Origin of the sequence: Chitinophaga jiangningensis (assembly GCF_900142605.1) — a bacterium.
GTDB lineage: Bacteria > Bacteroidota > Bacteroidia > Chitinophagales > Chitinophagaceae > Chitinophaga > Chitinophaga jiangningensis.
The window spans coordinates 346,029-403,699 of the sequence record NZ_FRBL01000005.1 but is presented as its reverse complement, the minus strand read 5'-3'; the positions used below and the strand labels follow the sequence as shown (position 1 = coordinate 403,699).

Annotated in this window: 33 protein-coding genes and 2 tRNA genes (2 of these 35 cut by a window edge); 16 read left to right on the top strand and 19 right to left on the bottom strand. The window is 46.9% G+C overall.

Going from position 1 to position 57,671, the window contains the following annotated elements:
* The 4 genes in view from BUB18_RS14525 to BUB18_RS14510 are tightly spaced (at most 9 nt apart) and all read left to right on the top strand, a layout consistent with a single transcriptional unit that may run on beyond the window.
* Positions 1 to 329: the 3' portion of a K(+)-transporting ATPase subunit C gene (locus BUB18_RS14525; protein WP_073082234.1), read on the top strand. The gene continues 235 nt to the left of window position 1, outside the view; 329 of the gene's 564 nt are visible here — the last part of the coding sequence; its start codon lies off the left edge, out of view; it ends in the stop codon at positions 327 to 329.
* Positions 330 to 335: 6 nt separating this feature from the next.
* Positions 336 to 1,403 (top strand): porin, encoded by a 1,068-nt coding sequence (locus tag BUB18_RS14520; RefSeq protein WP_073082231.1) that lies wholly within the window; start codon positions 336 to 338, stop codon positions 1,401 to 1,403.
* A 9-nt stretch (positions 1,404 to 1,412) separates the two neighbouring features.
* Positions 1,413 to 2,537 (top strand): histidine kinase, encoded by a 1,125-nt coding sequence (locus BUB18_RS14515; protein WP_073082228.1) that lies wholly within the window; start codon positions 1,413 to 1,415, stop codon positions 2,535 to 2,537.
* Positions 2,534 to 4,237, top strand: coding sequence for an ATP-binding protein (locus BUB18_RS14510; RefSeq protein ID WP_073082225.1), 1,704 nt, complete (start codon positions 2,534 to 2,536; stop codon positions 4,235 to 4,237). The genes BUB18_RS14515 and BUB18_RS14510 overlap by 4 nt, the downstream gene beginning before the upstream one ends.
* Here BUB18_RS14510 and BUB18_RS14505 read toward each other — a convergent pair.
* On the bottom strand, positions 4,213 to 6,819 hold the full coding sequence (locus BUB18_RS14505; RefSeq protein WP_073082222.1) for a PAS domain-containing hybrid sensor histidine kinase/response regulator: 2,607 nt from the start codon (positions 6,817 to 6,819) through the stop codon (positions 4,213 to 4,215). The genes BUB18_RS14510 and BUB18_RS14505 overlap by 25 nt on opposite strands.
* Before the next feature lie 294 nt (positions 6,820 to 7,113).
* Between BUB18_RS14505 and BUB18_RS14500 the strand changes: the two genes are divergently transcribed.
* A complete protein-coding gene (locus BUB18_RS14500; RefSeq protein ID WP_073082219.1) occupies positions 7,114 to 7,815 on the top strand; it encodes a porin family protein in 702 nt (233 codons plus the stop codon).
* A 207-nt stretch (positions 7,816 to 8,022) separates the two neighbouring features.
* Here the strand turns inward: BUB18_RS14500 and BUB18_RS14495 are convergent, their stop codons facing one another.
* Both BUB18_RS14495 and BUB18_RS14490 read right to left on the bottom strand, forming a co-directional pair.
* Positions 8,023 to 8,799, bottom strand: a complete 777-nt coding sequence (locus BUB18_RS14495; RefSeq protein WP_073082208.1) for an enoyl-CoA hydratase-related protein — start codon at positions 8,797 to 8,799, stop codon at positions 8,023 to 8,025.
* Positions 8,800 to 8,829: 30 nt separating this feature from the next.
* Entirely contained in the window at positions 8,830 to 10,818 is a 1,989-nt protein-coding gene (locus BUB18_RS14490; protein ID WP_245805674.1) for a S9 family peptidase, read from the bottom strand.
* A gap of 155 nt (positions 10,819 to 10,973) precedes the next feature.
* Between BUB18_RS14490 and BUB18_RS14485 the strand changes: the two genes are divergently transcribed.
* Together BUB18_RS14485 and BUB18_RS14480 are read left to right on the top strand one after the other, a co-directional pair.
* Entirely contained in the window at positions 10,974 to 12,047 is a 1,074-nt protein-coding gene (locus BUB18_RS14485) for a carbohydrate-binding family 9-like protein (protein WP_073082202.1), read from the top strand.
* A 5-nt stretch (positions 12,048 to 12,052) separates the two neighbouring features.
* Positions 12,053 to 13,132, top strand: coding sequence for a family 10 glycosylhydrolase (locus BUB18_RS14480; RefSeq protein ID WP_073082199.1), 1,080 nt, complete (start codon positions 12,053 to 12,055; stop codon positions 13,130 to 13,132).
* A 237-nt stretch (positions 13,133 to 13,369) separates the two neighbouring features.
* On the opposite strand, the gene BUB18_RS14475 is transcribed toward BUB18_RS14480, so the two are convergent.
* Positions 13,370 to 15,658: a GH92 family glycosyl hydrolase gene (locus BUB18_RS14475; RefSeq protein WP_083550011.1), complete on the bottom strand. Its 2,289-nt coding sequence runs from the start codon at positions 15,656 to 15,658 to the stop codon at positions 13,370 to 13,372.
* Positions 15,659 to 15,717: 59 nt separating this feature from the next.
* Positions 15,718 to 16,932 (bottom strand): glycosyltransferase family 87 protein, encoded by a 1,215-nt coding sequence (locus tag BUB18_RS14470; protein ID WP_073082194.1) that lies wholly within the window; start codon positions 16,930 to 16,932, stop codon positions 15,718 to 15,720.
* Between the two features lie 318 nt (positions 16,933 to 17,250).
* Between BUB18_RS14470 and BUB18_RS14465 the strand changes: the two genes are divergently transcribed.
* From BUB18_RS14465 to cysC, 5 genes are all read left to right on the top strand, one after another.
* Positions 17,251 to 18,735 carry an aspartyl protease family protein gene (locus tag BUB18_RS14465; protein WP_073082191.1) on the top strand — a complete coding sequence of 495 codons (1,485 nt, stop codon included), beginning with the start codon at positions 17,251 to 17,253 and terminating at the stop codon, positions 18,733 to 18,735.
* Between the two features lie 16 nt (positions 18,736 to 18,751).
* On the top strand, positions 18,752 to 20,575 hold the full coding sequence (locus BUB18_RS14460) for an ABC transporter ATP-binding protein (RefSeq protein WP_073082189.1): 1,824 nt from the start codon (positions 18,752 to 18,754) through the stop codon (positions 20,573 to 20,575).
* A 930-nt stretch (positions 20,576 to 21,505) separates the two neighbouring features.
* Complete coding sequence (gene purL, locus BUB18_RS14455) at positions 21,506 to 25,177, top strand: phosphoribosylformylglycinamidine synthase (protein WP_073082186.1); 3,672 nt, start codon at positions 21,506 to 21,508, stop codon at positions 25,175 to 25,177.
* 206 nt (positions 25,178 to 25,383) lie between these two features.
* The gene (locus BUB18_RS14450; RefSeq protein ID WP_073082183.1) at positions 25,384 to 26,727 is read left to right on the top strand and encodes a glycoside hydrolase family 27 protein; all 1,344 of its coding nucleotides are present in this window, start codon (positions 25,384 to 25,386) and stop codon (positions 26,725 to 26,727) included.
* 236 nt (positions 26,728 to 26,963) lie between these two features.
* Positions 26,964 to 27,512: an adenylyl-sulfate kinase gene (cysC, locus tag BUB18_RS14445; protein WP_073082180.1), complete on the top strand. Its 549-nt coding sequence runs from the start codon at positions 26,964 to 26,966 to the stop codon at positions 27,510 to 27,512.
* On the opposite strand, the gene BUB18_RS14440 is transcribed toward cysC, so the two are convergent.
* The 9 genes from BUB18_RS14440 to BUB18_RS14400 all read right to left on the bottom strand — a co-directional run bounded on the left by BUB18_RS14440 (position 27,446) and on the right by BUB18_RS14400 (position 39,254).
* Positions 27,446 to 28,369 carry a sulfotransferase family protein gene (locus BUB18_RS14440; RefSeq protein WP_143159952.1) on the bottom strand — a complete coding sequence of 308 codons (924 nt, stop codon included), beginning with the start codon at positions 28,367 to 28,369 and terminating at the stop codon, positions 27,446 to 27,448. The two genes, cysC and BUB18_RS14440, sit on opposite strands and share 67 nt — an antisense overlap.
* A 131-nt stretch (positions 28,370 to 28,500) precedes the next feature.
* A tRNA-Asn gene (locus BUB18_RS14435) sits at positions 28,501 to 28,574 on the bottom strand.
* 150 nt (positions 28,575 to 28,724) lie between these two features.
* Positions 28,725 to 29,786: a glycosyltransferase family 2 protein gene (locus BUB18_RS14430; RefSeq protein WP_083550008.1), complete on the bottom strand. Its 1,062-nt coding sequence runs from the start codon at positions 29,784 to 29,786 to the stop codon at positions 28,725 to 28,727.
* Between the two features lie 214 nt (positions 29,787 to 30,000).
* A complete protein-coding gene (locus BUB18_RS14425) occupies positions 30,001 to 33,525 on the bottom strand; it encodes a hypothetical protein (RefSeq protein ID WP_143159951.1) in 3,525 nt (1,174 codons plus the stop codon).
* Positions 33,526 to 33,752: 227 nt separating this feature from the next.
* Positions 33,753 to 33,826 (bottom strand) — tRNA-Asn (locus BUB18_RS14420).
* Between the two features lie 127 nt (positions 33,827 to 33,953).
* Complete coding sequence (locus BUB18_RS14415) at positions 33,954 to 35,555, bottom strand: ArnT family glycosyltransferase (protein ID WP_073082169.1); 1,602 nt, start codon at positions 35,553 to 35,555, stop codon at positions 33,954 to 33,956.
* 69 nt (positions 35,556 to 35,624) lie between these two features.
* Complete coding sequence (locus tag BUB18_RS14410) at positions 35,625 to 35,969, bottom strand: Rieske (2Fe-2S) protein (RefSeq protein WP_073082166.1); 345 nt, start codon at positions 35,967 to 35,969, stop codon at positions 35,625 to 35,627.
* Positions 35,969 to 37,159, bottom strand: coding sequence for a GTPase HflX (hflX, locus tag BUB18_RS14405; protein WP_073082163.1), 1,191 nt, complete (start codon positions 37,157 to 37,159; stop codon positions 35,969 to 35,971). The genes BUB18_RS14410 and hflX overlap by 1 nt, the downstream gene beginning before the upstream one ends.
* 52 nt (positions 37,160 to 37,211) lie before the next feature.
* Positions 37,212 to 39,254 carry a M13 family metallopeptidase gene (locus BUB18_RS14400; RefSeq protein WP_073082160.1) on the bottom strand — a complete coding sequence of 681 codons (2,043 nt, stop codon included), beginning with the start codon at positions 39,252 to 39,254 and terminating at the stop codon, positions 37,212 to 37,214.
* 133 nt (positions 39,255 to 39,387) lie between these two features.
* Between BUB18_RS14400 and BUB18_RS14395 the strand changes: the two genes are divergently transcribed.
* From BUB18_RS14395 to BUB18_RS14385, 3 genes are all read left to right on the top strand, one after another.
* A complete protein-coding gene (locus BUB18_RS14395) occupies positions 39,388 to 40,575 on the top strand; it encodes a DUF5009 domain-containing protein (RefSeq protein ID WP_073082157.1) in 1,188 nt (395 codons plus the stop codon).
* A 243-nt stretch (positions 40,576 to 40,818) separates the two neighbouring features.
* Positions 40,819 to 41,046, top strand: a complete 228-nt coding sequence (locus BUB18_RS14390; RefSeq protein ID WP_073082154.1) for a hypothetical protein — start codon at positions 40,819 to 40,821, stop codon at positions 41,044 to 41,046.
* Positions 41,047 to 41,070: 24 nt separating this feature from the next.
* A complete protein-coding gene (locus BUB18_RS14385; RefSeq protein WP_073082151.1) occupies positions 41,071 to 41,325 on the top strand; it encodes a hypothetical protein in 255 nt (84 codons plus the stop codon).
* Positions 41,326 to 41,332: 7 nt separating this feature from the next.
* On the opposite strand, the gene BUB18_RS14380 is transcribed toward BUB18_RS14385, so the two are convergent.
* Genes BUB18_RS14380 through BUB18_RS14360 form a run of 5 tightly spaced genes read right to left on the bottom strand, consistent with a single transcriptional unit; the run spans position 41,333 to position 49,247 of the window.
* Positions 41,333 to 43,213 (bottom strand): monovalent cation:proton antiporter-2 (CPA2) family protein, encoded by a 1,881-nt coding sequence (locus BUB18_RS14380; RefSeq protein WP_073082148.1) that lies wholly within the window; start codon positions 43,211 to 43,213, stop codon positions 41,333 to 41,335.
* 1 nt (position 43,214) lies between these two features.
* Positions 43,215 to 43,820, bottom strand: coding sequence for an NAD(P)H-dependent oxidoreductase (locus BUB18_RS14375; protein WP_073082145.1), 606 nt, complete (start codon positions 43,818 to 43,820; stop codon positions 43,215 to 43,217).
* Positions 43,821 to 43,843: 23 nt separating this feature from the next.
* On the bottom strand, positions 43,844 to 45,694 hold the full coding sequence (locus BUB18_RS14370; protein ID WP_073082142.1) for a chloride channel protein: 1,851 nt from the start codon (positions 45,692 to 45,694) through the stop codon (positions 43,844 to 43,846).
* A gap of 17 nt (positions 45,695 to 45,711) precedes the next feature.
* Positions 45,712 to 46,620, bottom strand: coding sequence for a transglutaminase-like domain-containing protein (locus BUB18_RS14365; RefSeq protein ID WP_073082139.1), 909 nt, complete (start codon positions 46,618 to 46,620; stop codon positions 45,712 to 45,714).
* A 26-nt stretch (positions 46,621 to 46,646) separates the two neighbouring features.
* Positions 46,647 to 49,247 carry an NACHT domain-containing protein gene (locus BUB18_RS14360; protein ID WP_083550005.1) on the bottom strand — a complete coding sequence of 867 codons (2,601 nt, stop codon included), beginning with the start codon at positions 49,245 to 49,247 and terminating at the stop codon, positions 46,647 to 46,649.
* 593 nt (positions 49,248 to 49,840) lie between these two features.
* Here BUB18_RS14360 and BUB18_RS14355 point away from each other — a divergent pair.
* Positions 49,841 to 57,671, top strand: the 5' portion of a protein-coding gene (locus tag BUB18_RS14355) for an Ig-like domain-containing protein (RefSeq protein ID WP_143159950.1). It continues 1,883 nt past the right edge of the window; the window shows 7,831 of its 9,714 coding nt (coding positions 1–7,831); its start codon is at positions 49,841 to 49,843; the stop codon falls past the right edge of the window.

Here is a 57,671-nt window from a genome sequence, read left to right as displayed (position 1 = left end):
CCGGTGGTTCCAACAAAGCCCCCGGCAATGAAGACTATCTGAAGATTGTACAGGAGCGCATCGATACCTTCCTCGCTCATAACCCGGAAGTGAAAAAATCCGAGATCCCCGCCGAGCTGGTTACTGCATCTGCGAGCGGTTTGGATCCGCACTTGTCCCCTGCCGCAGCTTACATCCAGGTAGCACGTGTAGCAAAAGCAAGATCCATATCTCCCGAAAAAATAAAACAGCTGGTATCCGATAATACGCAACCACCCGTGTTGGGTATGTTGGGTACCCCTACGGTAAACGTGCTGAAACTCAATGTAGCATTAGACGAATTGAAATAACTACTCATGAAAAGAACTATTCTGGTTGCAGGCATCCTTGCTGCAACACTCCATAGCTATGCCCAGGATACGCTAAAAAATGGCACACTAACGTTTAGCGGCTATGCGGAGGCTTATTACAGCTATAATTTTGCGGAGCCTTCCAATCACCAGGCTCCCGGCTTTTTGTACAGCTATAACAAACACAACGAGCTAAATATCAACATGGCCATGGTAAAGGCCAATTACAGCAGTGATCGTGTACGCGCCAACGTTGGTTTGATGACGGGTACCTATGCACAGTACAACCTGGCAGCGGAGCCTTCTATATTTCAGTATGTGTACGAAGCCAATGCCGGTGTACGTGTAGGCCAGGTGTGGATTGATGCCGGTATCATGCCCTCCCATATCGGCTTCGAAAGCGCCATCGGAAAAGATTGTTATACGCTTACCCGCAGCATTATGGCGGAAAATACGCCTTACTACGAAGCCGGCGTAAAGGCCACCTGGGCACCCAACGATAAATGGAGCTTTGCCGCCATGTATCTCAATGGCTGGCAGCGCATCAAAAAGGTGGATGGCAATCAAACCCCCAGTTTTGGTACACAGATCGTATTTAAGCCCTCTTCAAAGGTATTGCTGAACTGGAGCACCTACATCGGCAGTGACACACCTGACTCCACACGTAAAATGCGCTACTTTAACGACCTTTATGGTACGTTCAGTGTTACGGATAAATTCAGTTTCACCGCCGGCTGTGATTATGGCCTGCAACAAAAGGAAAAAGGATCGGGCGATTACTCCAGCTGGATCAGTCCAATAGTAGTGGCCAGGTATGCGTTTACACCCAAATTTGCCCTCGCAGGCCGCGCAGAATACTACGCGGATAAAGACGGGGTTATCATCGCCACCGGTACACCCAATGGCTTTAAAACAACAGGATTTTCGCTGAACGCAGATTTTACGCCTGTTAATAATGTGATGTTCCGCATCGAAGGACGCCTGTTTAACGGGAAAGATAAAACGTTTATAAAACAGGAAACACCTGCTAATACAAATGGAGCCATCACTGCTTCCCTGGCGGTATGGTTTTAATATAACAGCATGACAGCAAAAGAACACACGGTTGCGCGCTATCTGCAGCTGGCCGGCCAGTCAGGCAGAGGTAAGTTTAAAATCTACATCGGCATGAGTGCCGGTGTAGGTAAAACTTACCGCATGTTGCAGGAAGCGCATGCCATGGTCAGAAACAATGTCAATGTACAGATCGGCTACATAGAAACGCATAACCGTAAAGAAACGCATGCGCTGCTGGATGGCCTGCCCATGATCCCGCGGAAGCAGGTATTTTATAAAGGCAAGCTGCTGGAAGAGATGGACCTCAACGCCATCCTGCTGCTGTCACCGGAATGGGTAATCGTAGATGAACTGGCGCATACCAATATTCCAGGCTCTAAAAATGAAAAACGATGGCAGGATGTAGTGGAACTGCTGAATGCCGGTATCAACGTGATTTCTGCTGTTAACATCCAGCATATTGAAAGCATTAACCAGGAAGTAAAATCTATCACGGGCGTAGAAGTACAGGAGCGTGTCCCGGATAGTATATTACAGATGGCCAATGAAGTGGTCAACATTGACCTCACCGCTGATGAGCTGATCACCAGGCTGAAAGAAGGTAAGATCTACGATCAGTCCAAGGTGGAGACGGCGATGCGCAATTTTTTCCAGGCCGATAAAATCCTGCAGCTCAGGGAACTGGCACTCAAAGAAGTTACCACACAGGTAGAGCGCAAGGTGGAAACGGAGATTCCGCGTAGCCAGCAGATGCGCCATGAGAGCTTCCTGGCCTGCATATCCACGAATGAGGAGGTAGCCAGGAAGGTGATCCGAAAAACCGCCCGGCTGGCGGCCTATTATCATGCCGACTGGTACGTGGTTTATGTGCAAACACCCGGCGAAAGTGCGGATAAGATAGCACTGGCCGCGCAGCGACACCTGATCAATAACCTCAAACTGGCTACAGAACTGGGTGCGGAAGTAGTACAGGAACATAGTGCCGATATATCAACGGCTATCATTAAATTGGCTTTGGAAAAGCAGGTGACCACAGTTTGTATTGGCAAACCACATATCAGCCTGTTTCGCATAATTTTGCAGACAAGCATGTTTAACAAGCTGCTGAAAACACTTTCTTCCAACGACATAGACCTCATAATACTATCATGAGTAAGTTCAGGCTCAAAACGAAGATCACCCTGGGGGTGCTGTTTCTATACATCATGCTGCTGGTGGTGAGCGTGCTGGGATACTACTACCTGAGCCGGCTAAACGAAAAGGCTAAGATCATCCTAAAGGATAATTACGAATCGCTCGAATACAGTAAAAATATGTTGGTGGCGCTTGAAAGTCTGCCACAGCACCGGGATTCAGCGCTGCACATCTTCGCTGCCAATCTCCGTAAACAACAGGCAAATGTTACCGAGCGTGGCGAAAAAGATGCAACATCAGAGGTGAGTTCTATATATGCCCGCATCAGTAAAGATTCCGCCTACTCCCCTGCTGATATAGCGGCCATTAAACGTGGCATTTACGATATCATGGACCTTAACATGAATGCCATCGTAGGAAAGAATGAAACGGTGAAAAAGGCTGCGGATCATGCGTTATGGTATATCGCTATCATCAGTGGCGTATGTTTCCTCGTAGGCTTAACCTTTGTATACAATTTTCCCGGCTACATTGCCAACCCCATTCATGAACTCACCGAAGGGATCAAAGGCATTGCCAATAAGCAATACAGCAAGCGACTTCATTTTAAAACCGATGATGAATTCGGGGAGCTGGCCACTGCGTTTAACACCATGGCGCAACGCCTCGACGAATATGAGCATAGCAACATCGCCCGTATTTTGTTTGAAAAGCAGCGCGCGGAAGCGGTGATCAGCAGCCTGAAAGATGCTACCATCGGGTTCGATAACAGTAATGTAATCCTGTTTGCCAATGCGGAGGCACTACAGCTGCTCAACATGAAGGAAAAGGACTTAATAGGTCATTCCGCGGAAGAAGCCGGTAAATACAACGACCTGCTCAGATACCTTGTAGGCAGCCAGGATACCCTGCCACTCAAGATCGTAGTGGAAGGAAAGGAATCCTTTTTTACAAAGGAAGTGGCTAATATCAATCATGAAAATGAACGTATAGGATTTGTTATCATCCTGAAAAACATCACTGCTTTTAAGGAACACGACCTTGCTAAAACACATTTCATCGCCACTATTTCACACGAACTAAAAACACCGTTAGCCTCTTCTGATTTCAGTCTTAAACTGCTCGAAGACGTGCGTGTAGGCCAGCTTTCGGAGGAGCAAAAGGAACTGGTAGACAGCCTGAAACAGGATAACCGCCGCATGATCAAAATTGTAAGTGAATTGTTGGACCTCTCGCAGGTAGAAAGTGGTAATATTCAGCTGCAACCGCAACCGGTGGCGGCCAACAGCATTGTGCAGTATGCCATGGATACCGTTCAGAAACAGGCGGCGCAGCGCAATATTACCATTGATACACACATTGCTGCGGACCTGCAGCCGGTGCTGGCAGACGTAGAAAAAACGGCCTGGGTACTGGTGAATTTCCTCACGAATGCCATCCGTTATTCCCCCGAGCAGGCGCAGATACACCTGCAGGTAACTGGGGATGATTCCATGGTGCATTTCAGCGTAACTGACCATGGTAAAGGTATTCCGGCAGCATTTACCGAAAAGATTTTCGACCGGTTTTTCCAGGTGCCAGGTGCCAGCGGAGCCAAAGGCAGCGGCCTGGGACTGGCCATCGCCAAAGAATTTATAGAAGCACAGGGCGGGCGCATTGGGGTCAGCAGTGAAGAAGGAAAAGGCAGCTCCTTCTACTTCTCATTGCCCAGGGGTTGATCAGCCGCCTCCCGGAGGCTGGGTAAAAAGTTGTTGTAAGCCGCTACCAGGCTGCTTACGCGGGCTGGAATCGTGGCCAGGTTTTCAGAAAGATGCGCATCTACTTCTATAGACTCACAAAGTTCGGTGGCAGCGTTAAACTGCAGGAGTTTGAACAGGGTTTTGAGCTGATGGGCCATGATGAAAGTATTTTCCCAGTCCTGTTGTTGTACGTGCTGTTGCAGTACTTCCATTTTAGCAGGGAATTCCTGTAACATGTCCTGGTACAGGAGAATGATTTCCTGATCGTCCAGTCCTACTTTTTCGCGGAGGTAGTTACTGTCGGGGCCGTTGTAGGGTGTGTTTGCCATGGTGAATAGTTGTTGGGGTGCCGGCATGGAAGTGCCGGTGGCTTTTAGAATGGTTGAGAATAATTCCTGTTGTTCATAAGGTTTGGAGATATAGGCGTTCATACCGGCTTCGAGGCATCTTTCTTTTTCTCCTTTCAATGCAGATGCGGTCATGGCTATGATCACGGTGTTGATACCGTTTTTCCGGATGTTGCGGGTAGCTTCATACCCATCCATGCCGGGCATTTGTATATCCATGAGTATGCAGTCGTACGACTGCTGCAACGTTAGTTCTACGGCTATTTGTCCATTTTCCACCATATGTACCCTGGCACCTCCTTTTTGCAATGCATGGCAGGCTACCTTCTGGTTAATGAGGTTGTCTTCCACTACGAGTATGGATTTCCCGAGTAGGGGTTTACTACTCAGCTGTTGGGGAGTTAATTTTTCCTCCTCCGGGGAGATGCTGTCGTCGTACCGGAACGGTAGCTCTACGATGAACATGGAGCCTTTGCCCAGCTCACTGACCACGCGGATTTCCCCTTCCTGCAATTCCACCAGTTCCTTACAGATAGCGAGCCCCAGGCCGGTGCCGCCGAAGCTGCGGTTGTTGGCACTATGCGATTGGGTGAAGCTTTCGAACACATATTGTTGTTTTTCCGGCGCTATACCGATGCCGGTGTCTGTTACCTCCAGCCTTAGCCGCACTTCGTTTGGTGTGGTGGCTAACGGGTACAGATGTACGCTTACGCTGCCCCGGGCGGTGAACTTAATGGCATTTTCCACCAGGTTTACGAGCACCTGCATTAATCTTATCTTGTCGCCAATGAGTATGGCCGGAATATGTTCATCAATGAGTACGTTAAATGCCAGGCGCTTTTCCTGCACCTGGATTCTGAGCGGGTAAAAAGCTTTTTCTGTTTCGTTGCGGAGGTCGAAGGGTGCTTCTTCAATCTTTAGTTTTCCGGCTTTTATTTTAGAGAAGTCGAGGATTTCATTGATAATGACCAGCAGGTTGGTGGCGGATGTTTGGATGGCGGAAACGAACTCCTGTTGGGTTGGTGATAGCTGGGTGTCTTGCCGGAGTAGTTGGGTCATACCGAGGATACCGTTCATGGGCGTACGAATTTCGTGGCTCATATTGGCAAGGAAGGTTTCCTGGGCGCGGCGGGCTTCTTCGGCGATGCGCTGGGCATTGACGAGGGCTTTGATGTGGTTCTTTTTTTCGGTGACGTCGTGGGCGATGCCGCATACGCCGATCATTTCATCGTGGGCATTGCGGAGGGGGAACTTGGTAACATAGTAGTGTAGTTGTTTCCCGTTCACATCCAGTGTATCGTCCAGGCTGGCGGCGTTACCGGTGCTTATTACTTCTGAGTCCAGCGCTGCATAGCGGGAAGCCCATGGGTAGTTGAGGTCAGCATCAATTCTGCCAATTACTTCCTCTTTTTTTACCTGCATAACATCCGTAAACCGTTGATTTACGAGGATATATCGGCCTTCCATGTCTTTGATGAACATCATGGAAGGGGTAAAGTCCACAACTGCTTCGAGGCGGTCCCGCAGGTAGTCGAACCGGTAATCCTTGCCTTTGCTGTGGTATAGTTCTTTTACGATGCACTGGAATTCTGTTACGCGGCCATTGTCATCCCGGATGATAGACACCATTTGTTCCACCCATTTTTTTTCACCCGAGTGGGTAATGATTTCAAACTGGATGGAGGAATAGTCCTGGTAGCCCTTCATCTGCGACACGTAGTAGTCCTGCAGCTTATTGTAGGTGCGGGTATCCAGGAACATGGAGTAGTGTTTGCCGATTACCTCTTCCGGCTGGTAGCCGGTAATGTTGGCTACGCCTTCATTTACGTAGGTGAAGTAGCCTTCCGGGGAGGAGGTATACATAATAGGGCCTGCCTGCTGGGCCAGGCGTTTGTACGACTGGGTATTTTTATACAGGCGGTTGGCTCTTTCCCGCAGCTGCCGGAAGTGCAGGGCTATGTAGCGGCCTTCTACCGCCAGAAATATGATGGCAACGGCTACTGCCATCAGGATAAACCAGAAGCTGTAGTTGGTGTAGTATTGATTTTTTTCGAGATAATTGTGGAGCAGCTTAGCATTTGCCGCGTCACTGCGGGCGGCCGCTATGGTTATTTCCACTCTCTGCCGGACGCTCCAGGCATAATACAGCATTACGCACAACAGTAAACCTATTGTAACAAAGAGCCAGATTACGCTATTAACAATTTTTTTCATCGAGAATAATGTTCATAAACTCTTAAAAATTGTACGACTATAAATTGTCAGCGTTGGCAGTGGTTAAGGACCTGGTGGGAGATTTTATTTCAAATTAAGGATTATTTGTCCCATTTTGCCTGTTCATTTTGTTCATTTTACAGGAAAAGAATATAGTTATCAATTTCAAATTTATGTAACTTCCGGCACTGGAATGGTCCGTGTGGATGTTGTTTTTGCAATATTTTAACCAATTGTTTTACAATCATTCCATTAAATTTGCCTAATATTCTTTTTCTTAAGTATTAAGATTTTATGAAAAAAATACTCTTTACCCTTGGACTGATAGCCACTTCTATCGGAGTTTTTGCGCAGGACGGAGGTTCTCCAATGAATAAAGCGATGAATTCCGTGACTCATTCCAGGGACTTCCTGATGATCCAACTGTCGTACGATGGCTGGGCAGGATCTCCGGATAGCGTGAAATCCGGCTTCAACAGGGGCTTCAACGTTGCTTTCATGTATGATATTCCTCTCAATAAGTCTAAATTCAGTATTGCACCCGGTTTGGGCATCAGCACCAGCGGTATAATGCTGAAAGATCATGCTATGGATGTAGCAGGAAGGTCTAACAGCAGTGAGATCACCTTCCCTTACACCACCGCTAACAAGCGTTACAAAGTGGCTACCACTTACCTGGAAATTCCTATTGAGCTGAGATACCGTTCCGTGCCAGATAACGCTAACAAAGGCTTCAAAGCCGGATTGGGCGTGAAGTTTGGCGCACTGATGGACGCACATACGAAGGCTAAAACAACCGGCCCTAATGGTGGTAAAACTACCGACAAGGTGAGGAACAAAGAGTATTTCAACGCATGGCGCATGGCAGCTACTGCCCGCATCGGTTATGGAAACATCGGTCTGTTCTACAGCTATTCCATTACCCCGCTATTGAAAGACAACGACAAATACGATATCAGACCTTACCAGATCGGTATCGTAGTAAGTGGATTATAAACTTATCTACCTAATATTAAAAAAGCGCGTGCTGCATCTGCAGCACGCGCTTTTTTAATATTATCACCTGCCACCTTCGGTGCCAGGTGGGGAGGTTCCGCGCTGCGCGCGTAGGCTTGTTCTTAGAGACATACCGCTCGCTGATGGAGAAGGAGGCTCGCAAGGTGCCGTCGCGAATACCACCGAAGGTCCCATTCAAAATCCACCTTACTCACCGGTGAAAACAGGTGTTCTTTTCTCCAGAAATGCAGTAACCCCTTCGGTATTATCCTTTGAATTACCTGCAATTTCCTGGCAATACGCTTCATATTCCAATGCCTCATCCAGGCTTTCTGTCATACCCTTGGTCAGCATCTTTTTCATGAGGGCAATGGCCTTCGTAGGCGCGTTAGCGTAATACTTCGCTTCTGCTGCCACAGCATCATCCACCTCAGAGGCCGGTACCACCTTATTGACCAGCCCCAGCTTCAGCGCTTCTTCGGCGCTGATCTTAGAGGCCTTAGTGGCCAGCTCAAATGCGCGGTGGTAGCCTACTGTACGTGGCAGGAAGTAGGAAGAGCCACTATCCAGCACCAGTGCAATGTTTACAAAAATCTCAATCATGCTGGCGGTTTCGCTGGCAATGATCAGGTCGCAGGCCAGCGCCAGCGAGCAGCCGGCACCCGCTGCCACGCCGTTTAACTTACATATAACGGGCTTGGGCATATTTCGTATAGCCCGGATGATAGGGTTATACCTTTTGTGCAGCGACTCACTCAAATTCCGTTTTCCGCCCTCCATGGCTGCTTTAAGATCCTGCCCGCTGCTAAAAGCTTTACCGGCTCCTGTTAATACTACTACCCTGACACTGGCATCGCGTTCGGCCTGTTTCAGGGCATCCTGTAGTTCGTAACTCAGTGGGTCATTGAAGGCGTTATATACTTCCGGCCGGTTCAATGTAATGGTGGCAATGCCATCCTGAATGTCAAGTGTTAAAGCAGTCATGGAGTCGGTTTTGGTGATGATATATTGAAATTACAATGTTTCTTTCAGCCAGCTGAAGAACTCACGTTGCCATACAATCGCGTTCTGCGGTTTCAGTACCCAGTGATTTTCTTCAGGGAAATACAGCAGCTTGCTCTTGATGCCTTTCAGCTGTGCCAGCTGGAATGCCTGTAAGCCTTGCTCAATTGGTACGCGAAAATCAATACCTCCCTGTATGATCAGGATAGGCGTATTCCATTTGTTGGCATGCTCACTCGGGTTGAAGTTTTTGTAGGTATCGGCATTTGCTTTATCCCAGTATGCTCCTATATCCCAGTTGGCAAACCAGAGCTCTTCCGTAGTGCCATACCAGCTTTTCAGGTCAAACAGCCCGTCGTGCGCAATGAATGTTTTAAACCTGTTTTCGTGTACGCCTGCCAGCATGTATACGCTATAACCGCCATAGCTGGCACCTACAGCTCCCAGTCTGCTCTTATCTACATAAGGTTCTTTTGCTACATCGTCAATAGCGCTCAGGTAATCGCGGATTGGCTGACCGCCCCAATCTTTACTGATGGCGGCATTCCATTCCACGCCATGACCCGGCATACCCCTGCGGTTAGGCGCTACCACGATGTAGCCCTGTGCCGCCATCAGCTGGAAGTTCCAGCGGTAAGAGTAGAACTGTGATAAGGCAGATTGTGGGCCACCCTGGCAATATAACAACGTTGGATATTTTTTGGCAGGATCAAAATCCGGTGGGTAGATTACCCAGGCCAGCATCTCCTTATTGTCGGTAGTTTTAATCCAGCGCTTTTCCACTTTGCTCATCCCTATTTTATCGTAGGTAGCTTTGTTAACGGTGGTCAGTGGCAGTACGGCTCCCTTCACGAGGTCCACTGTAAATACTTCCGCTGCATGATTCATATCTGTGCGGGTTACCACCATGGTATTACCTTGCTGGCTGATCATATCGTTGATGTCAAAATCACCGTTGGTGATCTGGCGGATATGTTTTTCATTGGTAGCCGCTATATCCTTCTGCAGGGTGATTTCCAGCAGTTGCTCGGTACCTTTGACTACAGCGAGGAAGTAGATTTTTTTACCATCAGTGCTGAAGCGTGCTGCGGATACCGTGCCATCCCAGCCTTTGGTGATATTTGTTTTTTTGCCGGTAGTCTTGTTCAGTACAATGATATCGTTTTTATCTGCCTCGTAGCCATCGTGCTCCATGCTCAGCCACAGCAGGTATTTACCGTCGGTGCTGAAAGCCGGCGTTACATCATACCCCTTCATACCTTCGGAAAGGTTGCTGGTGGTTTTGGTTTCGAGGTTGTACTCATACACGTCGGTATTAGTGCTGAGTGCGTAATCCTTGCCATATTTCTTTTTGCATACGTAGATGATGCTTTTGCCATCGCTGCTCCAGATCAGGTCCTCAGGGCCGCCGGAAGGCATTTGCGGGCAATCGTATGGCTCATCCGCCATGATATCTACCGGAGTACCAACCTTTCCATCTTCATAAGTAGCATAAAATACATGGGAGAAATTGCCATCTTCCCAGGTATCCCAGTGGCGGTAGTTCAGGTTATCATAAATCTGAACATTAGATCTGGTGAGATCCGGATAGAAGTCTTTACCACTGATCTTTTTTACCTTCACTTCGTTGGAAAACAGGATGTGTTTACCATCTGGTGAAATGCGGATGTTCTGCATGCCGCCATCCACATTTGTTTTTTGCACCGGGTTACTGCCGTCGGCATTCATTTCCCACCATTGTCCTTTTAGGGAGAAACCAATTTTGTTGCCGGGTAGTACCATCACATCTCCTTCTGCTCCCGTTCCGGTAGTGAGTTGTTTGGGAGTGCCTCCTGCCAGCGGAATAGCAAACAGGTTCTTCTCACTTTTATTTTCTTTTAAATTAACCTGCGAAACGCCGTAGATAACGGTTTTGCCATCTGCTGTCACAGTTTCACCACTCACTCTGCCTAGCTGCCATAAGAGCTCAGGCGTCATCTTTTCCTGGGCTGATGCTGCCATAGTTGTAAATAATAATCCTGTCAGTAAAATTGGTTTGTACATGATCTGAAAGGTTGTTTTGAATCGCATAAATGTAGGAATAATTGATGGTCTGGGATTCATAATTTATTAAGTTTAACTTAGTGGCCTTAGTTTGGAATCAAACCCGGTTGCTTATGTACTTTAGATTTGGATTGCTAGTCTTATTACTAAATGGATTCCTGTTGCCTGAAATCAGTATGGCACAGACTTTTTCAACGGCGTTTAAGCCTTTCAGCGGTACGCCCCGCAACTATGTAGTAACACGCGCCAGCGGTAGCGTAGCTATCGATGGACATTTAAATGAAGGCGCATGGCAGCATGCCGCCTGGTCTGAAGATTTTACAGATATAGAAGGTAGCCGGCAGCCATCTCCTGCTTACCGCACACGTATTAAATTACTGTGGGATGAAAAGTATTTATACATTGGCGCAGAACTACAAGAGCCACATGTATGGGGTACACTTAAAAATCATGATGCCATTATTTTTAATGACAATGATTTTGAAGTATTCATCGATCCCGACGGAGACACGCACCAGTACTATGAATTGGAGATCAACGCGCTCAATACGGTGATGGATCTTTTTATGGTAAAGCCTTACCGCGATGGTGGTAACGCCATGCTTAACTGGGATACCAAAAGATTGATGACCGCTGTAAGTGTAAATGGTACACTGAATAATCCGGTTGATACGGACTCCTCATGGACGGTGGAGATGGCGATTCCATTCAGTGCACTGCGCTTTTTTGGGGATGGTGCTCCGGCAAACGGCACTACGTGGCGTATCAACTTTTCACGTGTTGAATGGGATACTGATGTGGTGGACGGCAAATACGTAAAACGTAAAAAGCCGGAACACAACTGGGTTTGGAGCCAGCAGGATATTATCAACATGCATGCGCCGGAGAGATGGGGCTACCTGCAGTTTACCACAGCGCAAGGCACAGAAAAAGTGCCCTCTTTCAGTATGCCGGCAGATGCTGCCGCCAGGAAACAACTCTGGGAAGTCTATTACGCACAGCAAACCTATCGCGCTAAAAACAGGCGCTTTGCTGCAAAGTCAGTAGACTTGAAGCTCCCTGCCGGTAAGTATGCACTGGAAATGGAGGCTATCAGCCAGCAGTTCACTGCCAGCGTGCAGGTACCTGAAATTTCTGCCCGCATCTATATTAATCAGGAAGGTAAAATCTGGTCAGATAAAAAATAACGTAAATGGATAAACGTAATTTTCTCAAAACCCTTAGTATCGGTGGTGTAGCGCTCGCAACGCCTGCCCTGCCAGTAAGCGCCGCTGAAAAAGCAGCGGCTGTACTGCAAAAACGTAGAGTTTCTCACCGCGTGTGGATCAATCCGGACCACAAGGAAAAATATGATGACCTCGTAAAAAAATACGCAGGTTATAAAAAAGCAGGTATCGCAGATATCATGTTCGAGGCCGACAGCGAGCCACACTTCAAAGCTGCCAAAGCCAACGGCATCAAAGCACACCGCTGGATGTGGACGATGAACCGCGGCGAAAAAGATCTGCTCGCCAGCCACCCGGAATGGTATGCACAAAACCGTAAAGGAGAGTCCTGCGCTAACCATCCTCCGTATGTGGATTACTATCGCTGGCTCTGCCCCAGCAAGCCCGAAGTGGTAAACTACCTGAAATCACAGGTAGAACAAATTCTTCAGAAAGATTATGTAGATGGAATCCACCTGGATTACGTGCGCTTCTGCGACGTGATTTTGCCGGTAAACCTCTGGAGCCACTATGGCATTGATCAGTCCAAAGAACTGCCTGAATATGATTTCTGTTACTGCGATACCTGTCGCCAGGGCTACAAGGAAAAGTACGGTGTGGACCCGAAAGATATCGAACATCCGGATCAAAGCCCTTCCTGGCGTAAGTACCGCTACGATCGTATCACCAACGTAGTAAACAATCTTGCCGGTGTAGCGAAGCAACATAAAAAGGATATTACGGCGGCTGTATTTCCAACGCCTGAAATCGCAAAACGTATTGTGCGCCAGGACTGGACCAACTGGCCGTTGACAGCAGTATGCCCCATGATCTATCACGGCTTTTACCGGGAAAAGGTTGTCTGGATCGGCGACGCCGTGGCGGAAGGTGTGAAGGCGCTGCATGGTGCATTCCCGCTGTATGCAGGGCTGTTTGTACCTGACTTCCATAATAACTATGAGGACTTCCGTACAGCGGTGAAGTTAGCTGTGGAGAATGGTGCGGCAGGAGTTTCGATTTTTGGAGATGTAACACCGGAGATATTGAAGGTGCTGGCGGAGGTATAAATAAGTAGATTTATACCTGGTGGTGAACATTATTATTCCGTGTAGAGACGCCTGGCAGGCGTCTATTCGAGTAAATCCTTTTCACAATCTTCGAGTAATTGACTAACAGATTTTATCGAAGATCAAAGCGGATAGACGCCTGCGAGGCGTCTCTACTTCGCGGATTAAATTGGTTATTTAATTAAAAACAGAAAGGACGGCCATTCCGTCCTTTCTGTTTTTTTATGTATTCATAAATTAAAACCTGTTGAAAGGCCTGTCTGCCGCTGCTTTACCAAAGTTCACATTGGGTTTGTTGCCCATTGTAATCTCCATGGTACCACCTTTTACAAGGTCGCTGTGCAGGATGTAACTTTTCGTATATGGTTTACCGTTAAGTTTCACACTTTGAATGTAGATATTATCTGCGCTGTTATTCACCGTCTGTACGGTAAATTTCTTACCGTCTTTCAGGGAAATAGTCGCTTTGCTGAACAGAGGGCTGCCGAGTACATACATGCCGTTAGCCGGGTTTACCGGGTAGAAGCCGAGTGAACTGAAGATATACCAGGACGACATTGCACCGCAATCTTCATTACCAGCAAGGCCTTCAGGCTGATCGAAGTAGAAGTCCTTCATCACCTGGCGTACTTTTTCGGCGGTTTTCCATTGGTTGCCGGAGAAAGCGTACATATAGGTGACGTGATGACTAGGCTCATTGCCATGTGCATACATACCAATGAGTCCGGATATGTCGTTGGACGCTTCTGTACCCATGTCTCCTTTAGCGGTGAACAGGCTGTCGAGCTTGCGGGTAAAGGCATCATCGCCGCCCATCAGGCTAATCAATCCTTCTACATCCTGCGGTACCAGCCAGGTGTATTGCCAGCCGTTACCTTCGGTAAAGTCACCTTTTTCGTGGATGGAATTAAACGGATCATAAGGTGTTTTGAAGCTGCCATCACTCATACGTGGGCGTACAAATTTAATGGTGCTGTCGAAGTAATTCTTATAATATCCGGCGCGTTTTTTATAGTATTCGAAATCTTCAGTTTTACCGAGTTTCTTAGCCATGGCGGCGATGCACCAGTCGTCAATAGCATATTCCAGCGCTTTTGAAACTGATTCATATTCTTTATCCGCAGGGATATAGCCTCTTTCTTTTACGTACTTCACACCGAGGTCGTCGCGGGTGGAAGATGCTTTCATAGCTTCAAAAGCCTCGTTGGCATCAAAGCCTTTGAAACCTTTGAGGTAAGCATCCACAATCAGTGGTACGGAGTGGTAACCCACCATGCAGTTGGTTTCGCTGCCTACCAGCGGCCATATTGGTAATTTACCCTGTTGCTTGTGGATAGTTACCATGGAGTTCACGAAGTGGCTCACTTTTTCAGGATGCAGAATGGTGTTGAGCGGGCCCCATGAGCGGTAAATATCCCAGAGAGAGAATACCGTGTAGTTATCGAAGCCTGGGTTGGAATATGCTTTTTTATCCGTTCCGCGGTAGCTGCCATCGTGATCGTTGAAGAGGATAGGCGCTATCATGGTGTGATAAAGGGCAGTGTAGAATGTGCGGCGGGTGGCGGCATCGTTGGTTTGAATGTCCACACGTGATAATTCCTTATCCCACTTGCTGTTGGCTGCATTCACCACTTTCGCGAAATCCCAGCCCGGCATTTCTGTGCTGATATTAGCAGCCGCATTTTCACTGCTTACAGGGGAAATGCCAATTTTCAGCATCACCTGGCCTGGTGCCTGCTTAAAGCTGATTACTGCTTTAGCGGCTACTGCCTTGACTTCCTGACCATTTACTTTACTATCTCCATCAAAAAGATTTACATCTTTTAATGGCACATTACTTTTAATGGTAAACCACAGGCGCTGGTCTACTGCCCATCCTTTGGAGTAGCGATAGCCCACAAGTGTGTAATCGTCTTTTTTAGCGATATGTGTTTCTACGGGAGCATCCCAGCCGATTCCTTCTTTCAGGTCTACAATGATGTTTGCCTGCTGATCTTTAGGGAAAGTATAACGGTGCAGCGCCACGCGCTCAGTAGCGGTGAGCTCTACATCTGTATTATAATCGTCGAGATGTACATAGTAGTAGCCTGGGCGAGCTTTTTCCCTGCTGTGGGAGTAGTGCGAGCCATAGCCGGAGGTGGGATTTTCCTGCGTGCCGCGGTTTGTTCTCACATTGCCGGTATAAGGCATGATGAGTACATCGCCGAGGTCACCGATGCCTGTTCCGCTGAGGTGCATCTGTGAAAAGCCAATGACAACGCTATCGGAATAATGATAGCCGGAGCACCAGTCCCAACCCTTTACAATATTGGTAGGACCTACCTGCACGGCACCAAATGGAACGCTGGCCCCTACAAAAACGTGTCCGTGTCCTCCCGAGCCAATTAGTGGATCTACTGCGGCAAGGGATTTACTCTCTGAAAATGTGTTGGCAGCAATCGGTTTATTTTGTGCGCCTGCCTGAATGCCGCAACAAACGAGCGCCATAAGCGCAAGATTGCGGCCTGTCTTGATTCCCGGTAACATAAACAAAACCTTTAAGTCCGGCAATATACGTCGCTCTGCTGTATAAAATTTGCTAAATTTTATGCATGCATTAGCGGGGGAAGTGCTGATTGGGACTTAATTTGCTCGTTTTTAGCCGGTGATTGAAATTGTCTTGTGAGGATCTGGTAAACCAACATGATGTACAAAACCAGGCAGGGCAAGGCTTTGATAGCATATGGTACGGCTACATGACTTCTAAACCACGGTGTAAGTAAATCTGAGTGTGAGAAGCTGACCAGCAGAATGGCGAAGCATAAAAAAATATTTTTCCAACGGGCAGGAGTCTGAATCACATACCAGATGCATATGGCTGGGATGGCAATAATGTAGGTAGGTGACTCAGAGCTGCTGCTAAACAACACAGGAAAGAGTAAAACGCTGCATAGCAGGTATAGGCGATAATTAGGGTCTGTTTTATATCTTAAACGGAGGTATTGCAATGCAAATAATATTACGCCGGAAGCCAGCACCAGCAAGTCGTTCAGCTGTGGTTTGCGAAACAGGCGTTTGATGAATCCACCTGCAGAAATGTCCTGAAAACTACGGAGGTCCGCCTGGTTTATTTCATTTTTGTGTACCAGTGCTGCAAACCATTCCTGGTACGATTGCACAATATAAGCAGGTGATGATATCGCCATTGGCAATACAAAAAGCACCGCTGACCACACAAAAAGGCCTGCTATAAATCTTTTCGGATGACTGCTGAAGAAGAAGAAACTGAGTCCTACTATCCCATAAAATTTAGTTAGGGTGCCTAATATGATGCAAAGTGTGGCCAGGTAATCTTTTCCACGAATGGTAAATGCAAAGGTGAGCAGGATGCCGGCAAGAATAAACTGGTTTAGCTGAAACCAACCACTGGCGCCTAACAGTTCCTGGCTGCAAAGTAGCAGAATAATGTTTTGCTGCAGTTTTTCCAGCGGCAGCTGCCGGATGGCATAAAAGATAGCTCCCGCCCCGGCCAGCGACCATAGCAGGGCCCCCAATTTAACCGGCAACACGGCAAACGGCGCTATCATCAAGCTAAATACAGGACCGTAAAGGTTTACATCCAGATATTCGGAAGGATATTCAATATAAAGTGGTTGCTGATGGATCAGGTGAAAGAAGACGTTCTTAAAAATCAGGAAGTTATTGTAGTTCCCCCTGGAAATTTCAGTGATAGCACCCAAAAACGCCAATCCAAACCAAACTATAACAATCAACCAGTCTTTTCGTCCAAGAAAAGCCAGGATATTTCTTTTTGCAGGCATTTCGATTCAGTTGTCGGTAAAAGTGATGCTACAGTACAGATTAAGGTTGCAAATGCACAACCTAATAACGCACGGTAGCCACTACCCCTCTATTGCCTGGAAAAAAATTATTCGTTATTGGAAAACCACTCGCTGGATTGTTTGTTGATCACCGTGATGGCAATGTAAACGATGAATACCAATGAAATACATATTGCGGAGATGATAGCTGCAATCATTTTAGGAACATTTAAACATTACAATCTTTCCTCAAGTTAAATTAAATAGCTGGATTATTCTATAATTTCACTCCCACAAACCACCATTAAAAAAAGAACCGTGAAAAAATTATTCCTGTATGCAGGCATGTTCCTGTGCCTGGGGCATCGTGTACATGCTCAGGATGCGGCCACCGTTGTAAAATCACTCGAAGCGGCTATACGCCAGAAGAGTGTGGAACAGGTGAAGCCACTCCTTTCTCCCTCCTTCCATATCGGATTTTACCCTGCCCCATACGCGTATGGTATGCTTGACAGGGCCTTCCGGAAAGACAGCCTGGATAAACTGGTACTTAAAAAAGAAGAAAAAACGACTGCTGGTAAGCGTCTCCTGGTAAAATACTATAACGTGGGCCAAAAGCCATTCGAGACGTATGTTTACCTGAACGGCGGCAACCAGCTCGAAAAGGTACAGTACTACGACCTCCTGGCTGGCATCAACCTGGATAAGCCTTCCAGGCTGGCGGCAGTGATTCCCTTTACCTACCAGCGCAACCGCATTGTAATTTCGCTTACCCTCAACGACTCAAAAAAGCCGCTGCGACTGTTGTTTGACACCGGTGCGGATGGCATGGGGCTTAAAAAGAGTGTGGCAGATGAAATTGGTATCACCGCCAACCGCCAGCAAAAAGCCAGCGTGGTAGGTGCCAGCACACAAATCGGTATTGCCAGTGGTATCGTAATGCACCTGGATACGCTGGTGATTCCTAATAATAACAGCGCTATTTTCCCGCAGTTTGACGCCGACCTCGACGGGCTCTTCGGCGCTAACTTCCTGAGAAATTATATCACTGAAATTGATTTCGACAGCTCCGTGATTCGCCTGTATACCTTCGGGAAATTCGATTACAACGAGAAAGCATCGCTAATCCCGTTGGATTACTCCCTGGGAGTGCCCGGTATTAAAGGCAAAGCAACTTTAAACAACGGAAAGGTGCTCGATGGTGATTTCCACTTTGATACCGGTGCCGGCTATCCGCTGATTCTGTTCGGTCCGTCCGTACACCGCAATCAGCTGGACGAAAATTTCCAGGTAACTTCCCACAGCACCACTACCAGCATGGGCCACTCCTCTCCTGTGGTGAACGGGGTTTTCAATGGTGTGGATATCGGGCAATGGCACCTCAACAGCTTTACTGGTACCTTGCAGACCTACCGCGAAGGTGATGAGAAATGGTCGCCAAAAGGGGATGGCAGCTTCGGTATTGAACTGATCAACCGTTTCAACTGGGTGATCAACCTCGCCGATCATCAGTTCTCTGCTATTCCGAATAAAAATTTCGCCATGCCTTCCAACTTTTGGATGAAAGATATTGAATGGGGCTTTGCCGGTGGAAAAATGATTGTGAAACGCGTAGCACCGGGTACTGGCGCAGCGGACAGTGGTATCATGGAAAACGATGAAGTAATGGCCATCAATGGCGTTAAAGTCGCAGACCTCACCACAGAAGCAAACATTAAAAAGTACAGCGAAGAGTGGAATGTTCGCGAAATGAAAGTGGAGGTCAACAAATTCGGGAAGCCCTGGAAAATAGATATTCCTTAATTCGTAATTTCAGGTCATGAGAAAAAGGGATAAGCCAAACATGACCTTCCGGGAAAGGCTGGCAGCATTGAAAAATCTGCCAGCCTTTTTCAAGATGGTATGGCAAACCAGTAAGCGCTTTACCATCGCCAACGTACTGCTGAGGATTGTACAATCTGCCATGCCGCTGTCGATCCTTTATGTGGGCAAACTGATAATAGACCAGGTAGTGCAGCTGGCACAACATACAGGCACACACGATACAACTTACCTCTGGCAGCTGGTGGCGCTGGAGTTTGCACTCGCCATTGTTTCTGATGCATTGAGTCGCGCTATCTCTTTGCTGGACAGTCTGCTGGGCGACCTGTTCGGCAACCATACATCCGTGAAAATCATGGAACATGCCGCCACCCTGGATCTGGACCAATTCGAAGATTCGGAATTTTACGATAAGCTGGAGCGGGCCAGGCAGCAAACGGCAGGGCGTACAGTCCTGCTATCGCAGGCGCTGAGTCAGGTGCAGGACCTCATCACCATGGGTTTTCTGGCGGCAGGGCTGATCGTATTTAATCCCTGGCTGATTTTACTATTGCTGGTTGCCGTGATTCCGGCCTTCCTGAACGAATCGCAATACAACGATAAAGTATACCGCCTCACCTGGGGGCAAACTTCCGACAGGCGGGAGCTCGACTATATCCGTTACCTGGGCGCCAGTGATGAAACCGCCAAGGAGGTGAAAGTATTTGACCTTTCCGGGTTTCTTATAAAGAGATTCAAAACCATCTCTGATAAATTTTATGTAGATAAAAAGGACCTGGAGGTAAAACATGTGGGATGGGGTACCTTCTTTGCGCTGATAGGGAGCGCGGGTTATTATGCGGCCTATATAATTATCATCCTTCGTACGATCGACGGGAAGTTGTCAATCGGTGATCTCGCTTTCCTGGCGGGCTCCTTCCGGCAGTTACGTACCACATTCCAGGGGATTCTGATTCGTTTCTCCAGTATTACACAGGGAGCTATTTATCTGAAAGACCTGTTTGATTATTTCGAGATTAAATCCCGCATGGTGGCGCCGTTGCAGCCACTTCGTTTTCCGGAGCCTATCCGCGAAGGATTTGTGTTTGAAAATGTAGGGTTTAAATATCAAAACTCGGAGAAATGGGCAATCCGTAACCTGAACTTCACCTTACATGCAGGCGAAAAGCTGGCGCTGGTAGGGGAAAATGGAGCAGGGAAAACTACGCTGGTGAAATTACTGAGTCGCCTCTACGATCCGGTAGAAGGACGCATTTTACTGGATGGTAAAGATTTGAGAGATTATGATTTAAAAGATCTGCGTTTACACGTAGGCGTTATATTCCAGGATTTTCAGCGTTACCAGATGACGGTGCAGCAAAACATAGCGGTCGGTAACATCTCCCAGATCAATAATCAGCAGCTGATTGATGAATCGGCTAAACAGAGTCTGGCCTGGCCGCTGATTGAGAAGATGCCCAATCAATACAACCAGATGCTGGGACGCCGCTTCCACCAAGGGATTGAGCTCAGTGGTGGGGAGTGGCAAAAGATTGCTTTGGCCAGAGCATACATGAAAGATGCGCAGCTACTAATACTGGACGAGCCGACCTCCGCGTTGGATGCACGTGCGGAATACAATGTGTTCCTGCATTTCGCGGAGTTAACCCGCGGTAAAACGGCAGTATTGATCTCCCATCGTTTTTCAACCGTACGCATGGCTAACCGGATATTGGTATTAGACAAAGGTCAGTTGCTGGAGATCGGTAGTCATGAAGAATTATTGGAGAAGAATGGCCGCTATGCAGAGTTGTTTCATTTGCAGGCCGCTGGTTATCAATGATATAGTAAGCAGGAGCAGCTTCGGGGGTGAAGCGTGCTCCTAATCTCACTTATATTGCCCGTGTAACCGGGAACGTTATCCCACGCTTGCCTTGGGGACAACAAATATCTTCACCGGGGAGTATAACCGGCAGGGTTAGTATATGGTTCGGAAATATAATATTGAACATCAATGTATAGAACTTGATATGGTGTTTTCACATTAGTTTTCAATAGTATTCACTGGCGGATACAGGACTAGCATACCCTTCATTGTTCCGCAATTCAGGAATAAAGATACTATTTCCCGTCATATAATTGCTTTTTCGGGCTACCATTCATCAATTCGCGTACCGAAAATTTTTTCACTGATATTTTTTTGTTGAAAACTGATGTTAACTATAGCTGTATAACCGGGATGTATATACGTAGACATAATTGTAATATGGAAAAAACAAGGCCGGTTATCTGGTGAGATATCCCGGCCTTTGTTTTCATGTTTGACTTATAAATCTATCTATTTCCGCAGGTCAAAAAAAGAGCAAAATGCGGAGCTAATGATGCGAAATCGGGAAATAAATCACTCGAAAACGGAAAGTGCAATGCTCCTTTTCAGCAAACTTTACATCAGCCGGGTGCGCGCAGCGCACCCCTCCCCCGAATGACACCGAAGGTGTCATTCAATCAAAACCTGATACTTAATTTCCTCAATGTTATTCAATTAAACATCCTAGCTACTTATATTAATAATACCTGTTATGAATTCACCTTTTTTATCATATTAGGGAGAAAATAATGTAATCCTGCACCGTTTTTAACCTTCCTTTGCCAGCCCCGCTGGGCGCAGTTTTCACAGGTAAAACCGGCTGATGCACTGCTTTCCTTGCCTGTTTTTCCGAAATCATTTCGTAATTTTGCGCTTTCGTAACAAAGACATCATAACCGCACTATAATGATTCATTTCTTTGTGAACCAAAAAGACACTGTCTATTGTGTTCAAACAGGAAACCACCCTTCAGAAGCAGATATCCAAAAGCTTAACTGGCTCTTCGGCAACGCCACAAAATTAGACGCACTTACTGTAAACCGTACCTATGTGGGCCCGCGCGCAGCGATGGTAACTCCATGGAGTACCAACGCAGTGGAAATTACCCAGAACATGGGTATCAGCGGCATAATCCGTATCGAGGAGTTTGAGCCGGTGCCGGCTGATTTCAACGATTTCGATCCAATGATCTCGCAGAAATACACCGCACTCACCCAGGACTTGTATACCATCAATATCGAACCGGCTCCAATCCTGGAAATCGACGATATCGATGCTTACAACAAACAGGAAGGACTGGCCCTCAATCCGGAAGAAGTGGATTACCTCAACAACCTCGCGGTTAAAATAGGTCGTAAACTTACTGATTCTGAAGTATTTGCGTTTTCTCAAGCCAACTCCGAGCACTGCCGCCATAAAATTTTCAACGGCACATTCGTGATCGACGGCCAGGAAATGCCAACCTCTCTCTTCAAACTGATCAAAAAGACTTCTGAAACCAACCCTAACGAGATCGTTTCAGCCTATAAAGACAACGTGGCCTTCGTAAAAGGGCCTAAAGTGACCCAGTTTGCGCCTGCTTCCCCGGATAAACCGGACTTTTACGTAGAAAAAGAATTTGAATCCGTATTATCTCTCAAAGCAGAAACGCACAACTTCCCGACCACTGTAGAACCGTTTGCAGGTGCAGCTACCGGTTCTGGTGGTGAAATCCGCGACCGTCTTGCAGGTGGACAGGGTGCCCTGCCGTTAGCAGGTACCGCCATCTATATGACTGCCTACTCCCGTCTCCTGGAAGACAGGCCATGGGAAAAAGGCATGGAGGAGCGTAAATGGCTCTACCAAACACCAATGGATATCCTCATCAAAGCATCTAACGGTGCTTCTGATTTCGGTAATAAATTCGGTCAGCCACTGATCACCGGTTCCGTACTCACCTTCGAACACGAAGAAGACGGTCGCAAACTCGGTTACGATAAAGTAATCATGCAGGCCGGCGGTATCGGTTACGGTAAACTGAACCAGGCTAAAAAACACACCCCTAAAACCGGTGATAAAATCGTTATCCTCGGTGGTGAAAACTATCGCATCGGTATGGGCGGTGCCGCAGTTTCCTCAGCAGACACCGGTGCTTTCGGCTCAGGTATCGAACTGAACGCCATTCAGCGCTCCAACCCTGAAATGCAGAAACGCGCAGCCAACGCTATTCGCGGCCTCGTTGAATCAGATAACAACCCAATCGTTTCCATCCACGACCATGGCGCCGGCGGTCACCTCAACTGCCTGTCCGAACTCGTAGAAGAAACCGGTGGTTTGATCGACCTCGACAAACTGCCTGTGGGCGACCCTACCCTTTCCGCAAAAGAAATTATCGGTAACGAATCCCAGGAAAGAATGGGCCTCGTAATCGGTGAAAAAGATATTAACACCCTCCAAAAAGTTGCCGAGCGCGAACGTGCGCCAATGTATACAGTGGGTGATGTTACCGGCGACCACCGATTTACTTTCCAGTCAGCTTCCACAGGCCTGAAACCGATGGATTACGCCCTGGAAGACTTCTTCGGTTCCTCACCTAAAACCATTATGAAAGACAGCAAGGTAACACGTACCTATGCCGATCTTTCCTATGATGTGAAAAATGTACCTGCTTACCTGAATCAGGTGCTGCAGCTGGAAGCCGTAGCCGCTAAAGACTGGTTGACCAACAAGGTAGACCGTTGCGTAGGTGGCCGCGTTGCCAAACAACAGTGTGCGGGCCCGTTACAGCTGCCGCTGAATAACGTAGGTGTGATGGCGTTAGATTATAAATCTACCGAAGGTATCGCTACTACCGTAGGTCACTCTCCGCTTACCGCCCTGGTGGATCCTGCTGCCGGCTCCCGCAATGCGGTGGCAGAAGCATTGTCCAACCTCGTGTTTGCACCAATTAAAAATGGCCTGAAAGGTGTTTCCCTTTCTGCAAACTGGATGTGGGCCTGTAACAATGAAGGTGAAGATGCACGCCTGTACGAAGCCGTAAAAGCTTGCTCTGACTTTGCCATTGCGCTGGGTATTAACATCCCTACCGGTAAAGATTCCCTGTCGATGAAGCAGAAATATCCTGATGGCAGCGTAATTGCGCCAGGTACGGTGATCATTTCCGCAGGCGGTAACTGTACTAACATCAACAAAGTAGTGGAACCGGTGCTGCAGAAAAATGCCGGTGATGTTTACTATATCAATCTCTCGAAAGATGCGTTCAAACTGGGCGGTTCTTCTTTCGCACAGATCAATAATAAGATTGGTTCACAGGTGCCTGACATTAAAGATGCGGCTTACTTTGTGAATGCCTTCAATACCATTCAGTCGCTGATCAACAACGATCAGGTAGCCGCTGGTCATGATGTTGGCTCTGGCGGTTTGGTAACTACCTTACTGGAAATGTGCTTCGCAGATGTTAATCTCGCAGCAGATTACGACCTGAGTAACCTCAACGAGGCAGATACGGTAAAAGCACTGTTCAACGAAAATGTGGCGGTGGTGCTGCAGGCAAAAGACAACGCGGCTTTTGAAGCGGCACTGAGAAATGCCGGTGTGGAAGCAGTTAAGATCGGTACCGTTAAAGCAGGTGAAGAAGTAAGCTTTAAGAATAATGCAGATACTTTCAGTTTCAATATCCCGGCCACCCGTGATACCTGGTTCAAAACATCTTTCCTGTTAGATACCAAACAGTCTAAAAATGGGATGGCACAGGAACGCTACAATAACTACAAGTTACAACCACTGAGCTACAATTTCCCTGCTCAGTTTACTGGTAAAAAACCGGTTATTGATGGTTCCAAACCTCGTCCTAAAGCGGCTATCATTCGTGAGAAAGGTTCCAACTCAGAGCGCGAAATGGCAAATGCCATGTTCCTTGCAGGCTTTGATGTGAAGGATGTACACATGACAGACCTGATCTCCGGTCGTGAAACACTGGAAGATATTCAGTTTATCGGTGCAGTAGGTGGGTTCTCCAACTCTGATGTACTGGGTTCTGCCAAAGGATGGGCGGGAGCCTTTATGTACAACGAGAAAGCGAAGAAAGCCCTGGATAATTTCTTTGCCCGCCCTGATACGATGTCTGTAGGTATCTGTAATGGTTGCCAGCTGTTCATGGAACTGGAAATGATCAACCCTGATCACAAAGTACATGGTAAGATGTTGCATAATACTTCCGGCAAACACGAATCCAACTTCGTATCCGTGAAAGTACAGGAGAATAATTCCATTATGCTCAAAACCCTTGCTGGTGCAACCTTAGGCGTATGGATCTCCCACGGTGAAGGTAAATTCAACCTGCCAAACACCGAAGATCAGTACAACATTGTTGCTAAATACGCATACGATCAATATCCGCACAATCCAAACGGCTCTGACTTTAACACCGCTATGATGTGTGATGCAACTGGTCGCCACCTGGTAACCATGCCGCACATTGAGCGTTCCATCTTCCAATGGAACTGGGCACACTACCCTAATAACCGTAAGGATGAAGTAACGCCATGGATCGAGGCGTTTGTGAATGCTAAAGCATGGTGCGAAGCAAATAAGAAGTAATAGATTAGTAAGTAATAGCTGCGTCAGGTTTCACCCGAAGCCTGACGCTTTTTTATGCACAACTGACTGATTCTCCCATGCAGTAAGGAAATCAACCTATACCATCAGTGTCTGCTTCACAAATCCGCTAAAATCTCCCCTATAAAATTTCACAAAAAATCAGGATATTTGATAAATGTCTATTTGACAATTATAATCGCCACGTTATGAAAAAAGTGATCCTCTTTGCCACTATAATTGCCTGCTATTTCCACGTGCAGGCGCAGAAAGACTTCCACCAGTGGGCCGCCACGCCACCAATGGGCTGGAACAGCTGGGATTGTTACGGACCCAATGTAACAGAAGCAGAAGTGAAAGCCAATGCCGACTACATGGCCAAACACCTGAAGGCATACGGCTGGGAATATGTAGTAGTAGATATCCGTTGGTTTGTAGCCAATGATAAATCCCATGGTTATAATCAAAAAGACCCGCAATATTCCATTGATGAATATGGTCGCTTTATGCCGGCTGTAAACCGCTTCCCATCTGCCGCCGGTGGCAAAGGGTTTAAGCCCCTGGCTGATTACATACATAGTCTTGGATTGAAATTCGGTATTCACATCATGAGAGGTATCCCGGTGATAGCCGTGAACCAGGGCTTGCCTGTAAAAGGGACCAGTGTAACCGCAAAAGATATTTACTCTACTGCTGATCAATGCCGCTGGTTGCGCGACATGTATACCATTGTTCCGGATAAACCCGGGTCACAGGAATATTACAACTCCATATTTGACCTGTATGCCTCCTGGGGATTGGACTTTGTAAAGATAGATGACCTCTCCTCCCCGATCTATTTCACGCAGGAGGTAGAAATGATCCGCAAGGCAATCGACCGGACGGGCCGGCAGATTGTATTAAGTACCTCTCCCGGTGAAACGCCGATTGATAAAGGCACGCATGTACAACAACACGCTAACATGTGGCGTACCGTGGGGGATTTCTGGGATAACTGGAAACAGCTTAAAGAACATTTTGAAGTATTCAGCAGGTGGAATAAATATCGTGCCCCCGGCGCTTACCCTGACGGAGATATGCTGCCACTGGGTCGCCTTTCAATCCGCGGCGAAGTTGGCAACGACCGTATGACAGGCTTTACAAAAGATGAGCAATATACCCTCATGACGCTGTGGTCTATTTTTAAATCGCCCCTGATGTATGGCGGCGACTTCCCCAGTAACGATGCATTTACCAACTCCCTGCTCACTAATCGCGATGTACTGGCAGTTTTGAAGTATAGTACTAATAACAAAGAGTTGTTCCGTACCGCAGATAAAGTTGCCTGGGTCGCCGATGATCCTAAAACGGGAGATAAATATCTTGCGCTGTTTAACACCGCTGACGTGACTGCGGGGATTTCCGCGGACCTGAGCCAGGTGGGCTTTACATCTCCCGTAAAAGTAAAAGACCTATGGACAGGGAAAGATTTGGGAAAGGTGAAAGGAACGTTTGCAAAGCAATTAAACGCACATGGGGCGGGATTGTATAGGATTAGTGAAAATGGTAAATGATCTGTAGCCAGGTCCTGAATTTCTAAAAGCCTGCAAACAATAATAGGATGCTTGCCAAGTCAATTGAACAGCTTGAATCAATTCTTAAACAGTAATGTTGCTGGCTTGTAATACTTATTTTACAAGGCAGTAGTAGCATATCTTTAAACCATTGTATTGTTGGCTAACTCTTTTTGAATACTTTTGACGTTAAGAGGTATAAAAAATAAAACTACGGCCCCCATTACAACTATACTATGATAATTCAACTAACCGGACTTTCAGGCGCAGGAAAAAGTACACTGGCAGAGGGAGTAAAGACTTTGCTTCAACAACATTCTCTGAAAGTAGTGATTATCGACGGTGATGTATACCGCAAAACCCTGTGCAAGGACCTGGGATTTTCCAAAGAGGACAGGATGGAAAATATCCGCCGGCTGGGTGCGGCGGCCTGGGAATTGAAGGAGGAGGCTGATATAGTGCTGATTGCCGCCATCAATCCGTTTGAGGTGATCAGGAGCGAACTGAAAGCACGTTACAATGCAAAAATAGTTTGGATTAAATGCGATATTCCTGTGCTAACTTACAGGGACACAAAGGGATTGTATAAACGTGCGTTGTTAGATGACAATCACCCCGATAAACTCTTTAATCTTACAGGAATCAACGATACTTATGATCTTCCTTTTGCTCCCGATCTGGTAATAGATACTTCTGTAGAAACAGCGGAGAAGTCCATTCAAAAGTTATACGAATTTCTTATAATCTCCAGCGCACCATATTTGTCGAAAGCCTCGCAACAGTAATCAGGTACCGGCTGTTTAACGGCATCTTCAGCAAATACCTGTCCGGGGTATTTGGCGTGATACAATGCGCGGTCTTTAATTTTTTCCATCGCCTCAGTACTAATGTGGGTATCGGTAATTCGTGCTATCTTTTCCAGCATAGTAACCGGACCTTCATTGTAATTAATAGGGTAAGCGAGGGGATCTTTTTCCAGTACTTTCAGGAAGGCCAGGAAATATTTATCCAGTACTTCGCCAAGGTATGTATCCATATTCATCTGGCGTACATCCGTATCAAACCCAAACAGGGCGGGTTCTATAAGGCCGGGTATGGCATGCATACCCCTTCGCTTTTGTTGTGACCTTGCCACCTCATCAGGCCGCCGGTAAAGTAATATAAATGGTGTTTGCGGATAAAGCTCTCTGAGTTCCTTATAAAAGAAGATATGCCAGCTGTCTGTTTTAATAAACAAACGTTTTCTGTTGTTTTTTACTGGTGCATAAAAGACAACGGCTTCTTTGAGTAACCCTGCATTACCTGTTCTTAATAATGAGTCGAAAAACGGAACCTCTGAAAGTACGATGTTTCCGGGATCCTGTGCCAGTAGCTGGGTTGCCAGGGTGGACCCGCATCTGGACACATGAAAGATCAAGGCAGATGGGGGTATATGTTCGAGGTCCCGCGACCAGCCCCTCAATACGTCTAAACTGCTTACGCTCCTGAATTTCCGTGGATGAGCCGTCCTGCATTGTGAAATGGTTTCATCAAAAAAAGGAGCGGTGAATGGATTGTCTCCCGTGTACATCCATTCGCAATACGGATGTTCTTCCTGAATAGTAAGTTTGAACGGAATCCAGTTTTCAAGTGCAGTAGACATATCAGGGTGCATGAAAAGATTTGTTATGTAATATAGTGAAAAACTGTCCAGGTACTGATGGTAGTAAATATTGGATATAGACTCGATCTAAAAAACAAAACCCGCGCATGGCGCGGGTTTCAGGATTTTTGCTCCCCCTGCTGGACTTGAACCAGCGACCCTCTGATTAACAGTCAGATGCTCTAACCAACTGAGCTAAGGAGGAGTATAACTGCTATACTTCTGGAAATCTGATGGTTATCAGACAACCGGGTCGCAAATGTAATAAATACCTTAAAAATTCAAAGAAAAATTTTGTGTTATTTGATAAAAATATTTGAAATCCGCTATGGGGTTGGTTTTGATGTGTGCAAATCTACACCAGCAAATGTGTTTTTCCGGTGAAGTATTCATGCACGGTACCCCTGCCATATCCCTCTCCATTAATCAGTTTAATTTGATTTCTGTTGGAGAGATAAATTTTTTTACTGAGATACATAGCCCGCTGAAATAAAAAATTCTCTCCTAACTCACCCGGGTATATCGGTTGAAATACCCGTTCATCCTGGCTCATTAAGGAGCCGTCGCCTAATACAGATAGCGTTAAATAGCTTTCATTATTTTTTTTATAGAGATGGTATTTACGCTCTTTATAGATAAAATTGCCGGCATAAATTTTCCTTATGGGCGTTTTCAGCATAGTACTGCTTTCGTAACTTAATAAAGTATGATCTACTGTTACCTTTTCATAGGTATTGTTATCCTGTAAGAGAATAATCTCCGGAACAGGCTCCTGGCAATAGAAAAGTTGTTTCAGTTTCCAGGAGGCAAGTCCTCCTTTGATACGCATACCATCCTCATGTTTTATGGCGTGTAGGAAGGTTTCATCCCTGATGATGTGCTTTGTGCATCCATGTAGCTCCAGTCGCCTTTTGAAGTCTTTATCTTCAAATCCATATTCCTGTACAGCTTCGTCGTAGCCGCGTACGGCATGAAAATCTTCCTGGTGTACACATACCCGCCCCTGTACATCCCAGCGCTTTTTATCCTGTCCGATGGTTGGAGGCTGCACGTATATTTGCCGGTTACTCACAAACCGTTCGCTAATGTAATCCGCGAAGCCGGGACCTGTGTAATTATCGGCATCAACACCACACAATATATCCCCCGTAGCCAGTCGGAAGGCCATGTTTTTGGCATGACTCATCTGGAAAAAAAGCGGTTCTCTTGTGTGATAATACTTTAATACGCCTTGCTGAAGATAAGGTGCCATGGCCGTTAGTACCCACTCGTGCAGGTCATCGGAAGAGTTGTAATTGAGTAATACAAATTCAATATTACCATAGCTGCTATTGTCAGCTATATTCCGTGGAAGGGTTTCTTTCAGGTGCATAGTGCGGTTCATACAAACCGTACAAAACGATAACTTATACTTCATTTTAAGCGCTTTAACGGCGTTGAGGGCGTAGAAGTATAACGTTGTGAGGGGGAGATTGTTGACTCGTTTGCCAGTGGAGCTACATGGTATATTTAAAGGGAAAAATCAGGTGGTTGCTCTGAATTAAAAAAAATAGGTATACAAAAGATATTTGTTCTCTTGTATACCTATAGGTTATTATCCACTTCCTGTTTCAGAACAGGAGACATGAAATTTATGGTGTTACCGGCGCCTGATACTTGTATTCTGCAGCCTTGATAATATTACCATCCTGATCCCTGATAACTGAAACCCTGTTCCAGTTGTCATATTCAAAGTACCTGATTACTCCACGCTGATCCGAACTGCTGGTTACCCCAATACCGGGTTCATAGGTGTAGGTTGTCAGAACAGCATCTGCAGGGAATAATCTTATTTCATCTATTATTCCGCTACCGGTAATGCTCACATTGGATACACCGGTTACCTTATGTTCAAAATAGTTCCAATCTTTATAATTGCGTCCTTTAATGCTGGAAATGGAACCGGTTATATTAAGTGCATTCGCATTTTTAGTCCAGTAAGAAATAATATAAGTCTGATCTGGACGCAGGCTGCTTTTATTTAAACTTCCGCCGGAGAGATTGAAATAACGCTTTCCTGTAACAGAAGGAACATCACCACTAATGGTGCCGGAAATGGTCCAGTTGCCGCTTCCCTCTGATTCAAACGAGGTATAGGCGATACTGTTGTTGTCCGCATTGATGGCTTGTGCTATTGGTAAATTGTTTTTATAATCCCACACATAGCTGTAAATAACGTTAGGAACATCCTGTGAGGTAATGATATTGCCCTTCTGTGGTTCATATGCCAGTACTTTTTTCAGGTTATAACCTGCAGGTACAAGGCTGTTTGGGTCGTGCGCCGGAGGAGGAATTGCCTGATTGTTTTCATACACGTAAAATGCTGCGGGTTGTCCATTGGCATTGTACTGTAATACCTGGCCAGCTACGAGATTCCCCCCGACTGTACTTTCAAACTTTATGGGAGTGTTTCTGATACCCTTCGTCAATAATGTACCAATATTTGAGGAAGAGATATCATTGTAGTCTTTGGGATACCAGGTTGTATTTATAACTGACTGGCCCTTACTATCCGTTGTGCTTAGTGTTTTTTGAAAATAGTTATTGCCGGGATCGTAAGTAAAGTCTTTGGTTATTTTGAATTCACTGGCATTGCCGTTTGCGTCATAGGAATAGGTGCTTGAAGTAGCGGATCTTAATTCGTACCATTCTGTAGCACCGTTGTAGTAGGTGGTACCATAAGTGTTATGGTTTATCCATGGTGATATTCTTATACCTACCAAATCGGTGTTCATTTCATAGGATGAGTAGCTGTTTACTTCCTTAGATAGAATTCGATATTTGAGAGGTTCTGCTACATTCTCATAAACTCTTTTGGTCAATAACAAGCCAGTGCGCCAATCGGCGGCCATTCCCGTTTTTGCAGGATAATTCAGGTCGGAAGGTTGTACAAAGTTAGTCCAGTCATTTGAAAATTCGTATTCAGTCTTCATCTTTTGTGCCTGTTCATCCTGATATTCCGTAACATGCTCATAAATAATACCTGTGCTGCTATTGCTGTAACCCGGCAAACCACTGTGAGATGAGATTCGGAGTATTGATGCTTGCCCTTCATTGCCTGTACTGAGCGGATCATTGTCACTACCTCCTTCGCCACAGAAAACCCAATAGGCGGTTACAGGCAAGTTTTTCATTAACCCACTGCTTATGTTGGAATCTTCAAATCGGTTGTAAGTATATGAGCGTGTTAGTGTGCCACCAAATCTGTCAGATTCAACAATCTTTTTTATTCGTAAGCCACCGGCAATTAAACGCTTTTCCACATCCGGCGCTATGTCCTGAAGTTGTTGCCAGGTTATCTGTACATTAAAGTCTGTATTGGGTGCATCCACATCAACCTCGCAGCGAATTTTATAGGTCCCTGCTGGTAATGGCGTAGTGGAGGACGCTTTATACCATACAAAAAACGTTGGATCAGATATTCCTTGTATGGTGATTTTTAATGGGCAAGAAATTGTATTAAAATTATCACAGCCATATAATTTTACTCCGCCTGTACCCAAACTATACGGAATGGTAAATGTATCTTCAAAAGTGTTGGATCCGGCAGGGTTTCGAAACTGTTCGGCACGATAGAATACATATGTTTTTTCTATCAGGCCGCTAATAACAAAGCCATTTCCGACAATATTCATGTTTTGGCTATTGATAATATTAGATTCGTACGTATACTCTGTAGTGCCACCGGTAGGATATTCAATTTTGGTAAGCGTACCACACATTGTACGATCTAGATTTACTGTACGATCCGCCCCCGTAACACCTAGAGGAAGGTAAGGCGGGAGTAAATTTGTATTAGTGGTTTTGCCGTTGTAGAATCCCCAGAGATCTTGACCTGTCGATAATTTGTGTGGTAGTTCATTGGCTTTATAATAAGTAAACCTATACGGTGCCTGCGGTTCACCAATATTTGACAGATCCCAAAGGCCGTAAAGAAACAGCCTCTTTCTGGCGAGGGTAGTGATACCACTTACTCCGGGAACGCTTGGCGTTTGGGTGTCGGTGGTGGTTACGTAATCATTTTGTAAGTAATAATTCTTAATTATCTTCCCGTCAGCACTTGTTACCACAACGCTGTCAAGTTTTTTCCCACCTGAAACATCTTCCCTGTTATTTGGATTATCAACAAACCGTACCGTCACAAGATCTGAATATATACTTGTTAAGGATTGCTGCAAGGAATATTGGGCAAAATAAGATGTGGATATCTTGTTACTAGCTGACTCGCAACCAGCAAAGACTTTGTAGTCCCTTGAAGTACCACCTCTTCCATAGTTCATTGAATTGTAAGCTGTATAACTAAACCCTACTGTCTTATTTTCGGGAGTCACAATTTCCATTAAATGCCAGCCGGTATAGTGCCACGCCAGAGGTTTAGGGTCATCAGACAATGACGGTACCCCATTTGTTTCTACACTACCATCCTGGTTATTGTACTGGTCCCGCGCTTGTCTGCTACCATCCTTTGAGATACCTAAATAATACTTATTTCCATTAGGCGTTGTAATAATAAATCCAATTATATGACCCGCAGGATCCAAATTATACTCAATAATAAGCCCGGATCTTTTGCCTTCAATAAATTTTTTTTCGTCCTGACTCCAATAAAACTTGCCAGTATAGCCAGGTAAATTGTACATGAAAACATCTGGCTCTACGTCTTGCGTTTTGGTTAGTATACCAGTGTACATAATGTCCCAATGCTCAGGACTATTCCTGTTAAGTGTATGTATATATTTTATCGTATGTGCCGTATTCATATATCCGTCTGGAGTAATATCATCCGGTAGACCATGAACCACACGCACTACACTTCCACCTGCACTAATATCCCATCCCATCCCAACACGGGACGCGTTTTCTTCCACCCTGATTCCCCCGGCATTGTAATTTAAAGAGACAGGTACTGAAATAGAGCCATTTTTCAATTCATACAATGGTATTCCGATGTTGGGAATTCCACTCGATGTGCCGGTTGGCATTTCAATAAATTTGGCAAGTGAAGATACTTCCGGTGTGGGTGGCACTATGTTGGTCGTATTCACAAGGTCCGTCATTTGGCCAAATGAACTCATTTGGCAGAGTAATGCTGCTGCAAGCAGTATCCTAAATTTCATAAGTATGGTAATATTCCGAAATGATATATTTATTCTCTCTGCAATTTGGTGTAGGTGGCATACGTCCTACTAATATTCTCACCTCAATAAATAAGGTCATTTTAAGTGCCACGAAGATACTAAATGAGGTTGGCCAATTTCAATAGAATTAATCTATATGCCTAAATTCTTAACCTGAAACAATCTTAAAATACAAAAGGCCTGCATTGCTGCAAGCCTTTCTTTCGCTCCCCCTGCTGGACTTGAACCAGCGACCCTCTGATTAACAGTCAGATGCTCTAACCAACTGAGCTAAGGAGGAATTTCCCGTACCGTTTGTGCGATTTGGGATTGCAAAAATAGGTAAATTTTCATTTCTGCAAAATCTAATGCTAGATTTTTTTAAAAAAATATTTAGAAAATCATGAAATGCCCACTGGTAAAGGACTTTAAAACACTTCTACCAGGTACCTTTTCTGTAAAACACCCTCCCGGGTGGCTTTTCTCACAAACGGTAAATCCAGCTTACTGACCCAAAACTGACGGAATTCCTTTATTACCCGATGAGCCGGCAACCGCTTTAACCCCTCTTCAGCAGTAAAATATAAGCCCGGCACCACCACAGTATCACATACCGTCACAGGTGCCTTACAATAAAATTCCAGGGAATAACTATGCGCGTGATACATGCTAACCTGCCTGCCTGGCAACTGCGCGTTAATATATTGTGCAGCCGTTGATCCGCTCTGGTATTGCATCATATCGGGGTATAATATTGTAAAAAGGTAAAAATTTAACAGTATGCCGATCGACACGGAACGGTAAAACACCGCTTCCTTTGTAGTTTTATTCAGCCAATTATGCAGTACCTTATAAAGCACAATCAATACCCCTACCGGAATAAGCCATAAAAAATGCATCGCGGGCCGGTACAGCAAATCCACCACCACAGCCAGTATAGCCACCAAAATGATGATCGTGTACTGCGTAATCCGGAAAAATTTTAAGCCTTTTGCTGTATGCAAACCCGATATATACCTGGCGGTAATAATGCTGAAAAATGGAAAAATGATATTGATATAATGCGGCAACTGAAACTTCGACAGAGAAAACAACCCAAATGTCACTAAAGCGCCTGCGATACAATAATACTCCGACTGAGATTTCCATCTCCCTAAATAAACTACTATAGCTGCATACAACATAACAGACCAGGGTAAAAATGCCCACAGCAACGTGTGGAAAAAGAAAAACGGATCACCCTGGCCCCTGATAGGCCCCGTATTCATGAACCGCCCAAACTGACTATCCCAAAAGAAAAACCGGATGCCCGACACACCAGTACTGCCAAACACCACCTTTTCCGGATGTCTGTCAAACTGCTGGTATAGCGACCATAACTCCGGCGTTATAAATAGTATCGTCAACACCATCGCTACCAGCCACCGCCAGTGAAATAGCTCCTTCCAGTTACGCGTAATCAACAAATGCCCACCAATGGCTGCGCCAACCGGTACTATGGCAAATACCCCCTTCGTCATCACCGCCGCCGCCAGGAACAACGCCCCCGGCAACACCTCCTTCTTATAAAAATGAAATACCGAGGCTATAATCAACCCCGTCAGATAAGGCTCCGCCCGCACATCGTTATTGGATAATACCAGGTGTTCCGCCGTTAGCAATATACACACCGCCCAGCGGGCCGTCTGCTCATCATACAGCGCCCGCGCAAACCAGTAGGTATACCAAGCGCCCATCAACAGGAATAAGATCCCTGGCAGCTTGTACGACCAGGTATGTATCCCGAAAATCTGAAAACTTAAAGCGGTAACCCAAAAGTGGAAATGAGGCTTATCCAGCCAGTCGTGGCCATCAACAAACAAATTCCAGTAATCGTGCCGCAGCACCATATTTTTGGCAACAACAGCGTATAAAGTGGCATCAGGCTCCAACAGGGGAACAAATAATGCACTGAACTGAAGCAATATTAGTAGAACCAGGAATAATAGCCATACCTGCTTTTCAGTGATAGGGTAACGAGTTGTAAGCATGGCGAAAAGTTACGCTCCGCCTGTATAATGGTCAATATCCGCCAATAGGTTTAACAGAATGATAATGGCTTACCAAAGCCAGCCGCTGCTCTTTTGCATCCCCAGATAAACGCCGTCAGAACGCTGCTCGATAGGGTAGGTTTTCAGAAAATACCCCTCCCCGCTTACATTGCGGCCATTGCGAAGATCGAATTTATAACGGTGCAGCGGACAAACCACGTTTCCCACGCCATCAATAAAGCCATCGGCCATAATGCCGCTCGCATGCGGACATTTATACGCAAAAGCAAAAAGCTGCCCGCCATATAATGTGCAGCACAGCTTTTTGCCATTTACTTCGAGGATCTTTATATCCGATGCTACAGTTGGCAGGCTGGTATCATCCAGCTTATGCCAGGTGTATTCCTTGGACATTAATAGAAGAATTCAGTTTTGTACGGATAACGCTCACGATACAACTGCGCTACCTTATCCATAATGGTTTTACGCAGCTCCTCAATGTTACGCTTTTCCGTTGCAGCGATAAATACAGTGTTACCGTTGGTTTTGGTATCCCAGTCAGTTTTCAGCTGACGCAGGATGTCTTCCTTAATTTCCGGTGCCAGCCACTCGTCGAAGGTGTTAGCCTCATACAGATCCATTTTGTTGAAGATCATGATAGTCGGCTTGTCAAACGCTTTCAACTCCTGGAGGGTACGGTTTACCACTTCAATCTGCTCCTCGTACTGAGGATGGGATATATCCACTACATGCAGGAGGATATCGCTCTCGCGTACCTCATCCAGCGTGGATTTGAAGCTTTCTACCAGGTGGTGGGGCAGTTTACGGATAAACCCTACGGTATCACTGAGCAGGAAAGGCGTCTGGTCAAAAACAACCTTACGGGTAGTGGTGTCCAGCGTTGCGAAGAGTTTGTTTTCTGCAAACACTTCACTTTTGCTGAGCATGTTCATGATCGTGCTCTTCCCTACGTTGGTATAACCTACCAGGGCCACACGAATGAACTCCCCACGCTCCTTGCGCTGCGTAAGTGATTGTTTGTCGATTTCCGCCAAACGCTTCCGCAACAACGTAATTTTGTCCTTTACGATACGACGGTCCGTTTCAATCTCGGTTTCACCCGGACCCCTGCTACCAATACCACCTCCCTGACGCTCCAGGTGACTCCACATACCACGCAGTCGCGGCAGAATATACTGGTACTGTGCCAGTTCTACCTGCACCCGCGCCTGTGCAGTACGTGCCCTGCGGGCAAAAATATCCAGGATAAGGTCACTGCGGTCAATCACCTTTACTTTCAACACCTTCTCAATATTTGAAATCTGAGAGCCGGTAAGCTCATCGTCAAATATGACCAGGTCTATATTTCTGCCAGCTACGTACTGATGAATTTCTTCCAGCTTTCCCTTCCCAACAAAGGTGGCTCTGTCAGGATGTGCCAGTTTTTGAGTAAAACGCTTGAGGGTCTGGGCGCCGGCCGTTTCAGCCAGGAATACCAGCTCGTCCAGGAACTCCTGTACCTGGCGCTCGGTCTGGTCCTTCGTGATTACACCTACAATCACGGCCCGCTCCTCTTGTTTTACTAATTGTTTTTTCTCAATCAAGGTATTTTAATTATTAGACAGCAAAATTAGCAAGAAAATCGCTGATCTCCACCTACCAGATGCGTACCCTCAAACTGTCAGGACGATACATTTTGTCGCCAGGTTTTAACCCGTATACGTCATAAAACGCGTCCACATCGCTGAAAGGCCCGTTCACCCTGAATTTAGCCGGGGAATGCACGTCAGTGAGTACGCGCCGTGCCAGTTCCTCTTTTTTGGTGTGACTCAGCCACCCCAGTGAGTAACCGAGGAAATAGCGCTCTGAAGGGGATAATCCGGATATTTTCTCGTTTTTCCTGAATTGTTCTGTTTTCTGGAATGCATCCCAACCAAGCAATATGCCACCGAGGTCGGCAATGTTTTCACCCAGCGTGGCCTTACCGTTAATACGCAGGCTATCCACTACCACGTACTCGTTAAATTGCTGCACCATTACGGCTGCACGTTTATTAAACTTCTCCTCGTCTTCCTTGCTCCACCAGCTTTTCAGGTTGCCGTCAGCATCAAACTGGCGGCCCTCATCATCAAAGCCATGGGTAATTTCATGACCAATGGTGGAAGCACCGGCATAACCGAATACGAGGGCATCATCCAGCTCTTCATCACGTTTACCCGGTACCGTGAAAATGCCCGCTGGCAGCACAATTTCGTTATTGCTGGGGTTATAATAAGCGTTGTAGGTCTGTGGCGTCATATCCCATTCAGTACGGTCCACCGGCTTACCCAGTTTGGCCACCTGGTACTGATGCCACCATTCCATGGCCCGCAGGTTATTCTCAAAGTAACTCTGCGCTTTGATATCCATGGCAGAAAAATCTTTCCACTTGTCCGGGTAACCTACTTTTTTAGTGATTTTAGACAGCTTGTAGAGCGCTTTTTCCTTGGTGCTGTCGCTCATCCAGGTCAGTTGCTGAATACGTGTTTTTAGCGCCCCGCGGATGTCTTCCACCAGGTTTTCATATCTCTTCTTCGCATTGGCATTGAAATATTCTTTCACGAATAATTGTCCCAATGCCTCTCCCATAGCAGATTCTTCTGCATCCAGCACCCGCTTCCATCGCACCTGCTGTTTTTCCTGACCGCGCATTAACTTACCGTAAAATGCAAAATCTGCAGCGCTGATGGTATCACTCAGGTATGGCGCCGCGGCATTGATCACCTGCCATTTAAGGTAGTTTTTCCAGGTATCCAGTTTCTGTGACTTGATAGCATTGCTCAGCGTGGTGTAAAACTCCGGCTGACCTACGATCACCGTGTCCGCAAATTTGCTGATGCCCTGTTGTTCCAGAAATGCCTTCCAGTCTATGTTTTCGGCGATTTTATTCAGCTGCGAAACCGGCATTTTGTTGTAGTTCGCATTGGGATCACGCAGCGCCTCCAGCTTGCGGCTGGATTTTGCCAATATCGTTTCCAGCGCTACGATGTCCGTTGCCGCCGCATCTGCCTGCCCTGCGGGCATGCCGGTAAACTGCAGCATTTTGGAGATATGTCCCGGATATGCCGCACGGATTTTAGCGGTTCTGTCGTCGGTATTGAAATAATAATCGCGGTTAGGCAAACCTAAACCTCCCTGCCAGAACTGAACGGCCATCACTTCAGAGTTTTTAGCATCCTGCCCTATATAAACTCCACACAGCACGCCGGTAAATACAGAAAGCTTCGCACTCAGCGTAGCCAGCTCCTGTATGTTGGTAACAGCATCAATGGCCTGTAGGTGCGATGCAATAGGTTTAATACCGTCTGCATTGAGTTTAACAGAGTCCATACCCGACTGCCAAAAAGCAGCAATCTTGTTGGAAATAGCATCGCCGGGATTATCCGCCGCTTTTTCGTTGATAGCTCTCAGCCGGTTATATAGCTCTTCTTTTACAAGGTTACCAATACCCCAGGAACTGTATTCCGCTGGTATAGGATTGGCTTTTATCCAGCCACCATTGGCATAGTCAAAGAAATCCTGGCGGGGGTCAACAGTCGTATCCCTGTGGGCAGCCAGTGGATCGGGAGTGCCCGCACCAGCTTTTTTATCACCCTGGTTGCAAGCCAGGAAGAATGCCATGGCCGATATGCTAACACCGGACCGTAAATAATTCTTCATAAGCGAGATGATAGTTTTAATGAAGATACCGGTTTTTACGGTTCCGGCAGATTCCGCTCATGTATAAAAATTAACATTAATCCACTTGATATTGTATTTTGGCAGATGCTCACTTTATCCCCCCAATTCCATTATGATTAACAACTTAACAAAAGGGCGTATCCTTTCTATCGACGCCTTCAGAGGGATTACTATCCTGGTGATGATCTTCGTAAACAATGTGGCCGGCGTATCCGGAATCCCACACTGGATGCAGCATGCCCATGGCGACGAAGATGCCATGACCTTCGTGGATGTAGTATTCCCGGCCTTTCTTTTTATTGTTGGAATGTCTGTACCATTCGCTATCAACAGTCGCCTCGCCAAGGGCGACAGCTTCTGGAAATTACAATGGCATATCGTTTGGCGCACACTCGGATTACTGGTGCTGGGACTGTTTATGGTCAACACGGGCGATCTTAATGCTACTGCTACCGGTATGCCCATGGCCCTGTGGGCACTCCTTTTTTATGCTGGTGCCATCCTGGTATGGAACGTTTACACGTTTAAACAAGCCTGGATCAGCTATTGCTTTAAAGCCCTGGGCGCCGCTTTGCTGGTGTACCTTGCGCTGATCTACCGGGGAGGGAACGACGGCACCCAACACCTGGAACCACAATGGTGGGGTATCCTCGGACTTATCGGTTGGGCCTACCTGTACGCCTGCATCATTTATCAACTGGTGCGCGGCGCCTCCGGCGGCGTGTTCCTGATGATTGCCGTATGTATGGCTTATTACGCATTGTCACACCAATCGTTTATCCGTGACAGTGAGTACAGCTGGATTGGTGCACAGTCAGGCAATGCCATTCATACCGCAGTGGTACTTTGTGGCATGCTGCTCTCACTGTTCTTCTTCGACGAAGACCTTGACCTCCGCGGCAGCAAGCTCGTATCAAGGGTTACCGGTTTCTTCATTATCCTTGTAGTGGCCGCAGTTTGCCTGCGCCCACAATACAAGATTTCCAAAATCCACGCTACGCCAAGCTGGGCTCTTTTTAGCGCAGCCAGCTGTGTAGTCGTTTTTTCTGTATTGTATTACCTGATTGATGTGAAACGAATCAGCAAATGGACGGAGTTTTTCAGGCCCGCAGGATCTAATCCCCTGCTGACTTACATTCTGCCTGACATCGTTTATTTCCTGCTGATTTTCCTGGGCTTACAACTGCCCGATGTGCTGGGACATGGCTTGCCCGGTATTATATGGAGCGCAGTGTACGCTGTGTTAATGCTGTTCCTGGTAAAAGGGTTGAACAAGCTGAATATCAGACTGCAACTCTAAACAAAGGGCCATGTTTTTGGCGGAGAGCGGGGCCTGCGGCCCCGCTCTCCGCGATTTTAAACGATGCCGAAGGCATCGTTTAAAATCGCCTCATCTTCCTGTGTAAAAAGTAACATTCTGTAGAAAATAATTCTCTGAACAACATCCCTTACCCGCGCGTTTACGTATATATAACAGGTGGCACCTGGTTTGCGAAATCCAATATTAATAACGTTTTATTTAGTATCCCAAATTGTAACTCCCATGAAAAAAATAGCAATCGTATTCGCAGCAGCAGGAGCTTTTTTGGCTATCTTAGCGCAGTACGCAGATACAAACGAATGGGTATGGGCTTCCTTCTTCCATACACTGGGTTTCATCGGCTACATATTTGTCATCAGCGGCCTGGCATATCTTTCCTTATGGTACATTCACCAACTGTCAAGAGACGAAAAACACCGGATCAGACACTATTACCACAAGCAAAAATAACAGCGCCTCACAGCAATAACCATTATGCAGACAGCTAATTTTACATTGAAATTTGAATACAAAGGACAACCCCATATCCTGGACGTGCGCACTGCTGAAACGGCTTTCAAAACGGTATACAGAGTAGATATCGCCGAACAGGAAATCACATTTGAACCGGATGAGGAAGGCTATGTGAGAGCCGTGTCAAGCAAGCCCCTGCACGATCATGTAAAACAGATAGACGTAGAGTTACTGCACCATGTGGCAGAGTTAATCATTGCTCATATCAATAAATAACCGGCGCTTATTCCGGTTCTCCCTTCACTTCATCACGGATAGAACTGGAATCCCAGCCCTCACCTTCATCCAGCCAGGTTTTAATTTTGTCGGCAGATATCAGTTGCTCCATCTCAGCAATTCTATCTTTCATTGCACTAACAAACTCTTTCTTATTATCACGGGAAGCGGATAAGCTTTTTAAGCTGAGCTCATCCTGGCGTAGGAAAGTGCGCGCAGCCCGGTGATTATGATAGGAACGCATGCCCAGCATATTCAGCGCGTCCACGCCTAAACGAAGTGAGGTATCCACCGTTTCCCGGTAAATATGCAGTACCCCCAGGTCCATCAGTTCAAATGAATCCTGGCTGTCTTTCGCCCTTACCAGCATTTGCAGATGCGGGAAGTAACGCTTTACCATCTTCACTACTTCCGTAGTTTTTTCATAGTCATCCATGGCTACAATCAGTACTTTCGCTTTGTCAGCACCGGCGGCAGCCAACAAATCGTAACGGGAAGCATCCCCATAGTATACTTTAATACCCAGGTTATGCAGGGCATCCACCCGGTCAGAATCCATATCGAGGATAGTAGCATTCACCCCGTTTGCCCGCAGGAAACGCCCGGTAATACTGCCAAAACGGCCAAAGCCCGCAATGATAACTGGGTTATGTTCTTCAATCTGATCCTGCTCCCTGTCAGTCGTTTCGTTGATGGTAAAACGTGGTTGTATCAGCTTTTCATACAGCAGCATCAACAACGGCGTTAGTGCCATACTAATGGCTACCACCGCTGTGAGCATACCCACCATCTTGTCATCCAATATCCTGCTTTGCTCGGAAAGCGACAGCAGCACAAATGCAAATTCTCCGATATCGCACAAGGCAAAGGAAAACAGCAGATTCTGATCTGTACTCAACTTAAATACTTTTCCTAAAAAGAACAGCACCAGCGCTTTCACGGTCATCAACCCGAATACTAAACCGAAAATGATCCAGGGCTCCTCGCGGATCAGGCTAAAATCAATGGATGCGCCCACAGCTATAAAAAACAATCCCAGCAGCAAGCCTTTGAAGGGTTCTATATCACTTTCCAGTTCATGCCGGTATTCACTATTAGCCAGCACCACCCCGCCTAAAAAGGCGCCCAGTGCGGAGCTCAGGCCTACAAGGTTCATCAGTACGGCAATGGCTACCACCATCAGTAATGCAGTGGCGGTAAACAGTTCGCGCACTCTCGTCCGCGCTATGATATGCATGATCGGCTTTACCAGGTAACGGCCGCCAATTACAATCGTGGCCACTGCTCCCAGTACCACAAGTGTTTGCCCCCAGGCAGGCAGGTTGTCCCTGATGGAAGCCGAATGCGCCGACTCCGTTTGCACCGCATTCACGGCCAGCAGCGGGAATATCGCCAGCATCGGGATCACCGCAATATCCTGGAATAACAATACCGCAAAAGAACTCTGCCCCGCCGCGGTAGACATCCACCCTTTCTCATTCAACGTCTGCAACACGATGGCCGTAGAGGAAAGCGACATAATCATACCTATCGCCAGCGCCGCATTTACCGGTACGCCCAGCAATAAGGCAATGCCCGCAATGGCTGCACTGCTCAGCAATACCTGCAACCCGCCAAGCCCCAGAATGGCCGATCGGAGTCGCCATAACAGCGTCGGCTGTAATTCCATCCCGATCAGAAATAACATCATCACCACCCCAAATTCGGCGAAGTGCATGATGTCTTCTCCTTCTTTCCCTATAAAACCTGTAACAGACGGTCCAATGATCACCCCTGCCAGCAAGTACCCCAATACCGCTCCCAGTCCCATTTTTTTAGCCAGCGGTACAAATATGATAGCCGCCGCCAGGTACACCATCGATTGAAAAAGTAATGAATGCTGATCCATATTATGAGGTTTGTACAGGTTCTTTTATCAATTCATTCAGGTTATTAACCGCATCCAGTGTGGAAAGGTCAAAGTCCGGTGCCTTCAGTATTTCCAGCATGGAGCGCAGCTTTTGTACCTCTTCCACTATATCTGATTTGTCCATACGGTGTACACCATAAATAGTATAGGGAGAGATATAATTCATCTTACAGATCACAGCCGTTTGACTGAAAGGCAGCATGAAATGCTCAAGCGGGAAACCATGCCTTCCCCCTTTCTGATAGTCCTTTACCTGACTTCCTGTGGATATAATGTTGCTCATATATTTCCCTTTCAGCGCCTTGGCACTATGGCCATAAGCCCAACCATGCTCCAGCACCAGGTCCTGCCACTGCCGGATAATCGCCGGAGCGTTGTACCAGTACAGCGGATGCTGCATCAGGATAATATCATGACGCGCCAGCAGGTCCTGCTCCCTGGAAATATCTATGTCCAGGTCAGGGTATTTCTCATATAAGTCGTTGAAGGTAATACCTTGCATGTTCCTGATCATAGGAACGAGATGGGCATGCATCCTTGACTTTTCCAGCGCAGGATGCGCAAATATTATCAATACACGGGCCATACAGCCAATTGTTTTTAGGAGTGTTATAGGTCTGAATATTCCTGTAGTAGTTTACGGTACCGGTTTAGGATGCGCGATTTTGAAATCATCCCAATCAGCCGCTTATCCTTTACCACAGGCAGATGCCAGGCGTTGGCCGCATCGAATTTGCGGATAACCAGTTCAATGTTATCATCCGCGTTTACTACCGCTGCCGGCGCTTTCATCAATTTCTTAACAGTCATGGTGTCATATAGTTCCGGATCAAACATAATTGGCCGGATACTATCCAGGGGTATCAACCCTTCAAACAGCCCCTGTTCATTGACTACGGCAATATTGCTGCTATCCCCTTCCTTTATCAGTTCTATCAGCTCACGCAGCGTGCCGCTGTTTGTTATGGTTTGCACCTCCGTTTCCAGCAGATCTTCCATTTTTATGAGCGACAGAATATTTTTATCGTGCGCTCTCGTAAATACTTTGCCTTCCTCCGCCAGTTCCTTGATTTCCGGAGAGATAGGTGAAAACCACTTACTCATGAGATACGAACCGGTAGCTACAATCATCAGTGGTATAAACAAATCGTAGCCGGAACTGGATTCTGCAATCAGAAAGATGGCTGTCAGCGGGGCATACATCACCCCACTCATTACCCCGGCCATACCCACAATTACCAGGTTGGTAACCGGTACATGCTCAAAGCCCAGCTGGGTGCATAATAGCGCAAAGAAAAAACCGAGAAAGCCACCGGAAAACAGGGAGGGCGCAAAGTTCCCGCCATTACCCCCGCTCTGGATGGTAATAGAACTGGCAAAGGCTTTCAGTAAACATATACATCCGGTGAAAATCAACAACATCTGTTTTTGTTCGGGTATATACCGGAAAAAACTGTTCTGCAAAATCGTTTCACCGTGACCGTTAGCCAGCGATTTTACCACGGTGTACCCTTCGCCGAATAGCGGCGGCATTGCCACGCAAAGCGCCGATACCAACACCCCGCCCAGCATGGCTCTTTGTACCGGTTTCCATTTGAGTCCCTTAAAGAAATGCTCCACCTTTTGAGATATGACTACATAATACCGGGCATAAAATCCGCATAACACACCTAACACCACATAAAACGGAACGTTCATGTAGTTAAAAGGCGTGCGCGACTCAAAGTGAAAAAGTACATCTTCCTGTAAAATGATTTTGGATAACAAACTACCGCAAACGGCAGCCACAATCAGCGGCATAAAATCTGAAAATACCACACCAGTGAGCAATATCTCAAAAGCAAACATCATCCCTGCTATTGGGGCATTGAAGGCCGCTGCAATACCGGCTGTGGCTCCTGCCGCCAGCAACAGCGTACGCTCTTTATATCCGAGGTTGTAGGTTCTGGCGTAGTTCGACCCCAGTGCCGCCCCGGTAACCGCAATGGGGCTCTCCAGTCCGGCAGAGCCACCAAGGCCCACCGTAACCGCACTCTGCAATACCTGCGAATACATCTTCACGGGCGGAATCATACTTGAGTTCTGTGCTATTTCATGGAGAATGGCAGGTATGCCCTTGCGCGACTGCCCCTTGAAGAACCAGACCACAATCAGCGTCGTCAGTACAATACCGAGAAATGGGAATAGGGCATAAAAGAAAACCTGCGTGGAAAAATGCACCTTGTATGTAATCACAAAGTGAATGTAGTGAACCAGCATCTTAAGTACGACTCCTGCCATTCCCGCACCGCAGCCCACCAACACACCGGATAATAACAAAAACTGGTTCCTGTTGAGCTTGCTGTGCAACCAATGGATAACAATTTCGTAGCTCCTCGCTTTCCTGAGGCTGTAGGTTTCGAAATCCTTCTTAAATCTGAAAAAACTGTGATATCTGCGTAAGTTTTTAAACTTGCTCATGCAGCAAATTTAGGGCATCAGAGTTCAATGAGTGCGTAAACTTTATCATTGAGGTAGGGACCACCAGGATGCCGGGCGGAATAATCCAGGTTGATCCAGTATTCCCCTTTCAGCTCATGGTAATAAATCTCCTTGATGGCTGGCTTAGGGAAAAGCAATATGATGGCTTGTTTCATGATTTCAAAATCCTCTTTACTTCCACAGTAAAGCTCAGGATAGGCATGGCCTTTTATCAGTACAATACGGCACCGTGCCCCGATGGATTGCAGGCAGCTCGTCATTAACAGGGAGTGATCATCACAATCACCGCCCAGGCCGTTCATAATTGTCTCACGGGGAGTAGCAAAATATTCATCCCTGCGGGAGTCCAGCACATACTTGAAATTGTAATTGATATATTTAAAAAGGGAGAGAAAACGTACGATTTTGCCGTATTTGTACCAATAAGCATCAAAATACTCAAGGGAATGCTGCACGGAAAAATTGCGCACCAGTGAATCCTGGTAATTGATCCGCTCCCGCATACCACGCACGGTTTTATCGCGGTAGCTCTCCACTTTCCGTGGGTAGAGACTGAGGATGTCGATCTGTTTACTGTCTTTAGCACCCCAGTTGCCCCTAACCATGCCTTTATAGTCGTTCATGACATGAGTAAAGGAATAGCCTTCCACCAGCCGGTTGGCCACCAGCAGGCCACATACCATCAGAAATGCCGGTATGATCAGCGGCCTGAATATCCACCGTAGCAGGTATACAATAGCAAAAGCAATAACTACCGCTACCACCAGGTCCACGTGCAAGCCGCCCGCCTTAATAGGAGGCAGAAACCTGTTGATAAACGGTGCCAGTACCAATAAAGTCAGTAAACTTAAGATATTGAGTACCAGCTTTTGAGAAACGGAATATTTACTTTCGTCAATTGCCATGTACCCTGCAAGAAAGCAAAATTATGTCAGACTTTGCGTGCAAAATTTAATGCTTCGTGTTTAAAAGAAGTATTTGCTTTAATGGTATCTATTTGAGTCTGTGTATCTTCCATTTTTCCGGACATATTCAGCTGTGCATATAAGCTCTTCAGTAGCGACAGATTCCTGAGGGCAAGAATCTTGAAATCCAGTTTCTGGGCGGTTTCCACGGCATTTTCCGCAGTCCGCAGCGCCCGCATCAGGTCTTGTTCTTTATAGTAGTAATCGGCAGAAATCATTTTTTGCAGCGACTCTACATATTTGCTTGAAAAGTAGTCAGATGCATAATTTCTGATAATAATATCCGTGTGCCTGCAAACACGTTCCGCCGTGCGCATGTCGCCCATTCGGGCCAGCGCATGCGTTTGCCAACAGAGGATTTGCAGCCTGAACGAATCTGTTTTTCTTCTTAACAGCGATGGGTGGGCGGCAAATACAAGTTTAGTGAATTGCAGCAGGTTGCCGTAATCTTCCATCAGCGCCAGGGCGTAACCCATGTTGCGGATCACGATTTCCTGCGGAATGGTGGTGGGAGGTTCCTTTCCGGTGGTGGAACATGGTATCAGGTAGTGATGATAACTGTATATTTTCTGCAATATCTGTTCATCTACCACCCCGAACTTCATTCTCTCATATATAAAAAGTAAAATCTCATGCGGTGTTACCCAGAGGTCTTCCAGCTCACCAGGTCCATATATCTTTTTGATTGCCTGCAGGTGCATTTCGCATTCTTCCGCTTCCAGTTGCAGCAGGGAGATGGTAAAAAGCATGCTGCGGATCTTCAGCTTGTCTTCCCTGGTATCAGCCAGGGGCAGTAAGGCCCATAAAACCTTCTTCTTGCGGAAGTGGATAAATTCATCGTTAATAAAGCTGCCGATTGGATTCTTTCTGAAGAAGCCCGCCGGGAAGATCGAACGGAGCTCCATTGGATCGTTGCCATCCAGCTGGTAATGCAGCACGAGGTATTCCAGCAGATGGGATTTTTCCGTCATGGACAGTTGCAGGTGCAGCATTTTTATAATGCCGTCAGTTTGTTTATGGTTGATGGCAAAACGAAGCAGCCATTTAAACACGCCCACGCGGTATGGCGATGCCGGCAAATAGGATAATACATCTTCCAGGATGGTTTCCCCTACCTGCTGGTTGTTTTTTTGCAGGTAGTGCATGGCTACAAAGTATTCCAGCAGGAAGGCATGTGCAAAACGCACTTTCACGTGGTACATAATTTCCTGGCTGAGATTTTCTTCTACGAGAATATTATCTGCCAGCAGGTCTTTATAGGCCGGGAAGAGTTCCGGGTTTTTGTCCAGCAATTCAATTTTTTCAACATACATGCCGTTCCTGCCCATATCCAGCAGGGTCAGTAACCTTTGTATGATTTTGATTTTAAAAGAACTGGTTGGGGAGATGAAAACCTTATTCTGAACAAACCGGGATATAATTTCGAAAAGACTCAGGTTTTCGTCTATAAAGGACGTTTTCGGGTCCGGGTTTAGCTGGCAGAAGAGCTGCAGGTAATACGGATGCCTGAGTTTCTGTAAAAATGATTCCGAGAACTGCTTCAGTACCGATTCAGGGTACTCGTGCTTTTCCAGTACATTTTTTATTTCCTGGTCAGAGAGTTGTTTTACGTTGATATTGGTTTCCTCGTCCATTTCAGCACCCACATACCAGTAGCGGCGGAAGGCCGAATAGTCGTTAGGACGCTGAAACAGTTCATTCCAGGTACTGCTGCGTACGGAGAGGATCACTTTAATCCAGGGGAATTTCTCATTCGTGTAGATGAAATCTTCCAGTTTAGTATATATAAGTCTGAGTTTCTCTGCAGAAACGGCGATTTCATCGAACCCGTCGATGATCAGTACCAGCCTGGAGCCGTTTTTCATGAATTCCGCGGCAAAGTGTTCCCGGAAGTTATCACCGGTACCGTGCGTGAGCTGCTGGTCGAGCCAGGTAGTCAGCGAAAACCCTTTCAGCAGCAGGCTGCCGGCGGCGTGTGCATGGATAAAGAAGCAGATGTCGTCCTTAAATTTAGGATGCGTGCCGTGCCAGAAGTGGTCCGACATATGCACCAGCGAAATGGATTTACCCCATCCGGAGGGTGCAATGAGCGCGGTGGCGGTGTAGTTACTTTCCAAAAATTTCTCGATGTGACTCACCATATACTGGCGTTTCACCGTATGCTGGAAGTTGATACCAGACCTGTTCTGCAATGTCAGCATAGTGTAATGCGACACGGCAGAAGCTTTTGTTCTGAGCTCCTGTAGTTTCACTTCAACGGGACTACCGTTTTTAGCATTGGCTGCCTGTGGATTATTCAGCATGTAATGATGCTGCTGGAAAGATTCCCAGTCCTTATAATCACAGTACTGAGCGAGGGTGTTGAGGGTAAAGCGGGAAAAGCTGTGTTGGGCCACAGCAAATCCAAACACTCTTTTGAGGGTGGTTTCGCTTATCAGCTGCGTCGTTTTCTGCAGAATTGCCCTGCTCAGGTTTTTACATTCACCCGGCGACATGACTTCTATCCCGAAATGCTGCAAAACTTCCTTTTGCAGGGATAGTATAAAGTCATAGGATATATCTATCATAGGGGACAATAATGGATTATGGAATTTAGGTACTAGATTAATTACGTAGATATCAGCTATTTAGATTTCATGCAGGGGGGAATGAATAGCCATGATTATTTGTTATATATGTAAAATAATGTAATGTATCTGTTTGTGTCTTGCTCCTGTGTGTATTTTATTTTATTTAAAGAGATGATAATTAATTAATTAGGAAATATAATAGGGCTTGTTATACCGCTACCAGGCTGCAGTCGGATCTGCTAAATATTTAGCTAACTTTTAATAGAAAATCGAGAAATTTTTTTGAACAGCCCCAAAACCGACTGAACGCTGTGACTGAAAAAATAGTAAAATGAACAAAATGAACAGAGCAACAGAAAAATGAACAGGTTGAATGCGCTAAAAGGAATGAACAAAAAGGCATATACATAAACGGCGCCAGCACTATACTTTCGTATCATAGATTGTCAAAATATATCTAGGCAGAAAGGAGTTCAATGTATTTTATCAACCAGAATCCCTTTCCCCAAAAACACCTTCTTAACCGCTGCCTCCAATAGAGTTTATTGTGTTCAATAAACAAGACTTCTTATTATCCAAATACTGATGCTATGCATTCAAAAGCTACTCCTACTAGCCCTTTTAGTGCTTCCTTTGTTATCCTTCGCAATCGGGATGGTTCTGCAATCAACGATCCCATGCCACGTAAAAACCTGCGTGTTGTAAACTTCCTCAAAGGATTTTTAGTATTGATGCTATTAATGATAGCAGGTACTAACGTCAACGCACAAACGTATTACCAGAGAGTATACGCTAACAGTCAATCTGTTGGCGAAACTCCTTTGTTATGTACTGTGTGTAGTGTTACCGGTGCTGCTAATGCAGTGGATGCTAATCTGAGTACATTCGCCTCCGTTAATAATACGGTAGGTGTTGCAGCGTCAGTTTGGCTCGATGTAATATTTCCTGCGCCAATTCCCGTCACACAAGGTGTCATCCTACGAGTAGGCACAGGCGCCCTGGTGAGTGTAACACTTGGTAACATCACTGCGCAGCCAATGAGTGGTACAAGCACCACAAAAGGAAATGCTACCAGTTTAAATACTGCACTGGCTAAACTGCTTGTTAGTAATAACCAGTCAGAAGTTTACCTGCCAGCTCCATCAGCCTCGGGAGCTACCGGTACTTACGACCGCGTGCGCGTCAGCGTTGCCGGCTTGCTGAATGTGGCCACAAGTATTAATGTGTATGACGCTTATTATAATGTACCAGCTACCGGCACACTCGCCTGCGATAACCCGATAGATGTGATTGGCGGAGTACAAAGCCTGGTAGATATTGCCAGCCTTGTTAACCTCGGAACGGTAACCAACCCACAAAATGCAATTGACTTAAATACCAATACAGCCGCTACAATGGAAACACTCGCCAACGTAGCCGGCTACACGCGTTTAAATGTAATTTTTCCCGGACTTGCAAAAGCGGGCGACTCCGTTCGTATCACCCTCGGAACCACGGGAGGGCTGCTTTCACTAACGGCACTCCAGTCCATTACCTTCCTTACCTATAATGGAGCAACTGTTGTAGATAGTATTAATGGAGGCAGCAGCCTGATTTCGCTTAGTCTCCTCGCCGGACCAGGAACACCGCAGGTAGCCACTTTCGCATCCTCTGGTCCGTTCGATCATGTGGAAGTACGATTGGGAGGCCTCGCGAATGTGCTCAACAGCCTGTTCGTATACGAAGTGGGACGCTTCATTCCAAGTCCGTTTGTTACAGCAACAGGTGGTAATCTCACCACTTGCCTGAACTCGCCGGCTACCTTCACCATCTCCAATCCGGATGCTGCCTTAAATTATACCTGGTATAACAGCGCCGGTACGGTAGTGCAAGGCCCTGCCACCACTTCCTCCTATTCACCACCGGTAAACACTGCTGGTACATTTACCTACTCCGTGGCGGCCAACAGAACAATGTGTACCACTGGCTCTCAACGGACTCCGCTTACGTTAAAAGTAAATCCATATACTACCGCCGCCGACCTGAACTTCTCTGATTCAGCCTATAGTTGCGCTGGCGACACAGTACGCATCACACCAACCTCCACCTTCCTCACAGCAAAACCTGTGTTCAGCTGGTGGAAAGATGCTGCTAAAACAACACCGATTACCAACGGACTCGTAGAAGGTGCCATCCAGTATTTTGTGGATACTACCGGCCGCCTCACCATAGTAGGCCTTACCGCACCAACTGCTGATTACTATGTAAGCGCCAGCGACAGCAATCATTGCGATAACCTGGCAAATACACTGAAAAAAGTAACCGTTGCACAAACCACTAAAGCTCCTACTCCTACTCTCGGCGCATCTACTGTATATGCCAGCGTAGGACAACCAGTAGTTCTCCGCGCTACCCCTCCGGGTGGCGGTACCATATTCTGGTATAGTGATACCACACAGGCGTCAATTGGTTCCGGCGATACCCTCCTCGTCGGACCATTCCCTGCAGCAGGTACACATATTTACTATGCAGCTGCACGCCTGAGTGCCAGCGGCGCCTGCGAATCATACAGAGTCGCTGATACCGCTATCATTATACCACTAGTTACAAATACTTCCTGTAACGCACCAACCACCACCGCCACCGGTACTACACTTGGTTGCGTACTGTGTAGCGTTACTAACCCTAATGGCGCTGTAGATACTACCTCCACCAATTTCAGCACGCTCAGTATTCCGGTAGGGCTGCTCGGTGGTAGTGTATATCAACAGCTCTTCTTCCCAAGCCCTGGTGCTGCTACCGATAGCCTCCGCATCATGTTCGGCTATCCTGGTGGTATCGCTGATGTAGGCCTGCTCGCCGGTGTCGAAATCACTGTGGCCAATGGTACTACTGTGGTAAGAAGAGATACGCTCGCCAGCCTGCTCAACCTCCAGCTGCTCAGTGGCGCCGGTCCTTATACCGTTACCATTCCTGCAGGTGGCGTTTATAATACGGTACAGGTTAAACTTACAGGAGTAGCTAACCTGCTTACTTCCCTCCGCCTGTATGGTGTAAGAGCTGTGGCTCCAAATCCAACCTTCACCATCAATACCAATGGTACTGCCTGCGTGAATGAAACGGCAACTATCACCGCTAACGGCCTCGGTACAAACAGTATCAGATGGTACGCTGATTCTACCACCGCCACAGTAGCAGGTAGTAATCCTACCTTCACCACACCGCAACTCACCACACCTGGTGTAGTAACTTACTACGCACAGGTTGTTGCAGCGAACGGTTGCGCTAATCCGGAAAGACTACCGGTTCGCATCACCGTGAATCCGCTGGGTACCGCGGGCGATATCATTGTAAATGATACCACCGTTGCCTGTACCAGCAATAGTGCTGTACTTACTCCAACAGCAAACAGCGCATCCGGTATCACCAACCCTGTGATTAAATGGTATTTCGACCAGGCTAAAACGCAGCCTGTCACTAATGGTACCACCGCAGGTATTACCTATGCACTGGATTCAGTAGGTAAACTGACTATCACTGGCCTCGCTGCCGGAACATATACTTATTATGCAGCCATATCCGGAAGTAACCGTTGTGAAAACCCGGCTAATACACTGAAACCTGCATCTGTTAAAGTTGTAACAGCTCCTGCAGGCCCTGTAGTGCCTGGTACCGTGGTGGCTACCACCGGCCAGCCAGTGGCACTCACCGCTACACCTGTAGCCGGTGCCACCATCACCTGGTATGCTGATTCAACCACTACTACTGCCCTCGGTACCGGTACTCCATTTAACGTTGGTCCGTTTACCAATCCGGGCACTTACACCTTCTTCGCAGCAATGACCGTTCCTGGTGCCTGCGAATCCAACCGCGTACGTGTAACCGTAGTAGTAACCGGTCCGGTTATTATCTCTCCGGATTGTAATGTGCCAGTCAGCCAGAACTCCGGAACCAGCCTTGGTTGTATCCTCTGCTCCGTACAGGATCCTACTAACTCAATCGATAGTGTGAAAACGAATTTCACACGACTCAGTATGCCGGTTGGTCTGCTGGGTGGTTCTGTATACCAACAATTGATATTTGCAAACCCTGGAACTGCTTCCGATAGCATCCGCGTTACATTCGGCGCCCCTGGGGGCCTGGCTGATGTAAGCCTGCTCGGTGGTGTAGTGGTGCGTGTATACAATAACACTTCCCTGGTTACAGCGGATACCATTTCTAATCTGCTCACCCTCCGCCTCCTCAGCGGTCAGCAATTTACAGCCACCCTCCCTGCTACCGGTGTATACGATCGCGTAGAAATCAGGCTGACTGGTGTTGCTAACCTCCTCAATAGTATTGATATCTATGGTGCAAGGGTACTCTACCCACGTCCGGCCATCAATACACCTAACGATACCGTTTGTGTTAACACAACTGCCACCCTCACCGTTACGCCTGTAAACGGCACCGGTGTTCGCTGGTATGCTGATTCTACCGGTACAACTGTACTGGCATCAACCAGCACTTACACTACTGATACACTCCGTACCCCTGGTACAGTGAAATACTGGGTAGCTGTTTATGGCGGCCCGGCTAATTGTGAAAACCCTGAAAGATATCCGGTAAGTGTTACCGTAACACCTCCACCTGCCGTGCCTGGCACTGACCAGACAGTAGGTGTATGCTCCGGCTCTAATGTGATATTACGTATCAATAATCCGGTACAGGGATTAACCTACAACTGGTTCAATGCCGCACAGGGCGGTACTAAACTGAATGCAGATTCTGGTTTAACCTTCCCTGTAAATGGTGTTACAAGAGATACTACTCTTTATGTAGAAGCGCAAAGTTCCTGTGGTGCTACCTCAACCACACGTCAGGCTTATCATATCACCATCAGCAGCGGTCTGCAGGCACCAGTGGTATCACCAAATCCTGCTATCGTACGACTCAATGAATCAGCAGTACTCACTGCAACCCTGCCGGTAGCTAATGCCACCATCGCATGGTTCAGAGATGCAACTACTACTGATACGCTGGCATTGGGTACCAGCTTCGGAGCACCATCCAAAGCAATACCTGATACCTCCATCTACTATGCACAGGCATTTATTGCCGGCGGCGGTAGCTGTCAGTCTGTTCGTGTACCTGTCACCGTTATCGCTCAGGTAGGCGACTCTACTGAAGTGCCTTGCGAACGCGCCATCAGCCAAACAATCGGCGGCAGCGGATTGCTGGTACTGGGTAATGTGTACAACCCGGCCTTCGCTGTAGATAATAACCAAAATACCGGCTCTTCCCTCGTAATAAACCTGGGTGCATTAAACGCTACTGTATGGCAGCGTGCAGCATTCAACGGATTGTCTGCACCGGGCGACAGTGTTCGGGTAAGACTGTCTAACCCTAGTCAGGTGCTCTCTGCGGGTGTATTATCCAGCGTACAGCTCACCGCTTACAATGGTAATACGCCGGTTGATTCCGTAGTCCTGAGTAATCCATTACTGCATGTGGACTTGTTGAGTGGCGGTCGCACAGGTGACTTCACCTTCCTGCCAAACGGCTTGTATGATGCAGTAGAAGTGAAACTGAAATCAGGTGTTCTCGGAGCACTGACGGATGTTAACTTCAACTCTGCACGCAGAATCATTGCAGCACCTAAAGTACAGGCATCTACTGTAACTGTCTGCAGTGGCGGTACTGCCACCCTTAATGTGGATAATCCATCCGCTAACGTAACCTACCGCTGGTATAGTTCCAATGGGGTATACCTGACAGGTAAAGACGGTGCATCGCTGGTTACCGGCGCTATCACTACTGATACCTCCTTCCTGGTGGAAGCTTACAGAGCAGGTGCGGATTGCCCAAGCAGTGCTAAAACGCCGGTTACGGTGAAAGTGATTGCCACACCGCTTGCTCCAGTGGTAACACCTGATACAATTGCAGTATGTCCTGGCTCTAACGCCAGCGCATCTATCACTAACCCTGTTACCGGTTATACCTACGGCTGGTATAATGTGGCAAATGGTGGAACCAAACTGAACACCGACAGTGGTTTCGTATTCACCGTAAATAATGTAACAGCTCCTGTTACCTATTATGTAGAAGCGAAGAACGATAGCTGTGGTATTGTATCCGCTACCCGTACGCCAGTGCTCTTTACTACAGCCAATCAATTGGGCGTGCCGGTTATTACTCCTTCAGTAGCGTCAGTAGATACCGGTAAGAGTGCTATACTGGTAGCTACACCGCCAGCTGCTAATGCGAACGTTTACTGGTTCCGTACTCAGTTTGGTACTGATACCCTGTATAAAGGATTGCAATATATCTCTGCTCCAAGATCAGTAGCTGCAACAGATACTGTGTGGGTAGAAGCAGTACTGGGTGATAATTCAAGCTGTAAATCCGCCAGGGTTGCAGCACTGATTGTAACCACACCAATGCCGCCAAATGCAGTTCCTTGCGAACGTGCAGTGGCACAAACAAATAGTAATACTACCGCAGGTGGCGGACTCCTCGTACTGGGCTCAGTAGTAAACCCGGACCGTGCGGTAGATAATAATACCGTTTCCAGCTCTTCGCTGGTACTCAACCTGGCTGCGCTCAACGCTGCTGTATGGCAACGTGCTGCATTCAACGGATTGTCTACCCTGGGTGATACAGTAGAGGTAATGCTCTCCAGCCCTGGTCAGGTGCTCTCCGCAGCACTGCTGGCCAGCGTACAGCTGACTACTTACAACGGTGTTACCGCTGGTGACAGCCTCCTGACCAATAACCCACTCCTGCATGTGAAACTGCTCAGCGGTACGGATGGTGTTGTACTGTCCTTCGTACCAACCAAACAGTTCGATGCGATCGAAGTGAAACTGAAATCAGGTATACTCGCGGCCCTAACAGCTGTAGACTTTAACTACGCCCGTCGCGGTATTGTAGCGCCTACAGTATCCACCAGCGATTCCAGCGTATGCGTTGGCACTCCGGTAACCCTGCGTGTAAACAACCCTGTTCCTGGTGTAACCTACACCTGGTACAACCAGGATGGCACCAGGTTATTGGATAGTATAGCTTATGTAGTTCCGGCATCTAATCCTGCTGGCGTATACAACTATACTGTAACTGCTACCAGAGACAATTGTAACATTCAGACATCTGCTGCCGCCAGAGTAAGCTTCCAGGGTATACCAGGTGCTCCGGTTGCAGATTCTGCCAACCCGGCTTCGGTTTGCGTAAGCAATCTGCCGGCCACACTCAAAGTGATCCCGCAAGCAGGTGTAACTTACACCTGGTTCGATGCCGCCGGCAATCAGCTGACCGCTAACAATAATGCTTATACTACACCAAACCCAATGGCGGTAGGTACTTACAACTACTTTGTAAGAGCTAACAACGGCAATGGTTGCGCTAACGATACCGCACGCACGCAGATTACACTCACCGTGTTCAATAATGCGGTAGCTGCTGATATTACAATCGACAGCGTACAATCCATCTGCCTGGGTGATACAGCACGACTGATCCCAACAAGTACTGTCGCAAACGCTGTATTTAAATGGTATACCAGCCAGCAGAAAACAACACCTATCACTACAGGTGTGGACGCTGCCGGTGTACTCACCCTGCCGGGCCTTGCCGCAGGTACCTATAACTACTTTGTGAGTGTAAGCGCAAATGGCCAGTGTGAAAATGCTGCCGGCAACCTCAAACAGGTAACCGTGAACGTTGGTACGCCAGCTGATAGCACTGATATCCAGACTATCAACCCAAGCACCTGCGTGAATACTGCTGCCACTATCACCGCATCCAGCACAACTGTAACAAATCCGGTGTTCAGATGGTACCGCGATGCCGCACTGACACAATTCATCAGAAGCGCCACCGTATTTACCACTGATACGCTGACTGCAACCACTACTTACTATGTAACCGTTCAGGGTGTGAATAAATGTGAAAACGCTCCGGGGGCAGCCAAAGCTGTAACAGTAACCGTGAATAGCTTTACCACACCAACAGCAATAGGTGCAGCCATCTGTGCCGGCCAGGCAGCTACTGTAAGAGTAGCTAACCCGGATGCAACGGTTACCTACAGATGGTACAACAGTAGCACCAAAGCACAGCTGCTCGCTACCGCTGATACCTTCAGAACAGGTATACTGAATGCTGATACCTCCTTCTACCTGGAGGCTACAAAAGGCCAGTGTGCCCTCACCCTCATTAAAGTGGATGTAACCGTGAATGGTGCGCCTACACCTGCTGTTGACAGTATCCAGACTGCCTGCGGCGGATCAAGGGCAACGCTCACCATCAAAGCGCCGGTAAGTGGCGTTACCTACAAATGGTACAATGTATCAAGCGGAGGTACTGCACTGAATACCGATGCAGGTATCAACTTCGTAACTGACACACTGCGCACATCCACAGTATACTATGTAGAAGCCGTTGGCCAGGCCGGTTGTGTAGGTACTT

Bases quoted from the DNA above. Each gene is read 5' to 3' on its own strand.
- BUB18_RS14520 (WP_073082231.1), top strand. From the start codon at position 336: ATGAAAAGAACTATTCTGGTTGCAGGCATCCTTGCTGCAACACTCCAT.
- BUB18_RS14515 (WP_073082228.1), top strand. From the start codon at position 1,413: ATGACAGCAAAAGAACACACGGTTGCGCGCTATCTGCAGCTGGCCGGC.
- BUB18_RS14510 (WP_073082225.1), top strand. From the start codon at position 2,534: ATGAGTAAGTTCAGGCTCAAAACGAAGATCACCCTGGGGGTGCTGTTT.
- BUB18_RS14505 (WP_073082222.1), bottom strand. From the start codon at position 6,819: ATGAAAAAAATTGTTAATAGCGTAATCTGGCTCTTTGTTACAATAGGT.
- BUB18_RS14500 (WP_073082219.1), top strand. From the start codon at position 7,114: ATGAAAAAAATACTCTTTACCCTTGGACTGATAGCCACTTCTATCGGA.
- BUB18_RS14495 (WP_073082208.1), bottom strand. From the start codon at position 8,799: ATGACTGCTTTAACACTTGACATTCAGGATGGCATTGCCACCATTACA.
- BUB18_RS14490 (WP_245805674.1), bottom strand. From the start codon at position 10,818: ATGGCAGCATCAGCCCAGGAAAAGATGACGCCTGAGCTCTTATGGCAG.
- BUB18_RS14485 (WP_073082202.1), top strand. From the start codon at position 10,974: ATGTACTTTAGATTTGGATTGCTAGTCTTATTACTAAATGGATTCCTG.
- BUB18_RS14480 (WP_073082199.1), top strand. From the start codon at position 12,053: ATGGATAAACGTAATTTTCTCAAAACCCTTAGTATCGGTGGTGTAGCG.
- BUB18_RS14475 (WP_083550011.1), bottom strand. From the start codon at position 15,658: ATGTTACCGGGAATCAAGACAGGCCGCAATCTTGCGCTTATGGCGCTC.
- BUB18_RS14470 (WP_073082194.1), bottom strand. From the start codon at position 16,932: ATGCCTGCAAAAAGAAATATCCTGGCTTTTCTTGGACGAAAAGACTGG.
- BUB18_RS14460 (WP_073082189.1), top strand. From the start codon at position 18,752: ATGAGAAAAAGGGATAAGCCAAACATGACCTTCCGGGAAAGGCTGGCA.
- purL (WP_073082186.1), top strand. From the start codon at position 21,506: ATGATTCATTTCTTTGTGAACCAAAAAGACACTGTCTATTGTGTTCAA.
- BUB18_RS14450 (WP_073082183.1), top strand. From the start codon at position 25,384: ATGAAAAAAGTGATCCTCTTTGCCACTATAATTGCCTGCTATTTCCAC.
- cysC (WP_073082180.1), top strand. From the start codon at position 26,964: ATGATAATTCAACTAACCGGACTTTCAGGCGCAGGAAAAAGTACACTG.
- BUB18_RS14440 (WP_143159952.1), bottom strand. From the start codon at position 28,369: ATGTCTACTGCACTTGAAAACTGGATTCCGTTCAAACTTACTATTCAG.
- BUB18_RS14430 (WP_083550008.1), bottom strand. From the start codon at position 29,786: ATGAAGTATAAGTTATCGTTTTGTACGGTTTGTATGAACCGCACTATG.
- BUB18_RS14425 (WP_143159951.1), bottom strand. From the start codon at position 33,525: ATGAAATTTAGGATACTGCTTGCAGCAGCATTACTCTGCCAAATGAGT.
- BUB18_RS14415 (WP_073082169.1), bottom strand. From the start codon at position 35,555: ATGCTTACAACTCGTTACCCTATCACTGAAAAGCAGGTATGGCTATTA.
- BUB18_RS14410 (WP_073082166.1), bottom strand. From the start codon at position 35,969: ATGTCCAAGGAATACACCTGGCATAAGCTGGATGATACCAGCCTGCCA.
- BUB18_RS14400 (WP_073082160.1), bottom strand. From the start codon at position 39,254: ATGAAGAATTATTTACGGTCCGGTGTTAGCATATCGGCCATGGCATTC.
- BUB18_RS14395 (WP_073082157.1), top strand. From the start codon at position 39,388: ATGATTAACAACTTAACAAAAGGGCGTATCCTTTCTATCGACGCCTTC.
- BUB18_RS14390 (WP_073082154.1), top strand. From the start codon at position 40,819: ATGAAAAAAATAGCAATCGTATTCGCAGCAGCAGGAGCTTTTTTGGCT.
- BUB18_RS14385 (WP_073082151.1), top strand. From the start codon at position 41,071: ATGCAGACAGCTAATTTTACATTGAAATTTGAATACAAAGGACAACCC.
- BUB18_RS14380 (WP_073082148.1), bottom strand. From the start codon at position 43,213: ATGGATCAGCATTCATTACTTTTTCAATCGATGGTGTACCTGGCGGCG.
- BUB18_RS14375 (WP_073082145.1), bottom strand. From the start codon at position 43,820: ATGGCCCGTGTATTGATAATATTTGCGCATCCTGCGCTGGAAAAGTCA.
- BUB18_RS14370 (WP_073082142.1), bottom strand. From the start codon at position 45,694: ATGAGCAAGTTTAAAAACTTACGCAGATATCACAGTTTTTTCAGATTT.
- BUB18_RS14365 (WP_073082139.1), bottom strand. From the start codon at position 46,620: ATGGCAATTGACGAAAGTAAATATTCCGTTTCTCAAAAGCTGGTACTC.
- BUB18_RS14360 (WP_083550005.1), bottom strand. From the start codon at position 49,247: ATGATAGATATATCCTATGACTTTATACTATCCCTGCAAAAGGAAGTT.